58 protein-coding genes and 1 other annotated feature are annotated in these 54951 nt (G+C 41.8%); of the genes, 45 read left to right on the forward strand and 13 right to left on the reverse strand.

Annotation, left to right across the window (positions count from 1 at the left end; all coding sequences use genetic code 11):
• Positions 1-204: 204 nt before the first annotated feature.
• The 3 genes from ACFQ0V_RS11830 to ACFQ0V_RS11840 all read left to right on the forward strand — a co-directional run bounded on the left by ACFQ0V_RS11830 (position 205) and on the right by ACFQ0V_RS11840 (position 1926).
• Positions 205-957, forward strand: a complete 753-nt coding sequence (locus tag ACFQ0V_RS11830; RefSeq protein WP_381013824.1) for an EAL domain-containing protein — start codon at positions 205-207, stop codon at positions 955-957.
• Between the two features lie 58 nt (positions 958-1015).
• Positions 1016-1468, forward strand: coding sequence for an OsmC family protein (locus tag ACFQ0V_RS11835; RefSeq protein WP_381013826.1), 453 nt, complete (start codon positions 1016-1018; stop codon positions 1466-1468).
• A gap of 281 nt (positions 1469-1749) precedes the next feature.
• Complete coding sequence (locus ACFQ0V_RS11840) at positions 1750-1926, forward strand: hypothetical protein (protein ID WP_381013828.1); 177 nt, start codon at positions 1750-1752, stop codon at positions 1924-1926.
• Positions 1927-1954: 28 nt separating this feature from the next.
• Here ACFQ0V_RS11840 and ACFQ0V_RS11845 read toward each other — a convergent pair whose 3' ends face one another.
• On the reverse strand, positions 1955-3664 hold the full coding sequence (locus tag ACFQ0V_RS11845) for a putative bifunctional diguanylate cyclase/phosphodiesterase (protein ID WP_381013830.1): 1710 nt from the start codon (positions 3662-3664) through the stop codon (positions 1955-1957).
• A 208-nt stretch (positions 3665-3872) separates the two neighbouring features.
• Positions 3873-5090: a hypothetical protein gene (locus ACFQ0V_RS11850; protein WP_381013832.1), complete on the reverse strand. Its 1218-nt coding sequence runs from the start codon at positions 5088-5090 to the stop codon at positions 3873-3875.
• 134 nt (positions 5091-5224) lie between these two features.
• Between ACFQ0V_RS11850 and ACFQ0V_RS11855 the strand changes: the two genes are divergently transcribed.
• The 7 genes from ACFQ0V_RS11855 (at position 5225) to trpA (ending at position 11548) form a co-directional block, all read left to right on the forward strand.
• On the forward strand, positions 5225-5431 hold the full coding sequence (locus tag ACFQ0V_RS11855; protein ID WP_381013835.1) for a hypothetical protein: 207 nt from the start codon (positions 5225-5227) through the stop codon (positions 5429-5431).
• Positions 5432-5543: 112 nt separating this feature from the next.
• Positions 5544-5759 (forward strand) — a binding site (T-box leader).
• Between the two features lie 60 nt (positions 5760-5819).
• The gene (locus ACFQ0V_RS11860; RefSeq protein ID WP_381013838.1) at positions 5820-7193 is read left to right on the forward strand and encodes a chorismate-binding protein; all 1374 of its coding nucleotides are present in this window, start codon (positions 5820-5822) and stop codon (positions 7191-7193) included.
• 2 nt (positions 7194-7195) lie between these two features.
• A complete protein-coding gene (gene trpD / locus ACFQ0V_RS11865) occupies positions 7196-8212 on the forward strand; it encodes an anthranilate phosphoribosyltransferase (RefSeq protein ID WP_381013841.1) in 1017 nt (338 codons plus the stop codon).
• The gene (trpC, locus tag ACFQ0V_RS11870) at positions 8209-8988 is read left to right on the forward strand and encodes an indole-3-glycerol phosphate synthase TrpC (protein WP_381013843.1); all 780 of its coding nucleotides are present in this window, start codon (positions 8209-8211) and stop codon (positions 8986-8988) included. The genes trpD and trpC overlap by 4 nt, the downstream gene beginning before the upstream one ends.
• A complete protein-coding gene (locus ACFQ0V_RS11875; protein ID WP_381013846.1) occupies positions 8975-9592 on the forward strand; it encodes a phosphoribosylanthranilate isomerase in 618 nt (205 codons plus the stop codon). The genes trpC and ACFQ0V_RS11875 overlap by 14 nt, the downstream gene beginning before the upstream one ends.
• Positions 9592-10782: a tryptophan synthase subunit beta gene (gene trpB / locus ACFQ0V_RS11880; protein WP_381013848.1), complete on the forward strand. Its 1191-nt coding sequence runs from the start codon at positions 9592-9594 to the stop codon at positions 10780-10782. Before ACFQ0V_RS11875 ends, trpB begins: the two co-directional genes overlap by 1 nt.
• A 1-nt stretch (position 10783) precedes the next feature.
• Complete coding sequence (gene trpA / locus ACFQ0V_RS11885; protein ID WP_381013851.1) at positions 10784-11548, forward strand: tryptophan synthase subunit alpha; 765 nt, start codon at positions 10784-10786, stop codon at positions 11546-11548.
• Positions 11549-11600: 52 nt separating this feature from the next.
• Here trpA and ACFQ0V_RS11890 read toward each other — a convergent pair whose 3' ends face one another.
• From ACFQ0V_RS11890 to ACFQ0V_RS11900, 3 genes are all read right to left on the reverse strand, one after another.
• Positions 11601-12551, reverse strand: a complete 951-nt coding sequence (locus ACFQ0V_RS11890) for a RecB family exonuclease (RefSeq protein WP_381013854.1) — start codon at positions 12549-12551, stop codon at positions 11601-11603.
• Between the two features lie 61 nt (positions 12552-12612).
• Positions 12613-13017 carry a methylglyoxal synthase gene (mgsA, locus tag ACFQ0V_RS11895; protein WP_381013856.1) on the reverse strand — a complete coding sequence of 135 codons (405 nt, stop codon included), beginning with the start codon at positions 13015-13017 and terminating at the stop codon, positions 12613-12615.
• A 26-nt stretch (positions 13018-13043) separates the two neighbouring features.
• A complete protein-coding gene (locus ACFQ0V_RS11900; RefSeq protein WP_194562745.1) occupies positions 13044-13229 on the reverse strand; it encodes a YhzD family protein in 186 nt (61 codons plus the stop codon).
• Between the two features lie 157 nt (positions 13230-13386).
• Between ACFQ0V_RS11900 and ACFQ0V_RS11905 the strand changes: the two genes are divergently transcribed.
• From ACFQ0V_RS11905 to yhaM, 5 genes are all read left to right on the forward strand, one after another.
• The gene (locus ACFQ0V_RS11905; protein ID WP_381013858.1) at positions 13387-13755 is read left to right on the forward strand and encodes a hypothetical protein; all 369 of its coding nucleotides are present in this window, start codon (positions 13387-13389) and stop codon (positions 13753-13755) included.
• A 6-nt stretch (positions 13756-13761) separates the two neighbouring features.
• Positions 13762-13968, forward strand: coding sequence for a helix-turn-helix transcriptional regulator (locus tag ACFQ0V_RS11910; RefSeq protein WP_194562743.1), 207 nt, complete (start codon positions 13762-13764; stop codon positions 13966-13968).
• Positions 13969-14016: 48 nt separating this feature from the next.
• Positions 14017-14916: an ABC transporter ATP-binding protein gene (locus tag ACFQ0V_RS11915; RefSeq protein ID WP_381013861.1), complete on the forward strand. Its 900-nt coding sequence runs from the start codon at positions 14017-14019 to the stop codon at positions 14914-14916.
• On the forward strand, positions 14909-16165 hold the full coding sequence (locus ACFQ0V_RS11920; protein WP_381013862.1) for an ABC transporter permease: 1257 nt from the start codon (positions 14909-14911) through the stop codon (positions 16163-16165). Before ACFQ0V_RS11915 ends, ACFQ0V_RS11920 begins: the two co-directional genes overlap by 8 nt.
• A gap of 62 nt (positions 16166-16227) precedes the next feature.
• The gene (gene yhaM / locus ACFQ0V_RS11925; RefSeq protein ID WP_381013865.1) at positions 16228-17163 is read left to right on the forward strand and encodes a 3'-5' exoribonuclease YhaM; all 936 of its coding nucleotides are present in this window, start codon (positions 16228-16230) and stop codon (positions 17161-17163) included.
• Between the two features lie 43 nt (positions 17164-17206).
• Here yhaM and ACFQ0V_RS11930 read toward each other — a convergent pair whose 3' ends face one another.
• From ACFQ0V_RS11930 to ACFQ0V_RS11950, 5 genes are all read right to left on the reverse strand, one after another.
• Positions 17207-18058, reverse strand: a complete 852-nt coding sequence (locus ACFQ0V_RS11930; protein ID WP_381013868.1) for a peptidylprolyl isomerase — start codon at positions 18056-18058, stop codon at positions 17207-17209.
• 115 nt (positions 18059-18173) lie between these two features.
• Positions 18174-18365: a hypothetical protein gene (locus tag ACFQ0V_RS11935; RefSeq protein WP_381013871.1), complete on the reverse strand. Its 192-nt coding sequence runs from the start codon at positions 18363-18365 to the stop codon at positions 18174-18176.
• A gap of 60 nt (positions 18366-18425) precedes the next feature.
• Positions 18426-19016, reverse strand: a complete 591-nt coding sequence (locus ACFQ0V_RS11940; RefSeq protein ID WP_381013874.1) for an HTH-type transcriptional regulator Hpr — start codon at positions 19014-19016, stop codon at positions 18426-18428.
• A 156-nt stretch (positions 19017-19172) separates the two neighbouring features.
• Positions 19173-19550, reverse strand: coding sequence for a YtxH domain-containing protein (locus ACFQ0V_RS11945; protein ID WP_381013877.1), 378 nt, complete (start codon positions 19548-19550; stop codon positions 19173-19175).
• A gap of 188 nt (positions 19551-19738) precedes the next feature.
• Positions 19739-20158 carry an HIT family protein gene (locus ACFQ0V_RS11950; protein WP_381013880.1) on the reverse strand — a complete coding sequence of 140 codons (420 nt, stop codon included), beginning with the start codon at positions 20156-20158 and terminating at the stop codon, positions 19739-19741.
• 126 nt (positions 20159-20284) lie between these two features.
• On the opposite strand from ACFQ0V_RS11950, the gene ACFQ0V_RS11955 reads away from it, so the two are divergent.
• The 17 genes from ACFQ0V_RS11955 to ACFQ0V_RS12035 all read left to right on the forward strand — a co-directional run bounded on the left by ACFQ0V_RS11955 (position 20285) and on the right by ACFQ0V_RS12035 (position 39713).
• On the forward strand, positions 20285-21025 hold the full coding sequence (locus ACFQ0V_RS11955; RefSeq protein ID WP_381013883.1) for an ABC transporter ATP-binding protein: 741 nt from the start codon (positions 20285-20287) through the stop codon (positions 21023-21025).
• A complete protein-coding gene (locus ACFQ0V_RS11960; RefSeq protein WP_381013885.1) occupies positions 21018-22226 on the forward strand; it encodes an ABC transporter permease in 1209 nt (402 codons plus the stop codon). The genes ACFQ0V_RS11955 and ACFQ0V_RS11960 overlap by 8 nt, the downstream gene beginning before the upstream one ends.
• A 121-nt stretch (positions 22227-22347) precedes the next feature.
• A complete protein-coding gene (locus tag ACFQ0V_RS11965) occupies positions 22348-22578 on the forward strand; it encodes an IDEAL domain-containing protein (protein WP_381013888.1) in 231 nt (76 codons plus the stop codon).
• A gap of 175 nt (positions 22579-22753) precedes the next feature.
• Positions 22754-24736 carry an excinuclease ABC subunit UvrB gene (uvrB, locus tag ACFQ0V_RS11970; RefSeq protein WP_381013891.1) on the forward strand — a complete coding sequence of 661 codons (1983 nt, stop codon included), beginning with the start codon at positions 22754-22756 and terminating at the stop codon, positions 24734-24736.
• Positions 24737-25226: 490 nt separating this feature from the next.
• Complete coding sequence (uvrA, locus tag ACFQ0V_RS11975) at positions 25227-28109, forward strand: excinuclease ABC subunit UvrA (RefSeq protein ID WP_381013894.1); 2883 nt, start codon at positions 25227-25229, stop codon at positions 28107-28109.
• 56 nt (positions 28110-28165) lie between these two features.
• Complete coding sequence (locus ACFQ0V_RS11980; protein WP_381013897.1) at positions 28166-29299, forward strand: DUF4097 family beta strand repeat-containing protein; 1134 nt, start codon at positions 28166-28168, stop codon at positions 29297-29299.
• A gap of 140 nt (positions 29300-29439) precedes the next feature.
• Positions 29440-30387: an HPr(Ser) kinase/phosphatase gene (gene hprK / locus ACFQ0V_RS11985; protein ID WP_381013900.1), complete on the forward strand. Its 948-nt coding sequence runs from the start codon at positions 29440-29442 to the stop codon at positions 30385-30387.
• Positions 30380-31204, forward strand: a complete 825-nt coding sequence (gene lgt / locus ACFQ0V_RS11990; protein WP_381013903.1) for a prolipoprotein diacylglyceryl transferase — start codon at positions 30380-30382, stop codon at positions 31202-31204. The genes hprK and lgt overlap by 8 nt, the downstream gene beginning before the upstream one ends.
• Positions 31205-31217: 13 nt before the next feature.
• Positions 31218-32156 (forward strand): nucleoside recognition domain-containing protein, encoded by a 939-nt coding sequence (locus ACFQ0V_RS11995; protein ID WP_381013906.1) that lies wholly within the window; start codon positions 31218-31220, stop codon positions 32154-32156.
• Positions 32149-32805: a pyrophosphatase PpaX gene (ppaX, locus tag ACFQ0V_RS12000; RefSeq protein WP_381013909.1), complete on the forward strand. Its 657-nt coding sequence runs from the start codon at positions 32149-32151 to the stop codon at positions 32803-32805. Before ACFQ0V_RS11995 ends, ppaX begins: the two co-directional genes overlap by 8 nt.
• The gene (locus ACFQ0V_RS12005) at positions 32802-33320 is read left to right on the forward strand and encodes an acyltransferase (protein WP_194562724.1); all 519 of its coding nucleotides are present in this window, start codon (positions 32802-32804) and stop codon (positions 33318-33320) included. Before ppaX ends, ACFQ0V_RS12005 begins: the two co-directional genes overlap by 4 nt.
• Before the next feature lie 91 nt (positions 33321-33411).
• Entirely contained in the window at positions 33412-34911 is a 1500-nt protein-coding gene (locus tag ACFQ0V_RS12010) for a tetratricopeptide repeat protein (RefSeq protein WP_381013912.1), read from the forward strand.
• Positions 34912-35031: 120 nt separating this feature from the next.
• Positions 35032-35982, forward strand: coding sequence for a thioredoxin-disulfide reductase (gene trxB, locus ACFQ0V_RS12015; protein ID WP_381013915.1), 951 nt, complete (start codon positions 35032-35034; stop codon positions 35980-35982).
• Positions 35983-36591: 609 nt separating this feature from the next.
• Entirely contained in the window at positions 36592-37476 is an 885-nt protein-coding gene (gene rapZ, locus ACFQ0V_RS12020) for an RNase adapter RapZ (protein ID WP_381013918.1), read from the forward strand.
• A gap of 6 nt (positions 37477-37482) precedes the next feature.
• Positions 37483-38448: a gluconeogenesis factor YvcK family protein gene (locus ACFQ0V_RS12025; protein ID WP_381013920.1), complete on the forward strand. Its 966-nt coding sequence runs from the start codon at positions 37483-37485 to the stop codon at positions 38446-38448.
• Positions 38449-38496: 48 nt separating this feature from the next.
• The gene (gene whiA, locus ACFQ0V_RS12030) at positions 38497-39441 is read left to right on the forward strand and encodes a DNA-binding protein WhiA (RefSeq protein ID WP_381013923.1); all 945 of its coding nucleotides are present in this window, start codon (positions 38497-38499) and stop codon (positions 39439-39441) included.
• 14 nt (positions 39442-39455) lie between these two features.
• Positions 39456-39713, forward strand: a complete 258-nt coding sequence (locus ACFQ0V_RS12035; protein WP_381013925.1) for an HPr family phosphocarrier protein — start codon at positions 39456-39458, stop codon at positions 39711-39713.
• An 83-nt stretch (positions 39714-39796) separates the two neighbouring features.
• Here the strand turns inward: ACFQ0V_RS12035 and clpP are convergent, their stop codons facing one another.
• Positions 39797-40393: an ATP-dependent Clp endopeptidase proteolytic subunit ClpP gene (gene clpP, locus ACFQ0V_RS12040; protein WP_381013927.1), complete on the reverse strand. Its 597-nt coding sequence runs from the start codon at positions 40391-40393 to the stop codon at positions 39797-39799.
• Positions 40394-40653: 260 nt separating this feature from the next.
• Between clpP and hpaD the strand changes: the two genes are divergently transcribed.
• Positions 40654-41640, forward strand: a complete 987-nt coding sequence (hpaD, locus tag ACFQ0V_RS12045) for a 3,4-dihydroxyphenylacetate 2,3-dioxygenase (RefSeq protein ID WP_381013929.1) — start codon at positions 40654-40656, stop codon at positions 41638-41640.
• 79 nt (positions 41641-41719) lie between these two features.
• Entirely contained in the window at positions 41720-42559 is an 840-nt protein-coding gene (locus ACFQ0V_RS12050; RefSeq protein WP_381013931.1) for a MerR family transcriptional regulator, read from the forward strand.
• Here ACFQ0V_RS12050 and ACFQ0V_RS12055 read toward each other — a convergent pair.
• The gene (locus tag ACFQ0V_RS12055; protein WP_381013934.1) at positions 42522-43427 is read right to left on the reverse strand and encodes a LysR family transcriptional regulator; all 906 of its coding nucleotides are present in this window, start codon (positions 43425-43427) and stop codon (positions 42522-42524) included. The two genes, ACFQ0V_RS12050 and ACFQ0V_RS12055, sit on opposite strands and share 38 nt — an antisense overlap.
• Before the next feature lie 193 nt (positions 43428-43620).
• Here ACFQ0V_RS12055 and hpaB point away from each other — a divergent pair, with 193 nt between their 5' ends.
• The 7 genes from hpaB (at position 43621) to ACFQ0V_RS12090 (ending at position 50002) form a co-directional block, all read left to right on the forward strand.
• Positions 43621-45069 (forward strand): 4-hydroxyphenylacetate 3-monooxygenase, oxygenase component, encoded by a 1449-nt coding sequence (gene hpaB / locus ACFQ0V_RS12060; RefSeq protein WP_381013937.1) that lies wholly within the window; start codon positions 43621-43623, stop codon positions 45067-45069.
• Between the two features lie 18 nt (positions 45070-45087).
• Positions 45088-45918, forward strand: a complete 831-nt coding sequence (locus ACFQ0V_RS12065) for a hypothetical protein (protein ID WP_381013940.1) — start codon at positions 45088-45090, stop codon at positions 45916-45918.
• Positions 45919-45934: 16 nt separating this feature from the next.
• On the forward strand, positions 45935-46405 hold the full coding sequence (locus tag ACFQ0V_RS12070; protein WP_381013943.1) for a flavin reductase family protein: 471 nt from the start codon (positions 45935-45937) through the stop codon (positions 46403-46405).
• Positions 46406-46554: 149 nt separating this feature from the next.
• Positions 46555-47343, forward strand: coding sequence for a fumarylacetoacetate hydrolase family protein (locus tag ACFQ0V_RS12075; RefSeq protein WP_381013946.1), 789 nt, complete (start codon positions 46555-46557; stop codon positions 47341-47343).
• Entirely contained in the window at positions 47340-48098 is a 759-nt protein-coding gene (locus ACFQ0V_RS12080) for a fumarylacetoacetate hydrolase family protein (protein ID WP_381013948.1), read from the forward strand. The genes ACFQ0V_RS12075 and ACFQ0V_RS12080 overlap by 4 nt, the downstream gene beginning before the upstream one ends.
• Before the next feature lie 11 nt (positions 48099-48109).
• Positions 48110-48493 (forward strand): 5-carboxymethyl-2-hydroxymuconate Delta-isomerase, encoded by a 384-nt coding sequence (locus ACFQ0V_RS12085; protein ID WP_381013951.1) that lies wholly within the window; start codon positions 48110-48112, stop codon positions 48491-48493.
• A 78-nt stretch (positions 48494-48571) separates the two neighbouring features.
• Positions 48572-50002 carry an NAD-dependent succinate-semialdehyde dehydrogenase gene (locus tag ACFQ0V_RS12090; RefSeq protein ID WP_381013954.1) on the forward strand — a complete coding sequence of 477 codons (1431 nt, stop codon included), beginning with the start codon at positions 48572-48574 and terminating at the stop codon, positions 50000-50002.
• Positions 50003-50076: 74 nt separating this feature from the next.
• Here the strand turns inward: ACFQ0V_RS12090 and ACFQ0V_RS12095 are convergent, their stop codons facing one another.
• On the reverse strand, positions 50077-50730 hold the full coding sequence (locus tag ACFQ0V_RS12095; RefSeq protein WP_381013957.1) for a GntR family transcriptional regulator: 654 nt from the start codon (positions 50728-50730) through the stop codon (positions 50077-50079).
• Positions 50731-50955: 225 nt separating this feature from the next.
• Between ACFQ0V_RS12095 and ACFQ0V_RS12100 the strand changes: the two genes are divergently transcribed.
• The 4 genes from ACFQ0V_RS12100 (at position 50956) to hpaI (ending at position 54813) form a co-directional block, all read left to right on the forward strand.
• Positions 50956-51999: a TRAP transporter substrate-binding protein gene (locus ACFQ0V_RS12100; RefSeq protein ID WP_381013961.1), complete on the forward strand. Its 1044-nt coding sequence runs from the start codon at positions 50956-50958 to the stop codon at positions 51997-51999.
• Between the two features lie 12 nt (positions 52000-52011).
• On the forward strand, positions 52012-52521 hold the full coding sequence (locus ACFQ0V_RS12105) for a TRAP transporter small permease (RefSeq protein WP_381013964.1): 510 nt from the start codon (positions 52012-52014) through the stop codon (positions 52519-52521).
• Complete coding sequence (locus ACFQ0V_RS12110; RefSeq protein ID WP_381013967.1) at positions 52511-53812, forward strand: TRAP transporter large permease; 1302 nt, start codon at positions 52511-52513, stop codon at positions 53810-53812. Before ACFQ0V_RS12105 ends, ACFQ0V_RS12110 begins: the two co-directional genes overlap by 11 nt.
• Positions 53813-53907: 95 nt before the next feature.
• Positions 53908-54813, forward strand: a complete 906-nt coding sequence (gene hpaI, locus ACFQ0V_RS12115) for a 2,4-dihydroxyhept-2-ene-1,7-dioic acid aldolase (protein WP_381013970.1) — start codon at positions 53908-53910, stop codon at positions 54811-54813.
• The last annotated feature ends 138 nt before the right edge of the window (positions 54814-54951 follow it).

Raw genomic sequence — 54951 nt, forward strand, 5'->3', positions numbered from 1 at the left:
CGTTTTTTCATTAAAATCTAGAAAAATAATAACTGAAAATTCAGACGTTATTTATGCGACGGTAGTGATAAAAGTTTAATAAAACTTATGAAAAAAGGTTAAAAAATAGGTTGTTTTCATATAGAATATGGTTATGTATAGGAATTTAGTTTCAATTGCATGTAAAGAATGTACCTCTTAACAAAAAGAGAAAGGGGGCCACTTATGAATAGCAAAAATTTATTGCACCTCGTTCAACCGGAAATACAACGTCTCATATCGGAAGGCTTGCGGCAAGATGAATTTAAAATATACTATAATCCAGTAATTGACACGAAAGCGGATGCCGTCTCGTTATTTGATTTATCGATTTGTTGGCATCATGAACGATACGGTGTATTAGAAGCAATTAAATTTATCCCTTTAATTAAACAGTTACCAGAATATGAACAATTAGCCCATCGCTTTTTTGAGTGTGTCTCTCGTCGCTTACATTTTTTTGAAAGTATCGGCAAATTGACAGCATTAACGATACCTGTGTCAGCAACACAATTAAAACGAGATGACGGAATTGATCTATTATTACAATTTTTGAACACTCACGATATACCTGCTCACGGTGTCGTTTTAAAAATATTTAATTATGCGGAAAATTTACCTGAGAAATTGAGTACATTGCAAGAAATGGGATTCAAAATTATGGTGCACTACGAGTTACGTGTACGATTTAAAAAGTTATCCGTCGACTATGTGCTCATTAGTCGTCATGAAATAGAGAAGAAACGTTTATTAGGAGAACCTTTATTAAAAGAAATATTAGAAGCGACATTAGCGAAAGCTCATTGTCAATTTATCGTTCAAGATATAGAAGAAGAGAGTCATCAATTGTTTTTACAACAATATGGTATTCGTTACTTCCAAGGTCCGTTTTATAGCGATCCTCTTCCTTATGATGAGATGTTCAAAAAACTTTCTTAAATGGAAAAATACTGATAAAATGGAAAGGTACTTATTTTAGGAAAGAGAAGGTGACAGCATGTCGAAAAACATGTTTGAAGTAGCGGTAAAAGGTGCTTGGACTGGCGGCGTCCAGACGAAAATTAACGTTCGTGAATTCGATTCTTTTTTAATCGATGAGCCTGCGAATTTAGGAGGAGCTGACGCAGGACCGAACCCAGTAGAATTCGTTTTAGCTGGTTTAAACGGTTGTGTATCCGTCATGGTATCGATGATTGCGAAAGAGATGGATTTTACATATTCAGCGGTCGATTTAGATACGAAAGGGACATTAGATGTTCGCGGCTTAATGGGCATTAACGGCATTACGCCAAACTTCCAAACCGTTACGTTAAATGTGACGATCACGACAGATGAATCACAGGAACGTGTCGATGAATTAAAAGAGAAAGTAGAAAGTCGTTGTCCTGTTATGACGATGATCAAAGGATCAGGTGTTGCAGTAGACGGAGACTGGATTGCGAAACAATAAATGAATGTTGAGAGTGAGTTCAAAAAATAATTGAACTTGCTCTTTTTTTGTTTAAATGAGTGATTTCAAGAAACTTACAAATATTTGATTGAAGAAAGAGAAAAATGGATGAACGACAAAAACAGCATATTGAGCGATGAATTAAATAGATAAAAATCGATTGAAGCAGAATAAATTACACTTAAAGTAGCTAAAATAATACGTGATGCTAGTTTGGGTGTTGAAATCATGGTATGGTTATAGTGTTGAATATGAATACTTTGTGAAGGGAGAGAGGTAAAATGAACGCGTCAGCAGCTGGTAAAGCATTCGTGCTCGTTTTAGTTCTTGCAGTACTTTTAGCAATTGGCATTTATTTTTCAGCAAAAAACACGAAGAACGAAACTTTGTACTTGTCGCAAAGTGAACAAGTAGGATATGAGCTTGCCATTCATGAATATAATGAACCTACCATTTAAAATAAAAAGTAGCCGAATATAAAATCGGCTACTTTTTTTGTATAAAGATTTCGAGCTCTTTCGCAGGTAAAGGCTTGCTGAAATAATACCCTTGCGCAAATTCAGGGGCGAATGGTTGAAGAACGGACAGTTCATCTTTGTTTTCAATACCTTCGATGACGACATCTAATTGTAGGGCATGACCCAATTTAATCATCACTTCTAAAATGGATGCTTTTTTCGCATCATGCGGTATGTCCGTTACGAAAGAGCGGTCAATTTTAAGGGAGTCAATCGGGAAGGTATTCAGCATTCCGAATGAAGAATAACCTGTTCCGAAGTCATCGATCGCTAAAGAAATTCCGACATTGGAAATCGCTTTTAATGTCGCATTCATTTGTTCGCTCTTCTCCATGACGACATCTTCCGTAATTTCAATTTGCAAATGTCGCGGATCGACTTTCGTTTTTTCGAGCACTTGAAACAATTGATCTAAAAAATTCGGTTGCATGAAGTGAGTTGGTGAAATGTTGACAGCGACTGTTAAATTTTGATCTAATTTTGCGTTCCAAAACTTCGCTCGTTCCGCTGCTACTTGGAGCGACCATTCACCTAAGTTGTTAATGAACCCTCGTCGTTCTGCGAGTGGAATGAAGACATTCGGTGGGACATGTTTGAAATTTTTATCATACCATCTTGTGAGCGCTTCTACACCTTCTACTTGTCGGCTCTTTAAATCGATTTTCGGCTGATAATGTAATTCTAATTCATCACGTTGTAAGGCGCGACGTAAGGCACTTTCAAGAAGTAGAAAATATTTATGTTCCTCTTCCATCTGTGTATGGTATACAGCTACTTTTCGGTCGGATTGTTTTTCTGCATAAGATGAAGTGAGGGCTAAACGATCGAGCAATAAATCTAATGTTTTCGCATGTTCTGGATAATGAATGATGCCGATAATCGGTTCTGCTTTAAAATAATGACCTTGAATAAAAATCGGTTGGTTAAATAGCCGGTATATTTCATGAATGACTTGTTCATAGTCTTTCGGTCGATATGAATGTGGTAAAAAGATTAAAAATTGTTCTTCTTCTAGTTTGAATACGTCGTAGTCGAATTGTTCAGATATTTGTTGGAGTCGTTTCGCTACCTCTTGTAAAAACGTTTGAGCATTGGATAATCCGAAACGCTTTACCTTTAATTTGTAATCTTTTAGAGAGAAGAGCATGAGAGAACACATATGTGGGAAAGGTTTAGAAGCATGTTGTAATTCTGAAAAATCCATTTTAAATTTTCGGAAGTTCGGTAATTTCGTTAAGTCATCATAGTAAGCGACTTGTTTTAACACATCGATATTTTTTACATCAGTGACGTCTGTTTGAATCGTCATAATATGTTCTAATGTGCCATCTTTTAAAATAGGAACAAATGTCGTTTTCGTCCAGTACAGCGTGCCGTCTTTCGCTCGATGACAAATATCTCCTGTCCATAGTTCTCCTTGTTCTAAAGTGCGCCGAATCGTTGGATAAAAGTTCGATTGGTGAAAGCCTGACTGTAATAAGGTGTAGGGGGCCCCAATTAATTCACTCGCTATGTATTTAGAAATTGTACAGAAAAAATCATTCACTTGTGCAAACGTTCCATCGGCATTTAATTTAGCTAAAATGACCGATGTATTTAATGCTCGTTCAATCTGTTCAATTTGTTCGATACGTTCTGCTTGAATGATCGCCATCCAATCTGTTTGTCTCGTATGCATTTACTCCACCACCTTTTAAAGTTTCACTCTATCATCATTAATACATAATTTTTCTACATAATCAATGAAAAATGTTATTTTTAATCGTTTTATTTTATTTTAAAATAAAAAAATGTTTTTCAGAAATATATTTACATATTATTGTCACATAAAAAAAGCGAACGACTTCTTTCATTTAGAAGTGTTCGCTTTATTTTTAATGCTCGTTCTATTTCATCTGTTCTATGATGAATTGAATGTGAGTAGAAGGTTGTTCAGCAGTTTCCCAATTAATATTTTCACATGATGTCGCTTCTTTGAGTAAAGGAAGAAGCGTGTCATTTACTTGAATTGTAAAAGTAGTTTCATGCATATTACAAAAATGTTGGACGATGTTTTCATACTGTGTTTCCGCGTCCGTTTGCCATTGGTTTGTATTATACTGAATGACATCTTTTTCGTCTAAAGTGATAGTTAAACGTTCTTCAGCGATAAGTATTGTGAAAGGAGTCGTCATAGTTATCTGCGGTAAAGGAAGAGCGATTTTCGCTTCAATAATCGTCTCTTTTTTATCCTTTTTCACAAAATCTCCTTCCCATAGCTCACCCGCTTTACCATACAGTTGAATTGGTCTTTCGCTCGCATTGCGACTCATTTTCGCTTCGATGACAACCGTCATTGGTTTTAGTTGTTGATACGGAATGTAAAAAGTGAACGTTCCGTCTGGTTTCGTTACGGCTTGGTCGAATGAGAGGGGTTCAATCATACCTTTCTCATTCAAAACGTTCGCATGCAACATCGTTCCTTCAATAAAGTTTGATTCGCCTTCAATCATAATATAATGTTTATTCACTGTCGCTTCCGTCGTGAGCCAAATCGCTCGTTCCCCGTAATCTTCTGGGCGTTCCCATTCAGGTTGCTCAATCTCGAACTGATAAGGCTGTTCGGCATTTGCAGGCAGTCGGTAATATGCCCGAATTTCGTAATGGTCCATTTGATTCGTTTCATAACGTTGGCTGCTCGTGACATTTTCGAAATGATAGCCATATGCTTCAAGAGCTTTCGGATCGCTTACGGACAATGTTAGCATGCCGTGAACATCTTCGTTCGTCTGTTCGAATTCGAAGTGGAACGTACCGTCTTGTTTCACTTCAACGACGTCGATGAAGTTCGCGATTGCAACATTTTGATTTTGGGCAGACGAATGGATGCGTGACCCTGGAGGTGCATTCGTTTTTCCATCGATGATTACTTTATCGTTAGCTACTTGAATGAGACCTTCTATTTTTACATCGAGGTCGATTTCAAAAGTATGTTCTTCTTCAATCACATCTTCTTCTAAATTTTCTTCCTCTTCTACTGGAGGAGTGTCATTTTTTGTACACGCACTTATAATGAGTAAGGCGCTTAAAAAAAAGACGAGTGTGAATCTTTTAATCGTTCTCACCTCAGTCTATATAGTCAGTAGTCTATTATACCAAATATTACATGAATTTGAGATGAATAGCTACAATTGAAAAAGCGGAATAACAGTGCGAAATATGGTACAGTAATGGAGAAAAAAGAGTTGGAGGTAGAATGATGGAACAAGTCCGTTGGAGCGATATTGATTTAGATTTTATAGAAGGTGTGAAAAACGCACTGCGCCGCAAAATGAATGGCGTCGGGTACGAGGAAAAGTTCCAAGCATCTGACTTTTTAGTGCGATTTAAAGAAGAGCCGTTATACATTTATCATTTCGATGAAGCGTATTGGGCCGAATATATTTTTAAAGGCGATGTTGAATAAAATAGTTGACAAAGATTTTGAAATGTCTTACAATTTGGTACAACTTCAAAAGTGGTAGACGACTTCGAGAGCGAAGTCACCACACGGTAGTTGAGTATAGATGAGCATAGTGGATACATTGATGAGTAAGAAGAGTAGTGATGAATGGAATGTCGAGAGAGTTAGCGGTCGGTGTGAGCTAATCATTGCGTCATCATGAATGGACTTACGAAAGCTCCTGAAAGATGGGATTCCATCCGAACGGAGACGGGTACCTTCCGTTAGCGAGGTTTTGAGTGGGAATGTATTTTTCCAATTGAGGTGGCAACACGGTTTATTCGTCCTCTGTCTGCATATGCAGGCAGGGGACTTTTTGTATTTTAAATGAGATGAGACGAGGCGAGTAGAGATGAGCAAAGCACATATTACATTCGAAGAACGAACGATTGAATTAGGAAATACGACAGCACTTCAAATTTACCGAACATTGCGACAACCGAATAGTTGTCTTCTCCAAAGTGGTGGGGTACACGAAACGGTCAGTCGGTATTCATACATCGGGATTCATGCGATGAAGCAGTTTAAAGGGTATGGTGATCGATTAGAGGAGATTCATTGTGCGACGGGGGATGTTTTTATTCATGAAGGAGACATGTTTGAACTGTTGCGCGATGTTATGCCGAAAGTGAAAAATACGACATCGATTCCGATGTTTGGCGGATTGCTTGGGTATATCGGGTATGAAGTCGGGCATCAACCGATTCATCCGAAACACGACGACTTAGAAGCGCCGGACGTCTGGATGAATCAATATGAAACGATTATCGCAATCGATGAATTGAAACGGACGATTACACTCGTTCAGACGAAGCAGTTCGGGGTGACGCCGATTGCGACACTCGATGCGATTGAAGCGCAAATTGCGAATGTGCAACATGACGAAACAGACGTAGCAATTGGCCAATTCACTTCGGAAGCGAAAGAAGAGTATGAAGCGAATGTCGAAACGATTAAGCGGGAGATTGACAAAGGGACGGTTAGCCAAGTCGTTTTATCGAGAAGAGCGAAAACGACGATAGAAGGAGATCCGCTCACATTGTATGAACGTTTAATCGACAATAACCCTTCCCCGTATCAATTTTATTTCGATTACGGCACGCATCAGTTTTTCGGCGCATCGCCTGAAAGTTTAGTGAAAGTGCATGCGGGGCAAGCGATTATGAACCCGATTGCTGGAACGCGTCGCAGAGGAACGACAGAGAGAGAAGATGAGGCATTAGCAGAAGAGCTATTGCAAGACGAGAAAGAACTGGATGAACATGACATGTTAGTCGAGCAAGCAGTCGACAGTTTAGCGCAGCTTTGTGAGCGTGAGACGATTCATGTAACGAAAGAAAAAGAGCTTGTAAAATATGAGCACGTCATGCATATCGTTTCCGAAGTGGAAGGGACGTTGCGTCGAGGTGATGAACCGATTGATGCGTTACGTTTAAGCTTTCCAGCTGGAACGGTAACGGGTGAACCGAAAACAGTCGCGATGCAAATGATCGATGAGTTAGAGACGACGAAGCGCGGATTTTTTGGTGGAGCGATCGGCTATATGAGTTATGCGAGCGAGCTTGATTTCGCGCTAGCGATTCGTTCGATGATGATTACCGAGAATCGCGCGTACATTCAAGCAGGTGCAGGTATTGTCAGCCAGTCGAGTGCAGCGAGAGAGTTCGTTGAGACAGAAGAGAAGATGCAGTCATTAGTGCAGTTGAGCTTAGTAGAGGAGAGATGAGCATGATTACGAGAGAGTTAGAACGTGTGAAAGCAGGCATTCATTTATCGACAGAAGAGATGGAACGTGTCGCGCATTATTTTTTTGACGAGTCGAGTGATTTACAAGTGATGGAAGAGATGTTGCGTGCCTTGTACAACAAAGGAGAAGTCGCGGAAGAGATGGCGAGTATGGCGCACGTGATGAGAAGTCATGCGGTCGAATTTCCATCTGAAGCGACATATTTCGACAACTGTGGAACAGGTGGAGACGGAGCGAATACGTTCAATATTAGTACGACGTCCGCTTTCGTCTTAGCGAGTCTCGGTGTGCAAGTGATGAAGCATGGCAACCGTAAAATTTCGAGTGAATCAGGTAGTACAGACGTACTCGAAGCGCTCGGTATTCCGTTTCAAATGACGGTCGAACAACATATTGAGATGGCGGATCACGCGAACGTCTCATTTTTACACGCACCGAATGTGCACCCGCGTCTGAAACGAATCGGGGAAGTGAGAAGTCGCATTGAACACGCAACATTGTTCAACTTAATCGGACCATTTACAAATCCTTCTCCTGTCGGCGCTCAATTGATCGGTGTAGGACGTCCACAATTGTTGATGGAATATGCGAAAGCGATGCAAATATTAGGATTGCAAGGGCTCGTCATTACGAATGATGTCGGATTAGATGAAGCGGCATTAACGGGTCAAAACAAACTCGTTTTCGTGACGGAAGAGGCAATCGTCCCTTACGTCTTTCGCGCGACGCAATTCGGATTACAAGAAGCGCCACTAGAAGCGATTCGCGGTGGAGACGGAACATACAACGCTCGCATTACAGAGCGCATTTTACAAAATGAACAGAGCCCGCATCGCGATACGGTCGTTTTAAATGTCGGACTCGGATTGCTGGCGACAGGAGTCGTTCAATCGGTAGAAGACGGCATCGCTTTAGCGCATGAAGCGATTCGCTCAGGTCGTGCGTATGAAGCGTTAGAACGAGCGCGTAGTTTCCGCGTGAAGGAGGTCGCACGATGACAATTTTACAAAAAATTATGGAGACGAAACGACAAGAAGTTGCGGCACTCCATTCTTATACATTTCAACATGAACCACGTAACATCGTGTCACTCGTCGAACGTTTCGAACAGAGTGAACGGATGAATATTATTGCGGAAGTGAAACGGGCATCCCCTTCAAAAGGGATGATTCATGAAACGGTCGATCCGGTGAAACAAGCGTCTATTTATGCGCAAGGGGGTGTTACCGCAATTAGTGTGTTGACAGATGAGACGTATTTTAAAGGGTCATTCGATGATTTGCGCGCAGTGGCGAAAGCCGTAGATGTACCTGTTTTATGTAAAGATTTCATGATGGATGAAGTACAAATTCAAGTCGCTTACGATGCGGGAGCGTCCGTCATTTTATTAATTGTGGCAGCGCTCGATGATGATGTGTTGCAGCGATTGTACACATATGCAACGTCACTCGGATTGAACGTACTCGTCGAAGTGCATACGGTAGAAGAGTTAAAACGGGCATTAGCGATTGATGCGAAGTTGATCGGTGTGAACAACCGCGACTTAAAAACGTTCACAGTCGATTTAGCGACGACAGAACAAATTGCATCGCACTTTCCGTTCGGTGAAGGACGTGTCCTCATTAGTGAAAGTGGCTTAAAACATCGTGCGGAAGTCGAGCGTGTACGAAATGCAGGAGCGACTGGTGTTCTCGTCGGAGAAACATTAATGCGCGCAGAAGATGTCGCGAGTACGATCGAACAATTGCAGGTGACGTTACATGACAAAAATTAAAATATGCGGCTTACAAGAAGCGCAACATGTAGCATATGCGAGTGAACTCGGAGTCGATTACATCGGTTTCGTCTTCGCTCCGAGCTCGCGACAAGTGAACATCGAACGAGCGAAAAAGTTACGCGAGCATGTCGGAAAAGGAATAAAAGTCGTCGGAGTGTTCGTCAATCCGAGCGAAACGTTTGTACAGGAGGTTATACGAGAAGTGTCACTCGATATTGTGCAACTGCACGGAGAAGAAGAAGTCGCATTGAGTGAACGTCAAGACGTCCCTGTATGGAAAGCTGTTTCGGTTCGGACTTTGGACGACATTGAACAATCGAAACATTTCCCGTGTGAACGTTTCGTTTACGACGCGCCAGGGAGAGCGTATCGTGGCGGATCAGGCGAGACATTTGATTGGTCGCTTATGCAAGAGGTACCGAGAGAATATATTCTCGCAGGTGGTTTACACGCAGGGAATATCGGGTTAGCGATTCAACAATTGAACCCTTGGGGTGTCGACGTATCGAGCGGAGTAGAACGAGAAGGTAGAAAAGATGAGGAGCGAATGCGCGAATTTGTTCGTGCCGTTCGCCAGATGAGTGAAGGAGAGAATAGATAATGACACAAACGATAGAGAAAAAAGGTAGATTCGGAAAATATGGAGGACAATTCGTCCCAGAAACATTAATGACGGCATTAAATGAATTAGAGGAAGCATTTGAAAAAGCGATGAAGGATCCGAAGTTTCATGAAGAGTTAAATTACTATTTGAAAGATTATGTCGGACGCGAAACACCTCTTTATTTTGCAGAACGTTTAACAGAGTACGCGGGTGGTGCGGACATTTATTTAAAACGTGAAGATTTAAACCATACAGGGGCGCATAAAATTAACAACACACTCGGACAAATTTTAATTGCGAAACGTATGGGAAAAAAGAAAATTGTCGCTGAGACGGGCGCAGGTCAACACGGTGTTGCAACTGCTACAGTATGTGCATTATTCGGTATGGAATGTACGGTCTTTATGGGAGCGGTCGACGTGGAACGACAAAAATTAAACGTATTCCGCATGGAATTAATGGGAGCGAAAGTCGTCGCGGTTGAAGACGGCTCACGCACGTTGAAAGACGCGGTAAATGAAGCGTTACGTTACTGGGTGACACATATTGATGATACGCATTACGTGCTCGGTTCAGCTTTAGGACCTCATCCATTCCCGACGATCGTTCGTGAATTCCAAAGTGTCATCGGTAATGAATCACGTGCACAATTTTTAGAACGTACGGGGAAATTGCCAGACGCTGTCATCGCTTGTGTCGGAGGCGGAAGTAATGCGATTGGCATGTTTGCGCCATTCGTCGAGGACGAGACAGTTGCAATGTACGGAGTGGAAGCCGGTGGACTCGGCATTCCGACAGGGAAGCATTCTGCTGCGATGGCGACGAAAACAGAAGGAATGTTGCACGGGGCGTACATGTATGTCATGCAAGACGAGGCGGGCAATGTCGGAGAGACGTATTCTGTTTCGGCAGGACTCGATTATCCAGCGATCGGCCCGGAACATTGTCATTTGAACGATATCGGGCGTGTCGTATACGATTCGGTTACCGATGAGGAAGCGTTAGAAGCGTTTCAATTGTTGTCGAAAATTGAAGGAATTATTCCGGCACTAGAAAGCTCACATGCGATTGCGTATGTCGTGAAAAAAGCGAAAGAGATGGGCGAAGGAAAATCGATCATCGTCAGCTTATCAGGACGCGGTGATAAAGATATCGACTCAGTTTTCGCACGATTAGGAGGGAAGTAAGATGACGACATTAACGAAAGAGATGAAGCAGTTAAAAGAACGAAATGAAAAAGCATTCGTTCCGTACATTATGGCAGGAGACGGTCCGCTCGAACAGTTAGAAGAAACGATCGTTCGCTTACAAAACCTCGGGGCGACAGCGATTGAGCTCGGTATCCCGTATTCGGACCCTGTCGCAGACGGTGTCGTCATTCGAGAGGCAGGAGAGCGAGCGCTCGCAGCGGGTGTGACATTGGATAAAATACTCGAAACGGTCGCGACGTTTACACGCGTTCGCATTCCTCTTTTAACGATGGCTTATGTGAACACGATTTTCGCTTACGGAATTGAGCGTTTTGCGAAACGCGCTCAACAAGTCGGCATTCGTGGAGCGATCATTCCCGACTTGCCGTACGAAGAGCGAGACCTCGTAGCAGAACCGTTTCAACAGCACGACATCGCACTCATTCCACTCGTCGCATTGACGAGCCCGAAAGAGCGAATCGAAAAACTCGTTCAAGAAGCGAAAGGATTCATTTATGCGGTGACGATTAACGGAGTTACAGGAAACCAAAATCAATTGAACGATTCGCCACTCGACCATTTCGATACGTTAAGAGCAATGACCGATTTACCCGTTTATGCGGGATTCGGCATTACGACAGCGGAAGATGTAGAGCGTATGAATGCTCATACGGACGGTGTGATCGTCGGTAGTGCGATCGTCCGCGCTTTACACGAACAAGACCGAGAAGCGCTCGAACAATTATTTGTCGCATATGCTTAAATGCATAAAAATGTCTGAAATCAAAAGAGATTTCAGACATTTTTTATTTTCATCATGTCGGCAAACAAATTTCACGATAATTACATTGTCGACATTTCCATTCATCCGTCGTCCGTTCGTACGAGTCGAGCGGGAGCGGTGCGTTTATCGAAGGATCAGCGACGTAATGCAACATCTCTTCCACACTCATTTGAAATACATCAGTCATATGTTGTAATTCGAGTTGAGTAGGCGCATGTACGGCACGTTTCCCATCTTTTAAATATTCATTGCATAAGTCGATATCATCTAAAGAAGCGCCGTAATTGAGCAGTACGTAAATGCTGTACAGTACGAGCTGTTGATGATCACTAGAGGAAGGTTTCCCTGTTTTCCAGTCGATAATGATGTAGCGATTCGTCTGTCGGTCGAACAGTAATAAGTCGAGGACGACGAACACTTTCGTATCGAAAATCGAAACGGTTGCGAAATCTTCCAGTTGTATAAAATCGAAGCGTTCCGGCTCACGCTCGATCATGAGCCACGTCTCACTGCGTAAAAAGTTTTGAAATGTCGGTTTTAAACGTTCGCGATACGTAGCGACTTGCTCTGGGTCAAAGCCATCTCCGTAATAAAAGTCTGTCAACATCGTATGGCGACTCGGGCGTGCAAACCATGCATCCCGTCTCATCGTAGAATCTAAATACGCTTCATTTAATAAATGTCTCGCATCTTCTATCAATTGCTGTAATGAAGGTTGTAATCGCAATTGGAAAAACTGTTGAAGTGATTTCGCAATTAAATCGTGGACGATCGTTCCGAACAATAGTGGTAAAGATGTAATCTTTTTTAAACGATAAATATGTTTCGTTTCTTCGTCTACATTGTATTGGAGCCAGCCGTTATGCGAGTAGTAATAATGATACGCATACTGACGTCGACACGTTTGAAACGTTTGTTGACGGGCAAGTGACCATGAAAACTCTGGGTATTGTTTAATCTCGAAAATAAACGCCTCCTTCACATAATGTTGGAAAAAATAAAAGAAAGAGTGTTAGAACAAATTCGTCTAACACTCTTTCGCATCATTTGTATTTATGGACGAGATCACGCCACGACATGAGTCCAGATTCTAAAGATTGGAGTAAAATTTCCGCTGTCGCAATATTCGTTGCGAGCGGAATTCCATAAACGTCACATAGGCGTAAAAGCGCCGTCACATCAGGTTCATGGGGTTGGGCAGTGAGCGGGTCGCGGAAAAATAAAATGAGATCGAGTTCATTTTCAGCGATCATTGCGCCGATTTGTTGGTCGCCCCCAAGCGGACCAGATTGTAGACGTGTAATCGAAAGTTCTGTCTCACCCATAATACGTTGACCGGTCGTGCCAGTCGCAAATAATTCGTGCTTTTGAAAAATGTGCTCGTAAGCAATCGTGAAATTGACCATTTCATCTTTCTTCTGATCATGTGCGATAAGTGCAATTTTCAATGAAAGTCCCTCCGAAAAAAGATGTATTACGAATGGAATAAAATGAGTTTACCCGTAGGTGAAGCGAGACGATGTGTACGTTCTTCTAAATTATTTTCAGCGATAAATTGTTCCCCTTTTTGTTTCGCTTCTGAATCATTGGCTGCTTCGATCGATTCGTCGAATAATACGGTTCCATCCGCCTCATATGCTGTAAGTTTGTAAGTTTTCATTTCCATCACCATTCCTTTCATTCCCCATTATACTATCTTTTCAGAAAAATTTGTATCTCAACCGACTTATTTCTCTTTTTTATGTAAAGGAACCTTGACATAAGAAAATGTGTAAAGTAAGCTTTACGTATAAAAATGAGAGAAGGAGAGAGTGTATATGAAAAATCCGTGGAAATTTCTCGCAATTTTTTTCGGTTTTGCGAGCATTTTGATCATCGCTTCATCTGTCACAGGTGGAACATTCCCGAGAGGAGATGAATTTGTATTTCTTGCGCTTTTCCTATCAGCGCTCTGTTATTTGTACACGTGGCCGCATGTGAAACGAGAGGATGAACGCGCACAGTATATCCGTTTACTCGCTGGGAAATATTTTATAACGAGTATCGGGCTCGGACTGTTCATTTTATTGACTGTTGTTTTACTATCGGATATTGACTTATCATTACAGTTGTTAGTGAAAAGCATGATTGCGTATTACATTGTGATGATTGCGATCACTCAAGTAATTGCCGTTCGAAAGGTGTGAAAGAAAATGGAGAACAGTGTGCGAGAACGTCGCATCGAAAAAGGGTGGACGCAAGATGAATTAGGTGAACGGTTAGACGTGTCGCGCCAGACGATTAACTCTATCGAACGAGGGCGCTACAATCCTTCTCTCATCCTCGCTTACAAACTTTCGCAATTGTTCGGGTGTACGATTGAACAATTGTTCGATTTTGAAAAAGAACTTGAAAAATGAAACGTATGGACGCATGATTCCGTATAACAGAAGAAGGAGGCGAAATGGATGACATTACAAATTGATCAAGTGACGAAAAAGTTCGGCACATTTACAGCTGTCGATCAGTTAAATATCGAAATTGAACAAGGAACGATGTACGGTTTGCTCGGGGCGAACGGTGCAGGGAAAACGACGACTTTCCGCATGATTCTCGGATTACTAACACCGAATGAAGGACACATTACGTGGCGTGGGGAGATGATTTCTTATGCGACGAGTCCCCATATCGGTTATTTGCCAGAAGAGCGTGGTCTTTATCCGAAAATGAAAGTAGAAGAACAGCTCATTTTTTTAGCACAATTGCGCGGGATGAATAAGCATGATGCAAAACAAGCATTAACGCATTGGCTCGACCGTTTTGAAATTCCGCAATATCGCACGAAACGTGTGGAAGAGCTATCGAAAGGGAATCAACAAAAAATTCAAGTGATCGCCTCGTTAATGCACAATCCGAAGTTGCTCATATTGGATGAGCCGTTTTCAGGATTGGATCCTGTCAACGTCGAAATGTTAAAAGCAGCGATTCTCGACTTCCGTAATGATGGGGCGACGATTTTATTTTCTAGTCACCGAATGGACCATGTCGAAGAATTGTGTGAGCAATTATCGATTATGGCGCACGGTAAGCAACTCGTACAAGGTTCGTTAAAAGAAGTGAAACGTGGCTACGGGAAGCAAGATGTGCGCATTCATGCAGACTTTGATTTAAGTGAATTAGCAGTTATGCCAGGAGTGGAAAAGATGACGCCATCGATCGAAGGGGCAGTATTCCAAATTTCAGAAGACATCGTCGCTCAACAGTTATTAGAAGAAGCGATGAAACGTGGCCCGATTCGTCAATTCGTCATTGAAGAACCATCTCTTCACGACATTTTCATCGAGAAAGTAGGGAATGCCCATGCGTGAATTTTGGCTCGTCTTTAAACAAGCTTTTATGACAAAAGCAAAAACGAAATCATTTATTATTACGACGATTATTATGGTGCTCGGCCTCTTTTTAATGGCGAATTTAAACCGTGTCATCGACGGATTTACGTCGTTGACAGGCGGAGATGAAACAGATGTCGTCTTTCTCGTAACGGAAGATGACGCACTGTACGAACAAATTATCCAAACGCATCAATCAGGGGAACATACCTTTATGTTTGCTCGTGACGAAAGTCAGTCGAAAGAACAATTAGAAGAAGAGTTAAAAGAAGAGAAATTTACAGGATTGTTAGAAGTGAGTCAAGATGAACAAAAAGTCATTCAAGCGACGTATTCGTCGATGAGTATTATTGACGTGCAATTACCGACTGAAATTGAAACAATTTTACAAGCAGTACAAACAGAAGCACAAGCGAAACAATTAAACTTATCCACAGAACAAGTTTCACAGTTACTCACACCGGTACAAATGGAGTCGAAAAACATATCCCCAACGGCGAAGTCGGATGAAGAATATGTACAAGCGACGATTCTCGTCTACGTCTTAATGTTCGTCATCTATTTCGCAGTTATTATGTATTCCAGCATGATTGCGACAGAAGTAGCGACTGAAAAATCTTCACGTGTTATGGAAATTTTAATTTCAAGCATCTCTCCTGTGAAGCATATGTTTGCGAAAGTGCTCGGGATCGGTATGCTCGGACTGTTGCAAATGGTAACGCTCGGTATTGCGGGAGCGATTGCGATTCGTTCTAATCAAACGGCGAGCACATTTACAGATCTCATTAGTTTCTCAGAAGTGAGCAAAACGACATTAATTTATGCGCTCGTCTTTTTCGTACTCGGGTACTTTTTATATGCGACACTTGCGGCACTGCTCGGTTCGCTCGTTAGCCGTACGGAAGATGTGCAGCAGTTAATTATGCCGATGACATTACTCATTGTCATTGCGTTTATTATCGCGGTGACGGGTTTGAACAATCCGGAAATGGCGCTCGTCACATGGGCTTCGTATTTCCCATTTTTCACGCCACTCGTCATGTTTTTACGTGTCGGCTTGCTCGACCTCCCATTTTGGGTGCCGTTACTGTCTGTCGGCATTATGCTTGTGACAATTTTCATTCTCGGAACGTTCGGCGCACGCGTATATCGTGGCGGTGTCCTCATGTACGGACCGTCTCGTTCATTGAAAGATATTAAAAAAGCGATTGACCTCGGAAAAGAGTAGTTCGTATGTTAAAATAGGAGTAAGAATATCGAACATTCGTTTCGAAGTTGAAGGTGATTTTATTGAAAAATTTAATCGATTATCGTGTAGGCGATACGATTGAGATGTTTTTACTCATTAAACAATCGATGCAAGCAGTAACGCAACAAGGAAAGCCGTATATGACGGTCATTTTACAAGATAAAACAGCGGACGTGGAAGCGAAGTTGTGGGATACGTCGGAAGAACATGCGGTGACGTATGCGGGGGGAAATATCGTCAAAGTAGGCGGAGAACTTCACGATTATCGTGGTCGTACACAGTTGCGCGTAAAAAGCATTCGCCCCGCAAAAGAATCTGACGGTGTAACATTGGAAGATTTATTGCCGTCTGCGGAACGTCCGAAAGAAGAATTGTATGAGATCGTCACACGTTTTATCGATGCGATGGATAACGACGCGATTCGCCATTTGACGAAAGCGCTCGTTAAAAAATACGAAGCCGAGTTTCTCGTCTATCCAGCAGCGACGCGCAATCACCACGATTACGTGTCAGGTTTAATCGACCATACAGTATCGATGCTCACATTAGGAGAGCAAATTGCACGACTATATCCAATTTTAAACAAAGATTTATTGTATGCCGGTATCATTTTACATGACGTTGGAAAAGTGACAGAACTATCTGGTCCGATTGCGACACAATACACAGTCGAAGGAAATTTAATCGGTCATATTTCGATCATGGTGAGCGAAATTTTACTCATGGCGAAAGAGTTAGACATTGAAGGAGAAGAAGTAATGCTTCTCCAACATATGGTATTGTCACACCACGGAAAAGAAGAGTGGGGCAGTCCGAAGCGTCCGATGTTAATGGAAGCGGAAATTTTACATTACATCGACAATATCGATGCGAAAATGCAAATGTTTGGCACAATGATGGCTGCGACGGAAGAAGGAACATTTTCAGAGCGCGTCTTCGCACTCGACAATCGTTCATTTTATAAGCCGACACTATAAGAAAAAGCGTTATTCGAGTTTATTCTCGAATAACGCTTTTATTTTATTCGTTCATTCCTTTGAACGCATCTTTGAACGCATCGTCTTTTGTATCGACTTTCGCTTCTTTAATGAGTTCAGCGAGACGAGCTTCTGTTTCAACATTCGCTAATTGTTCTTCTGCTTTCGCGCGAATTTCTTCTTCTTCTTTTGGCTCTTCTGTATCGCGAATATCAAGTACTTCGATAATGTGGTAGCCGAAGTTTGATTTCACAGGTTCTTTCGATACGTCGCCTTTTTTCATGCTGTATAGCGCATTTTCAAATGGTGGTACCATCATTCCTTGTTGGACCCATCCGAGGTCGCCACCTGTTTCAGCAGCTTGTGGTTCTGTTGAGTGCTCTTTGCTTAATTTTTCGAAGTCTGCACCGTCTGCGATTTGTTTAATGAGATCTTTCGCTGTTTTTTCATCTTCAACTAAGATGTGACGTGCGTGAATTTCTTTTTTAGAGCGTTCGACTGCTTCGTCGATTGATTTTTCGTCGACTTCAATTGAAGCGAGGAATTTTTGTTTCATTAACTGTGGTTTCATTTGCTTTTTAAATGTTTCTTCCGTTAAGCCTTCGCTCGCTAAAGACATTTCGAACATATCGCCCATCATTTCTTTTTGAGCTTTCACAGCCTCTTCTACTTCTTCATCTGAGACAGGGAATTTTTCGCTTAACGCTTTGTTTAAAACGATTTCTTGGAACGCTTGTAAACCGACTGCGTTTTTCATTTCTTCGTAAAGGTCGTGTTCTGTAATATCGCCGTATGCTGTCGTTGCGATTACTTTGCTTTCTGCGTCGCCTCCGCCACATGCTGCGAGTACTGCTAAACTAGCTGATAAAACGCCAGCTAATACAAATTTCTTCATAATTATTCTCTCCTCACTTTTCATAAGACAGTAGTACTATACCATATAAACGAATGGGAAACAAAAATGTTCCAACGATAAAAAAACACTGAACGACAAGCGCTCAGTGTTCATTTTAAATGTTGTAATACACTTGTAAATAAAACAAAATCATCAAAGCTAAAATTAACAAATTGACTGTTTTATATACACGCGGTTGTTTTTCTTCTGAGATTTCGCGTGTTACGATTAGCGCATATGTCATTCGATTTATTTGAAATAAAAAAAACAGTGCAGCAAAGACCGTTAATGTTAAAATCAATCGCATGACCTCCTTTACATCAGAAAAGCTACTCTCCTTATCATAGCAGAAAAGAAGAAAGAGTAGTTATGAATTTATCTCGGAAGCGCATTCATTTTTAGGTAAAGGAGTAGCTAGCAATTGGCCATTCTCTTCTTCGAAACATTGATCGATATTTTTAAAGCCTTTTTCGAAAATTTCCATATAGTCGTCACCATAGATATTACGAATGACGGACATTACTTCGATAAAGTCTGGGAATTTTCCGTATAAGTCTTTAATCGGGAGTGAACCTTCTAGTACGAGGTGTCTCGTATCGTGATAATGAACGTTCATCGTCAAAATTAAATCTTCACCTGCATCTGTTACAGCGACATATGTGTTACGACGGTCGTCGTCTTTTTTGAAGAAATATAAGTATCCACGTTGTTCGAGCTTTTTCGAAAAGTTGAAAGCTGTCGAAACGTGCATGACACCAAATTTCGCGATGTCAGAAATTGTCGCTCCTTGCAAGTGGTAAGCAATCCACAAAATATGATGTTCATTGATATTAAGGTCATACGGCTTAATCCATTGTTGCCAATCTTTTTCAACCGCTTTCCATAACGCTTTAGCCATTTGAGCGATGCGTTGGCTGTAAATCATAGCTTCCTTTTGAGAAAAGGATTGTTCTGTCATTGAAAACACCCACTTCCTAAATTGAGATATTCTTTACATTATACCAAAAAAACAAAGAGATAAGAAGTTAGAATTCAAAAATAATTCAAAAATATCTTTATTTTCTTAATAGTTTAGAAAAAAGAAGCTATTTTTAGGAAATAGCTTCGAAAAAACTTAATGATTTTGCTGTTTGGCAATTTGTTGTTCGAGTTGCTCGATAGACTTTTGAATCGAATCAATTTCCAGTGTTAAGTTATTTTTATGTGGTTCTGTCGATTGTTGCCAAGCCATGACCGATTGTTTAATGTCTTCAATCGTTTCAGGCAAATTGCTTTTCGCTTCTGCTGCCAAATGTTGAATCGATTGAACGAGTTCATTCGCTTTCACTTTAATGTCTTCAATCATCGACTGAAGATTGCATGATTTCGCTTTCATGTTTTCGCGCAATTGTTCGCCTGATTGTGAAGTTGTTAAAAGTACTGTGACAGATGCCGCAACTGATCCTGCGAGTACACCAAGCAAAAAGTTGGATTGTTTCATAATATAAGTCAACGCCTTTCTCCAAGTAATGAATTATTATCTATTAAAGCACGTTATAAGGAGACAATCAAATAATTTTAGTGAAAATGAGCGGATGTTTCGAGATTCTTTATTATTTTTATATAATTTAAAAAGAAGGCAAAGAGGAAAATACCTGAATGGTTGGCATATTTCCTGTCATCGCCTTCTCCTGTTTAAAATTATAGACGCTCGCGTAATTGTGAAGCGAGTCCACCGATCACTTCAGGTGTTAACGTATCGACTTGTGGATTCCACGTCCAATCGAAGCCGTCTTTTTCATCGTAACGTGGGATGAAATGTAAGTGGAAGTGATACACCGTCTGTCCTGCATGTGAACCGTTATTTTGCAATAAGTTCATGCCCGCCGGTTGGAACTCTGCTTTTAAAGCATTCGCAATTTTAGGCACAGCACGGAATAAGTTTGCCGCTTCGTCTTCCATCATGTCGTAAACGTTTTCACGGTGGACTTTCGGAATGAGTAGTAAATGACCTTTCGCAACAGGTGTAATGTCCATGAATGCATAAACGTGCTCATCTTCATACACTTTTTCGCTCGGAATCGTACCGTTAATAATATTACAGAAAATACAAGAAACCATCTCAACCACTCCTTTTATTCGTTTTTATCTATCTTCAGTGTAGCATAAAACTTGGTAAACGTCTTTGTATCAATGTAACTTTCCGATGACATTTGTTAAAATGAAGAAAGGAAGAGAGGGGATCCCATGGCGGTTTTAAAATTAACAGATGTGACAGGTGGTTATACACGAAAACCTGTCTTGCATCATTTAGGATTTGAAGTAGAAGCAGGAGAGTTAGTCGGCTTGATCGGTTTGAACGGAGCAGGGAAAAGTACGACGATTAAACATATTATCGGCTTATTGCGTCAACATGCTGGAACGATTGAAATTGCAGGGCACACATTAGAAGGCAATATGGAAGGATATCGTCAGTCGTTTTCATACATACCAGAAACTCCTGTCTTATATGAAGAGTTAACACTAGAAGAGCATTTGAAATTGACAGCGATGGCGTACGGTTTATCGGAAGATGATTACATCGTTCGTTCGAAAGCGTTGTTGGAAGAATTTCATATGGAGAAAAGACTCCGTTGGTTCCCGGCGCATTTTTCAAAAGGGATGCGTCAAAAAGTGATGATCATGAGTGCGTTTTTAGTTAATCCCGCTTTGTATATTATCGACGAACCGTTTGTCGGACTCGATCCGCTCGGCATTCATTCGTTGTTAGAGCAAATCGAAGAGCGCAAACGTGGTGGAGCAGCTGTGTTAATGTCGACCCATATGTTATCGACAGCGGAAAAGTATTGTGACAAAATCGTCTTTTTACATGAAGGACGTGTGAAAGCGTTCGGAACGATGGATGATTTGCGCGCAAGCTTCGGCATGGAAGGTGCGTCATTGGATGATTTGTACATTGCGATGACGAAGGAGCAGGCCAATGGATAGTTTACAAAGCATTTGGAAACGCCGCTTCGCTGAATACCAAATGGAGACGCAAAAATATTTAAAATACGTCTTTACGGGACATTTAATGATCGTCATCGTCTTCGCTTTAGGAGCGGGAGGTCTAGCGTACAGCGAATGGTTGAAAGTGATACCTGAAGAGTTTCCTGTCGCGCTCGTCGTGACGACTTTATTAGCGCTCACATTTATTTTTCGAAATCCTGCGACATTGTTTCGGGAAGCGGACGCTGTCTACTTTTTACCTTTAGAACATCAATTGACGACGTATACGCAAGCATCGCTTAGATGGACGGTAAGTACGAAATTTATTTTACCGGTCGTAACGGCGATTGTATTACTTCCGCTCATCAATACGAAATATGCGTTTGCGCCACTGGAAATGTTGTTGTTTTTAGCTTCATTATTCGTTTGGCATTTTTTATTGACGCATGGTGAATGGTATTATCGCCATAGTCATCGTGGACGTCATATGTATGTGCTGTATATCGCGCATTACGTATTAAGTTGGGCGCTCATTTACGCTTTGTTGACGAGTTGGTATGTCGTGGTGGCGATCGTCGTCATCGTATACGGATACGTATCGCAAGGCGTTTGGAAAAAACGTGCAGCGACAGAGCCATTTCCATTCGATCATTTTATCGCGCTCGAAAACAATCGAATGATGCGCTTTTATCAGTTTGCGAACTTGTTTACAGACGTTCCGCACATTCAAGGGAAAGTGCGCCGTCGTTCATACGCATCGTTTTTAATGACGGCATCGAAGCCTTTTGAAAAGGAGAAAAGCTTCCAATACTTATTGAGTCGTACATTTGTAAGGACAGATGAACTGTTTCGTCTTTATTTAAGACTGTTCGTCTTAATGGCATTCGGAGTCGCTTTCATTGAATCTCATCTATTAATGATCGTCTTCGTATCGAGTTTGCAGTTTGCGCTCGTCAGCCAATTGTTAGCGTATTTAAGTCAGACGAAACATTTCAAAATGGACAGACTGTTTCCAATCGAACAGAAAGGTCGTCGAGATGCAGTCGAGAAAATTGTTTTTCAACTCGGAACGATTCAAATATTTATTATCGTCATCATCGCGTTTTTCGTACGGGATAAAATGGCAGAAGGTTTATTGTTATTCGTCATTTTACAAGCGATTAGCGGCATAACGATGTTTTCGACAAGACCGAAGTCATGACACGAACAATCTACCTATTATTGGTAGGTTGTTTGTACTAAAAACGAAATATTCAGAAAAATTGATTGCAATTCGTAAAAAGTTTTTTTATAATAGAAAAAAGCTGACAGAGGTGATGGGAATGGAGAACAAATATTTTTACAAACAATTACCGACTACTGCGCAGAGACAATTTCAGGAAGAAACGAATCAATTGCTTTCAGACATTTACACGGATTTATTTTTACAATCTGTTCATCATGAACAAACAATCGCTCGTATTGAAGGGTTGATTGATCGAGCATTGGATGAACGAGATGTTGAAGCGTTTCAACATTACACTCAATTGTTGGGGACGATCGAGGAAAAGTGAAAAAACGCTGTTTTGTGCAAGCAAAGCAGCGCTCATACATAGAGAACGGTTGAATCTTAGGGGAGATTCAGCCGTTTTTTTATGTTTTTTCATACGGAAAGAGGGAAGAGTTAAAAAACGTACGTTCGTAAAAAGTGTGTTAAAATAGAACTATGTGAATGAAGGAGTGATTCGATTGTCTGAACGATTTGAGTTAGTGTCACCTTACGAGCCAGCGGGAGATCAACCGCAAGCGATTCGCGAGTTAGTCGCTGGAATCGAACGGGGCGAAAAGCATCAAACGTTACTTGGAGCGACGGGAACAGGAAAGACGTTCACCGTATCCAATGTTGTAAAGGAAATTAACAAACCTACTTTAGTCATCGCTCATAACAAAACGTTAGCGGGGCAACTGTACAGTGAGTTTAAAGAGTTTTTTCCGAATAATGCGGTCGAATATTTCGTCAGTTATTACGATTATTATCAGCCGGAAGCGTATGTGCCGCAGACGGATACTTTTATAGAAAAAGACGCAAGCATTAACGATGAAATTGATAAATTGCGTCACTCGGCGACGAGTGCTTTATTTGAGAGGCAAGACGTGTTAATCGTCGCTTCTGTCTCTTGTATATACGGACTCGGGAATCCAGAAGAATATAAGGAGCTCGTGTTTTCAGTGCGCGTCGGAATGGAAATTGGACGCGATGAGATGCTTCGTAAATTAGTCGACATTCAATATACGCGCAACGATATAAACTTTACGCGCGGAACGTTCCGTGTGCGTGGGGATGTCGTCGAACTATTCCCTGCATCTCGCGATGAACATTGTATTCGCATCGAATTTTTCGGAGACGAAATCGACCGTATACGAGAAGTGGATGCGCTGACGGGAGAGGTTATCGGCGATCGTGAACATATCGCCGTTTATCCGGCTTCTCACTTCGTCACCCGTTCTGAAAAGATGGAAAAGGCAATTATTAATATTGAGAAAGAATTAGAGGAACGTCTCGCCGTATTAAACGAAGAAGGAAAATTGCTGGAAGCTCAACGTTTAGAACAACGTACACGTTACGATTTAGAAATGATGAAAGAGATGGGATTTTGTTCGGGAATCGAGAACTATTCACGCCATTTAACGTTGCGTGAAGCGGGCGCGACACCGTACACATTGCTTGACTATTTCCCGGATGATTTCGTCATCGTCGTCGATGAAAGTCACGTTACATTACCTCAAATTCGAGGCATGTATAACGGAGACCAAGCGCGTAAACAAGTGCTCGTCGATCACGGTTTCCGTCTACCGAGCGCACTCGACAACCGTCCGTTGAAGTTTGAAGAGTTTGAGCAACACGTACACCAAGCGATGTACATATCAGCGACGCCAGGCCCGTATGAATTAGAACATACACCGAAAATGGTCGAACAAATTATTCGACCGACCGGCTTGTTAGACCCCGTTGTAGAAGTGCGTCCGATTCATGGACAAATCGATGACCTCGTCGGAGAAATTAATGCGCGCATTGAAAAAAATGAGCGTGTATTAATTACGACATTGACGAAAAAAATGAGTGAAGATTTAACCGATTATTTAAAAGAGCTCGGCATTAAAGTGCAATATTTACATTCTGAAATTAAAACGTTAGAACGTATTGAAATTATACGAGATTTACGTCTCGGAACGTATGACGTACTCGTCGGGATTAACTTATTGCGTGAAGGAATTGACATACCGGAAGTATCGCTCGTGGCGATTTTAGATGCAGATAAAGAAGGATTTTTACGTTCGGAACGTTCGCTTATTCAAACGATCGGTCGAGCAGCGCGTAACTCGAACGGTTATGTCGTGATGTATGCGGACAAAATGACCGATTCGATGGAAAAAGCGATCAGCGAGACAGCGCGTCGTCGTGAAATCCAAATCGCTTACAACGAAAAACATGGCATTACACCGACGACGATTCAAAAAGAAATTCGCGACGTCATCCGCGCGACAGAAGTGGCGGAAGACGGTGAAGATTACATTACACGTCTTACAGAAGGCGGAAAATTATCGAAAGATGAGAAAAACGCTTTAATGGCGACGTTAGAACAAGATATGAAAGAAGCGGCGAAAGCGCTCGACTTCGAAAGGGCTGCTCAATTGCGCGACGCGTTATTAGAATTGCAGTCAGGAAGGTAGTTGTACGTCAACAACCCGCCACTTAACGACCTTGCGGTCTGTTTGAAGTGGGGGCTTGCGTCTACCAAATTACAGCAGTGCCTCTACCCTCATAGAGTGCAATTACGCTTGTTCCTACCCAGTAGTGCGAATGGTTGTTAAAACCTCCTACCTTCGTGTGGTGGAACACAAGGACGGTTGACTTCGCCCCTACCGCAAGGGATATACCCAAGCAGTAACCGTTAAAACGGATTTCGATACGCTAAAGATTTTACGGTTACAACGATTTCCTGTAACCAACCTCATATCTTTAGTTGTCAAAGAACGATAAGAGTGCCTTCAGCAACAATTTGCCCAACGGTTTTCTCTTATTGTTTATTCTAATAAAATTGAAAGGAGGAGGCAAGGTACAGGTTTCAGATACTACCGTATCTGACGGCAATTCCTCCCCCACTTATCGTTGCTATCGCCCTTCACACGATTGAAGTGGGGGTATCCTTGCCGATTTCAGATGAAAAATAAAGAGATTGTCATTCAAGGTGCACGAGCACACAACTTAAAAAATATTAATGTCAATATTCCGAGAGATGAGCTCGTCGTCATGACGGGTTTGTCTGGTTCGGGGAAATCGTCACTCGCCTTCGATACGATATATGCAGAAGGACAACGCCGTTACGTTGAAAGTTTATCGGCGTATGCACGACAGTTTTTAGGTCAGATGGATAAGCCGGATGTCGATGTCATTGAAGGGTTATCACCAGCTATTTCAATCGATCAAAAAACGACGAGCCGAAATCCGCGTTCTACTGTCGGGACAGTGACGGAAATTTACGATTATTTACGATTATTATATGCGCGTATCGGAAAGCCGGTCTGTCCGAATGACGGCATTGAAATTTCATCTCAAACGATCGAGCAAATGGTCGACCGCATTATGCAATTAGAAGAAAGAAGCCGCATTCAAGTGCTCGCACCGATCGTGAAAGGGCGAAAAGGAGCGCACGTCCGTTTGTTAGACGACTTGCGTAAAAAAGGATACGTCCGTGTACGCATTGACGGAGAGACGTACGATTTAGGTGAAGAAATTGAATTAAATAAAAACCAAAAACATTCGATTGAAGTCGTCATCGACCGGATCGTCGTGAAAGAAGGCGTCGAGTCTCGTTTAAGTGACTCTTTAGAATCCGCTTTAGCGCTCGGAGAAGGGACGGTACTCGTCGATGTCATCGGCGTAGAAGAGCTCTTATTTAGCGAACATCACGCTTGTCCGATTTGTGGATTTTCCATCGGAGAATTAGAACCGCGCATGTTTTCATTCAACAGTCCGTTCGGGGCATGTCCCGACTGTGACGGTCTCGGAACGAAACTGGAAGTCGACGTATCACTCGTCATTCCTGATTGGTCAAAAACGTTAGAAGAACATGCCATTGCGCCGTGGGAGCCGACGAGTTCGAATTATTACCCTTCTTTATTAAAGACGGTTTGTGAGCATTTCGACATTCCGTTCGACGTTCCAGTGTCAGAGTTATCCGATGAAGCGATGGACATTATTTTGAACGGTTCAGGAGAAGAAAAAATTCGTTTCGTCTATACGAATGAATTTGGCAATACGCGTGACAATTCCATCTATTTTGAAGGAGTGTTACGCAATGTCGCACGTCGTTATCACGATACGTCAAGCGATTTTGTGCGCGACCAAATGGAAAAATATATGGCTGTTCACAACTGTCCAGCATGTGATGGATACCGTTTAAAACCAGAATCATTAGCGGTGAAAATAGCGGGAGAACATATCGGACATGTTACAGAGCGTTCGATTACGGAAGCGAGTGTATTTTTCGAAAGCCTCGAACTATCGGAAAAAGATGCGCAAATTGCGAAGCTGATTTTGAAAGAAATTGAAGAACGTTTGTCATTTTTACGCAATGTCGGGCTCGATTATTTAACGTTAAGTCGAGCGGCAGGAACATTGTCCGGAGGGGAAGCGCAGCGCATTCGACTCGCGACACAAATCGGTTCGCGCTTAACCGGTGTACTATACATTTTAGACGAACCGTCAATCGGTCTTCACCAACGCGATAATGACCGTCTCATCGATACGTTGAAAAATATGCGTGATATCGGCAACACGTTAATCGTCGTCGAACATGATGAAGATACGATGCTTGCGGCGGATCATTTAATCGATATCGGACCAGGGGCTGGCGTTGCAGGGGGAGAAATCGTTTCTCAAGGAACGCCTGAAGAAGTGATGAACGACCCGAACTCTTTAACCGGTCAATATTTAAAGGGCGAAAAATTTATTCCGGTGCCCGCTGAGCGCCGTAAAGGAAACGGTCAAACATTGACGATTCGTGGCGCACGTGCGAACAATTTAAAAGATGTGACGGTCGACATTCCGCTCGGAACATTTGTCGCAGTGACAGGTGTGTCTGGTTCTGGTAAGAGTACACTCGTCAACGAAGTGTTGTACAAGTCGCTTGCGATGAATATGAACGGCGCAAAAGCGCGTCCTGGAGAACATGATGCAGTCGAAGGAATTGACCAACTCGATAAAATTATCGAAATTGATCAATCGCCAATCGGTCGTACACCACGCTCCAACCCGGCGACGTATACGAGTGTGTTCGATGACATTCGCGACGTTTTCGCAATGACGAACGAAGCGAAAGTGCGCGGGTATAAAAAAGGACGTTTCAGCTTTAACGTCAAAGGTGGACGTTGTGAAGCGTGTCGTGGTGACGGCATCATTAAAATTGAAATGCACTTTTTACCCGATGTTTACGTACCGTGTGAAGTATGTCACGGGAAACGATACAATCGTGAAACGTTAGAAGTGTTATATAAAGGAAAAAATATTGCGGACGTTTTAGAAATGACGGTGGAAGATGCGGTTGAATTTTTCGAAGCGATTCCGAAAATCCATCGCAAACTACAGACACTCGTCGATGTCGGCATCGGCTATGTAAAATTAGGTCAACCGGCGACGACTTTATCAGGAGGAGAAGCCCAACGTGTCAAACTCGCTTCTGAACTGCATAAACGTTCGACAGGAAAATCGTTTTACATTTTAGATGAACCGACGACAGGTTTACACGTGCACGATATCGGTAAGTTATTAAAAGTATTACAACGACTCGTCGATGGTGGAAATACGGTCCTCGTCATCGAACACAATTTAGATGTCATTAAAACAGCGGACTACATGATCGACCTCGGTCCAGAAGGTGGAGACGGTGGAGGGACGATCGTCGGCACGGGAACGCCGGAACAGATGGTGAACGTGGCGAATTCTTACACAGGACAATATTTAAAACCAGTGTTAGAACGAGATCGCTCCCGCATGACAGAAAAAATAAAAGAAACCGAAAATGAAACTTCTCCGACAGAATGAACGTACAATAAGTAGCACGAGTATTACATGCACGAAAATTAGAGGGGGAACTCAACATGGAAGCGAAGAAAAAACAAATTTTACAGTTAGTTGAAGATGGAACGATTACAGCGGAAGAAGCGATTGTTTTACTCAGTAAATTAAACGACACTCCTGAGCAACCGAAAGTTGAAGAACCGACATTACCGAAACAAGTTGAGCAAGAAGAACAAGAAGAACAGTCTTCTCAAGAAGATCCGTTCGCAGAAGCGACAGACCGCGGTGAACAATTTTTCCGCGACGTCAAATCAGACGTACAAGAAATCGGCACACAGTTTATGAAGTTTTTCCAAACGGCTGTCGATCAAGTGAAGTCATTTGACGTGAATCAAATTTTCGATGCGAAAGTGAGCTTCACACGTGAATTTACAGTGAAAGAACCACTTGAGCGTTTAGACATCGAAGTATTTCACGGCAGTGTCAACATCGTTAAAGGAACGAGCGAAGAGACGACATTATTAGTGGACGCCGCATTTTTCGATACGGCAGATGAAGCGAAAGCGGATGAACGCTTCGCGAAAGAGTTTTTATACGATCAACAAGGCGATACTTTGTATATTCAAAGCCAGTTGAAAACAGCACGCATGAACTGTACGTTGACAGTACCTGCACATCTTTATGACAAAGTGACCGTGAAGACGTGGAACGGTGCAGTTTCGATTGAAGACTTATGCGCTAAACAAGTGAAAGTATCGACGAAGAACGGGAAAGTTCATTTCGTCAATAATGAATTCGAACAAGCGAAAGTCGAAACGGCGAACGGCAAAGTGTACGCGCGCGGGATTACAGGTGAAGATTTAGATATTGAAACATTTAACGGTGCGATTTACGTGGACGGTTCAGTAGAAGAAATTGAAGCGGAATCGGTTAACGGTCCAATCGCCATTACGACGACGCATCCGCAAGCTCGATCAATCGAAGCAGAATCATTCGCAGGAGCGGTTGAAATTTACTTACCGAAAGAAGCTTCTACTTCAGGCAAGCTTCAAACGAATGTAGGAAAATTAACGGTCGACGTCTTAAATGCGACAGTGGAAGAAGTACAAGATTCGTTATTCGAAACGGAAGTTCAATTCGAAGTAGAAGGTTCGTCATCACGTCGCCTTCAAGTGAAAGCGAAAACGAATGCTGGAACAATTACAGTAAAATAATGAAATAATGAATGATCCGACATGAGCTCAAGCGACAACGAGCTCATGTTTTTCTGTTTTTAGGGGAAAATGAGTCAGACGACGAAAAAAGATGATGAACATGTTAGAATGAAAAAAGAAATGCAAGGAGGGAGAACGGAATGTCAGAATTAACGATTCAAGATATTATTGAAACATTTCATTTAGAAATCGTCGCCGGTGACGAGTGGACGCACCGAAAAATTACGACGAGTGATATATCGCGACCAGGTCTGGAGATGGCCGGGTTTTTTGATTATTACCCGAAAGAACGTGTCCAACTGTTAGGAAAGAAGGAATTAACATATTTAAGCTTATTAGACTCGAAAACACGTCGAGAACGTTTTGATCAGCTTTGTCACCCCATCACACCTGCTTTTATTTTAGCGCACGGTGTAGGAGGGCCTCCTGAACTGTTAGAGTTAGCGACAGCCCGTCAAATCCCCGTTTTAAAAACACCTCATCAAACGACGCGCTTTGCGGGAATGTTGACGAATTACTTAGAAGGACAACTCGCTCCGATGACGACCGTACACGGTGTACTCGTTGACGTTTACGGAGTCGGTGTACTCATTACAGGAAAAAGCGGTGTTGGGAAAAGTGAAACAGCACTAGAACTTGTGAAACGCGGTCATCGTCTCGTAGCGGATGACGTCGTCGAAATTCGTCAAGTAGCGAAAAATATTTTAATCGGAAGTTCACCGAAAATTTTAGAGCATATGCTTGAAATTCGCGGTGTTGGCATTATCGATTTGATGGTGTTATTCGGCGCGAGTTCTGTAAAAGATAATAAACGGATTTTACTCGTCGTCGACTTAGAAGTTTGGGATCCAGATAAATTGTACGACCGTCTCGGTGTCGATGATGAAAAAATGAAAATTATCGATTCTGAATTGACGCGTCTAACCGTACCAGTAAAACCAGGTCGAAACTTATCCGTCATCATCGAAGTAGCGGCGATGGATTACCGAATGAAGAAACTCGGAATCAATGCGGCAGAGCAGTTTGCGGAACGTTTAGAACAAGCGGTCATGCAAAATACAGTTATTGAGGAGGAGTCGAATGACTAGTTTACTCGATTTTACGTATTTAGCATTTGATCCGTTTTTAATTAATGCAGGTCCGATTAAAATTCGTTGGTACGCAGCGCTCATCATTACAGGAATTATTTTAGCGTACATCGTCGTACAAAAAGAAATGGTGAAACGTGGATTTCACGATGAATTTTTAACAGATTTACTCATTTGGGCAATTCCGATTTCAATCATTAGTGCGCGTATTTACTATGTCGTGTTCGAATGGCCTCGTTATGCAGACAATCCGATTAGTGCGCTCTACATATGGGAAGGCGGTATCGCCATTCACGGGGCGTTGATCGGGGCATTTATTACGACGTACGTCTTTACGAAACGTCGAGGAGAATCGTTTTGGAAAGTGGCGGACATTGCCGCACCTGGACTGCTCATCGGTCAAATTATCGGACGTTGGGGAAACTTTATGAACCAAGAAGCTCACGGTGGACCAGTTTCTGAAACGTTTTTACAAAATACGATCATTCCGAATTGGATTATGGAACAGATGACGATTAACGGTGTGACGTATCATCCGACATTTTTATATGAGTCGATGTGGAATTTAGTCGGACTCATTTTAATTCTCGCATGGTTGCGACGTGCGAACTTAATGCGTAGCTCGATCTTTTTATTTTATTTAACATGGTATTCTGTCGGTCGTTTCTTCATTGAAGGGATGCGTACGGACAGCTTGTTAATCGGTGGATTGCGCACAGCACAAATTGTATCGCTCATCACGATTGTCGTAGCGGTGGCGATTTACGTATATCGTAAATACGGGATGAAAGTGACGACGAAATACGAACAAAAATAAAGGGGAATGGAACATGTCTTGGTTGAAAGAGGGGTTATGGAACGGACTGAAGACGACGTGGGGTCTCGGAAAAATCATTTTCCCGATTACAATCATCGTCGTCTTATTACAACATACACCGGTTTTACCGTGGATTACGGAACTGATTGAACCGATTATGGGGATTTTCGGTTTACGTGGGGAAGCGGCAATTCCGCTCGTGCTCGGTAATTTTTTAAATTTATATGCCGGTATCGCTGGAATATTGTCGATGGAATTGACGGTGAAAGAAGTATTTATTTTAGCGGTCATGATGAGCTTTGCGCATAATTTGTTAATCGAAACGGGTGTCGCATCGAAAGTCGGTGTGAAAATAAGTGTCATTTTAACAGTGCGCATCGCTCTAGCGGCAATTTCGGCGATCATCATTAATCTCGTCTGGCAAGGTGGTAGCGAAATTGCGCAATACGGGATGGCACCTGTTGAGGAAGTGGTACCAGAAGGATGGATGGCGATTACGTTGCTCGGTTTTGAGAAAGCCTTTTACGGCGTCGTGCAACTCGCAATGATCGTCATTCCGTTAATGATCGCGATTCAATTTTTGCGTCACATTCATTTTTTAGAAAAATTATCTCGCTGGATGCGCCCGTTTACACGTTTGCTCGGTGTCGAGTCGAATGCCGCATTAACACTTGCAGCAGGGCTCATTTTCGGGCTTGCGTACGGAGCGGGTGTTATGATTCAAGCGGTGCATGAAGACGGAGTGAGTCACCGTGATGTGACGATCAGCTTCATTTTCCTCGTCGCCTGTCACGCTGTTGTAGAAGATACATTATTATTTATCCCACTCGGTATTAACGTATTACCGTTATTGCTGATCCGTTTATTCGTCGCTTTAATTTTAGCGATAATCGTATCCCGCATGTGGAAAAAACGAACACCAGTAGAAGGAGTTGTAGGAGTACATGACTAATAAAATTACACATGTTTTATTCGATTTTGATGGGACATTACTCAATACGAATGAGTTAATCATTGCGACGTTCCAACACGTATTGGACCGTCATTTTCCAGGACAATATAATGAAGAAAATATTTTACCATTTTTAGGCCCGCCTTTAATTGACACATTTACGAAAGTGTCACCGGAAAAAGCGGAACAATTAACAGCGGAATACCGTGAGTGGAATGTAGCGAATCACGATGCTTATGCTCGCCCGTTCCCTGGAGTACATGAAATGCTATACGCTCTGAAAGAACGTGGCATTCATATGGCACTCGTCTCGACGAAGCGTCGCGACGTCATTGAGCAAGGGATTCGTTTGTTAAATTTACCGGACGACTTATTTGAAACGCTCGTTGCGATTGACGATGTGAAAAATGCGAAGCCCGATCCAGAGCCGCTCCAATTAGCGATGGAACGAATCGGTGCGAACCCGAAGACGACAATTATGGTCGGTGACAATCATCACGATATTGAAGGTGGTCACAATGCTGGAGTTCGTACGATTGCGGTCAGTTGGTCGGCGAAAGGAATCGACTTTTTAAAACAATTTAATCCGACATACATTGCGGATACGATGGAGGATATCGTGCGCATCGTCGATGAGGCGAACCGATGAGACGCCTCGAACATTATCCGTCCAAAGGAAAAGCGAATTCGCTTTGGTACATGTATAAGACGGTATCGTTTTGGAAGTTAGTGAAAGTGTTCATCGTCGTACAACTCGCGCGCATCACACCGTTTTTCACGTGGAAAAATTGGATGTATCGCACATTTTTGAAGATGAAAGTAGGCGAACAGACGTCATTCGCGCTCATGGTCATGCCGGATTCGATGTTTCCAGAGCGCATTACGGTCGGTTCTAATACGATCATCGGCTTTAATACGACGATATTAGCTCATGAATATTTAATCGATGAATATCGTCTCGGCGATGTTGTCATCGGAGACAATGTGATGATCGGTGCGAATAGCACGATTTTACCGGGAGTCGTCATTGGAGATGGAGCGGTCGTTTCAGCGATGACACTCGTTCATAAAGATGTTCCGCCAGGCGCATTTGTTGGTGGTAATCCGATGCAAATCATTCAGACGAAAGAACAGAGAGAACGAAAGCAAAACGGTGAAGAGTGACAGGGTAAATATGGTATAATAAGAAAAAGATTTAAGAAGGAACGCAAAGTCGTTCCTTCTTTCACTTTGCTGAAGTGGTGGAGGTAGACGATTGCGAAATCAAACAAAGAAAATTATAACGTTCGTGCCTTATGGAGAATATTATTATCAAAAAGCGTTGCGAGCATTTCGACAAGATCGCTTAGAAGAGGCGAGAAAGTTTTTTGAGCGTGCTTTAGAACGCATGCCAGAAAATGCCGACGTTTTATTAAATTATAGTGCTTTATTAATTGAAGAAGGAAAGTATGAGCTAGCGTATGAGCATTTAGCGAAAGCACATGCATTAGATCCAGAAGGCGAAGATATCGTTTTTTATTTAGCGGAAGTTCATGCACATTTAGGATTGTTGCCGGATGCGAAGCGTTATGCGGAACATTATATCGCCTTAGCACCAGACGGACCGCTCGCAGAAGAGTCGATGGAAATTATCGACTTTGCCGAACAGGAAAATATTCATTTAGAAGAAGACGATTGGTTTTCGGGAGAAATTTACTTTTTACAAGAACAAGCGCGTCGCAAAATGGAAGAGGGACAATTTGATGAAGCGTCTCAACTGTTTGAGCGCATCGTGGCGGATTACCCACAATTTTTAGCGGCGTCGAATAATTTAGCGTTAACGTATTTTTATGCGGGACGTGTTGCAGATGCGAAAGCGATTTTGCGCGACGTTTTAAAACAAGATCAAGGCAATATTCACGCGCTCTGTAATTTTGCGGTCATTTATTATTACGAAAAAGAAGTGTTTGAACTCGAAAAAAGTATTCGTCTCTTATTGAAAATTAAGCCGATTGAATTTGAACATCGTTACAAACTCGGGGCAACACTCGCTTTAATTGGCGAACATGAAGCGGGGTACAATTGGCTCCGCCTTTTACAACGTGGTGGTTTCGAGGGAGATGTTTCTTTCTACTTTTGGTTATCTCACAGCGCTTACTTTTCAGGAAGAACGAAACAAGCGCAACTTGCTTATGACAAACTTGTGCAGCTCGACCCTTCAAAAGAAGGGATGGAGCCGTGGAAAGAGCGCATGACGAAAAATGTGAATGCGTACGAAGACAATATTGAAATGCTCATTCATAAAGTTCAAAATCCATATCGTAGTGAGCGTTTATTCGGTTACTTTTTAGTATTGAAATCGATGTATCGTGAGGAACGTTCAATTTTAGAATTAATGACATTTGATAAATTGTCAGAAGTCGAAAAATTGTATTACGGTTTAATTGATGAGCAGTTTGAGCTGTATGAAAGAAAAGAGTTAGATTATTTTTCACGCAGTGTTGAAGTAGCAGACACGTTGTATACGAAATATGCGCCGCTCAAAAAAGAAGGAATCCACTTACTGCAAATGTGGTTCGCACTTTGTGACGTCGCATACGATCAACATTATTTATTTAAAAACCCGAATGCGATTGCGGCAGCGGCGGATTACATGTACCAATCATCTCGCTACAATCACGTTACGAAGAAGGCTATCGCAGAAGAATACGACATTGCGCCAGCGACATTAACGAAATATGTGAATGAATTAATCGAGTTTTTACCGATTTTTTAAGATGTAAGATGGAATAGTTTACCCTAAGGGGTATAGGCATATAAGTTGAATGCAGCGTAAAAATAGATTACGATTTGAGTAGATAAAAAGTTGTAACTGACAAGTAGAGGAGAATGAAAAATGTCAACAGAACAAATTCATGATTTAATTATTATCGGTGCAGGACCAGCAGGAATGACAGCGGCGGTATACGCATCACGTGCGAACCTTTCAACAGTGATGATCGAGCGAGGAATGCCAGGTGGACAAATGGCGACGACGGACGCAATCGAAAACTATCCAGCATTCGAATCCATTTTAGGTCCAGAACTTTCGACGAAAATGTTCGAACACGCACAAAAATTCGGAGCGAAATACGAATACGGTGACGTTGATAAAGTAGTAGATCACGGAGAACTGAAAGAAGTAATCGTCGGCGAAAAATCGTATAAAGCATATGCGGTGATCGTAGCGACAGGTGCAGAATACCGTAAACTCGGTGCACCAGGTGAAGAAGAATTAACAGGCCGCGGCGTAAGCTACTGTGCGGTATGTGACGGAGCGTTTTATCAAGGACGCGAAATCGTCGTTATCGGTGGAGGAGACTCTGCAGTAGAAGAAGGAATGTACTTAACACGTTTCGCAGACAAAGTAACGATCATTCACCGTCGTGACGAATTACGGGCACAAAAAATTATTCAAGATCGTGCGTTCGAAAATGAAAAAATTGATTTCTTATGGAACAAACAAGTGCAATCAGTGAACGAAAAAGACGGAAAAATCGGTTCTGTTACGTTAATTGATACACAAGACGGTTCTGAATCACAATTCGATACAGAAGGAATGTTCGTTTACGTCGGAATGGATCCATTAACGGATGCTGTGAAAGATTTAGGCATTACGAACGAAAATGGCTACATTTTAACGAATGAAGATATGGAAACGACAGTACCAGGTATTTTCGCAGCGGGTGACGTACGTGAAAAAATGTTACGTCAAATCGTCACAGCAACAGGCGACGGAAGTATCGCAGCACAAGCAGTTCAAAAATATATCGAAGACTTAAAAGAAAAACAAACAGCAAAAGCATAAGCACATAGGACAGAAGACGACTAGTATGCCACTAGTCGTCTTTTCATGTTGAAATAGAGGACAATCCAACCAGTTTTGTGCAATCAATCCATCTATAAAACGACTTCAAATTAACACCCCCGAATACGAGCTAGATTGAAGTGGAACACGGCGACTCCAGCAGGAATAGCGTGAGCGGAAGACCCCGGAGAAGCGCCAAGCTTCGAGGAGGCTGCAGCCACGCCTGCGGAACGCGTCCGTGTGAAACGAAAATCTCCCTACTATGAAATACACAAAACGCTCGCATCTTCTCTCCTTAATGAAACGAAAATGGAACGTTTAGTAATCCACTCTCTATTCTCTTCATTTTTAATTTTCAAATGTAATTGAAAAACCTTCTTTTTTTGTTCTTATAGATAATACGTTGTATACTAAGAGAGAACAAATGAAAAGTATGGTATAATAGTGAGCGCTTTGCGAAATAGTCTATACTGTGTTTGTAAGAATAGAAAATAAACTAATACAGTTGCATAATTAAAGGTATCATCGTTTATTTAAGGAGAACAGTATCTTTTCAAAAGGTATACAGCATACAAAACTACGTACATAATTAGCGGAAGGTGAAGCGATATGGATCATGATCGAATACATGATATTGAATTGGTAATTATTACAGGGATGAGTGGCGCAGGGAAAACAGTCGCGATGCAAAGCTTCGAAGACTTAGGATTTTATTGTATTGACAACCTACCACCTGAACTATTGCCGACATTTCTTGACTTAATGACGAAATCAGAAAATAAAATGCGTCGCATCGCAGCAGTGATGGATACACGTGGTGGTTACTTATTTAGTTCATTAATTGATGCTTTAAATGAAGCGAGCCACATGAGTGAAGTAACGACAAGCATTTTATTTTTAGAAGCGAACGATGAATCGCTCGTCAAACGATACAAAGAGTCACGTCGATCGCATCCATTAGCAACAGGTGGGCTAATTTTAGACGGAATAAAAAAAGAACGCGAAACATTATCAGAATTAAAAGGACATGCGCGTCTCGTCATCGATACATCTTCATTAAAACCACGAGAATTGCGAGAACGCATCGCGCGTGAGTTTTCAACGAAAGGGAAAGCACCATTCAATGTTCATTTCATGTCGTTCGGCTTTAAGCACGGAATGCCGATTGATGCGGATGTCGTATTTGACGTTCGATTTTTGCCGAATCCGTTCTACATTGAAGAACTACGTGCCAAAACAGGAATGGACGCAGAAGTGCGAGAATACGTTTTAAAATGGAATGATACGAAACAATTAATTGAAAAATTAACGGATTTATTCCGATTCATTATTCCTCAATATAAAAATGAAGGAAAAACACAAGCTGTCATCGCTTTCGGTTGTACGGGAGGGCAGCATCGTTCTGTCACATTGGCAAATTATTTCAATGATTTGTTTCAAAATGAATTCGAGACGTATGTCACCCATCGTGATATCGAAAAAAGAAAGAAGTGATGGGAATTGGTTTTACAAGAAGGGCGATTGAATGTCGTCGTCTTCGGTGGAGGCACGGGATTATCGACTCTTTTAAGAGGCTTGAAAGAACTTCCCGTTCATTTAACAGCAATTGTGACAGTAGCAGACGATGGCGGTAGCTCGGGTCGTTTGCTACAAGATTACAATATTCCACCGCCCGGCGATATAAGACAAGTAATGGGAGCGCTTACAGATACAGGGCAGATGATCGATGAGATGTTTCAATATCGCTTTGAAAATGGGGAAGAGCTTAAAGGGCATTCACTCGGTAACTTAATGCTCGCTGCATTAACGGATTTAACGGGTGATTTTGCAGGAGCGATTCATCATTTGAGTGAATTATTTCATCTAAAGGGGCGCGTCTTACCCGTAGCGAACGAACGCATGACATTACACGCAGAATTAGAAGACGGTTCGATTATAACCGGGGAGTCGAAAATTCCGGTCTATGGGAGTCGGATCCAAAAAGTCTATTTGTCACCACAAGAGGTCGAACCTTTAGAAGACACATTGCGAGCGATTCAAGAAGCGGATTACATTTTAATTGGACCGGGTAGTTTATATACGAGCATCATTCCGACACTACTCGTTCGAAAAGTGAAGGAAGCTGTTATTGAAGCGCAAGCCAAAAAGGTGTATATTAGCAACTTGACGACACAAATAGGTGAGACAGTACAATATACCGCATCCGAACATGTTGAAGCATTGTATGATCATGTCGGCGAACGTTTTTTGCATACGGTCGTCCTTCACGAATCAGACTACTTTGACAAAATAAGCGATGCACAACTACAAGAGAAAAAAATACGTTTCGTTGAACATGATATGGAAGCTTTACAACATTTAGGGTTACATATTGCCCGGGCGAATATCGCATCGTATCGAGACGGGCGCATTGTACATGATCCGATAAAGTTGGGGAATTGGTTTAAACAATTTTCACATGTGTAGTATAATGAAGAGACGATACTGTATCGTGAACGGAAGGGAGAAATTCAATTGTCATTCGCTTCAAAAACGAAGAAAGAATTAACGCAAATCGAAGCAGACGAATGTTGCTTAAAAGCAGAAACAGCTGCTTTCATTCGAATGAATGGTGTTCTATCTTTGTCCAATAAACAGTTGAGTTTAGACATTCAAACTGAAAACGCAGCAATTGCGAGGCGGATGTACTCTAATTTAAAAGCATTGTATCAAGTGGAGGTCGAACTGCTCGTCCGCCGCAAAATGCGTTTGAAAAAAAATAATGTGTACATTTGTCGCATACGTAAAGATGCGAAAAAAATATTAGAACAGCTAAGTATTTTAAAAGAAGGATTTCAATTTCAAAATGAAATTGATCCAAAGTTAATTCAAGATGATTGTTGTAAACGTTCTTATTTACGAGGGGCATTTTTAGCGGGAGGTTCGGTTAACAATCCTGAAACATCATCGTATCATTTAGAAATTTTTTCAGTATATGAAGAACAGAGCAAAGCGCTCGTCGATTTGATGAACGTGTACGATTTAAATGCGAAGTCAATCGAACGTAAAAAAGGCTACATCGCCTATTTGAAAGAAGCTGAGAAAATTTCCGACTTTCTCGGAATTGTCGGAGCCTACGTAGCGCTTATGAAATTTGAGGACGTCCGCATCATTCGTGACGTGCGAAATAGCGTGAACCGCCTTGTCAATTGTGAAACAGCGAATTTAAATAAGACGATTAGCGCAGCGCAGCGACAAGTTGAAAATATTAAATTAATTGAGCGAACGATCGGCATCGATGAACTGCCGGAACGACTACAAGAAGTAGCACGTCTACGAGTAGAACATCAAGATGTCACGTTAAAAGAGCTCGGCGAAATGATTTCAGGCGGACCCGTCAGCAAATCTGGAATTAACCATCGCTTACGAAAAATCGAAGAAATTGCGAACAATTTAAAAGAACATGGAAGTGTAAGATGAGGAGGAAAGACGACATGCGAGAGATAGAGACAACAGTTCAAATGAAGACAGGTTTACAAGCAAGACAAGCGGCATTATTCGTTCAAGTAGCAAATCGATTTGCTTCTGACATTTTTTTAGAAAAGGACGGACGACGCGTCAACGCGAAAAGTATTATGGGCGTCATGAGCTTGGCGATTGCACGTGGAACGACAATTAAACTTTTAGCAGAAGGTGCCGACGAAGAGAAAGCATTGGAAGAATTGCGCGAACTTGTCGAGTCAGAAGAATAAGTGAGAGTACGCAAAATGCGTATCCTTTCTTAATGAAAAAAATCCTGAACAGAGCGAATGCTCGATTCAGGATTTTATTTGTTTTATGCCATTTTTTCGTCGTGACGTTCTACGATGTGGTCGATTAAACCGTATTCGAGAGCACGTTCAGCTGTCATGAAGTTATCGCGATCTGTATCTTTCTCGATCACTTCTAACGGTTGACCCGTACGTTCTGCCATAATTCGGTTTAATTTGTCGCGTAAGAACAAGATGCGTTTTGCAGCGATGTCGATTTCAGTCGCTTGACCTTGTGCGCCACCGAGTGGTTGGTGAATCATCACTTCAGCGTTTGGAAGAGCAAAACGTTTGCCTTTCGTACCCGCTGTTAATAAAAATGCACCCATAGAAGCAGCCATACCGATACAAATGGTTTGAATATCTGGTTTAATAAACTGCATCGTATCGTAAATCGCCATACCTGCTGTAATGCTTCCGCCAGGTGAGTTAATATAGATTGAAATATCTTTGTCTGGATCTTCTGCTTCTAAGAAGAGAAGTTGTGCCACGATTGAGTTTGCTACGTTATCGTCGATTCCGCTACCAAGCATAATGATGCGGTCTTTCAAAAGACGTGAGTAAATGTCGTAAGCACGCTCACCACGGCTCGTCTGTTCAATAACTGTTGGAATTAAGTTCATGTAGTAGTTCCTCCTTTTGAATAACTCGAACACTATCTTTTTTATTATATAGAAAGAAGTGCTCAAGTACTAGCTTTATACGTATCATACACCTATGGTCAATGAAGGTCAAAAGAAATGCATCGCACGAAAAAATAGAGGAGATTCATAAAATAATCCGACTTTTTAGAAATGTGAATAAAATATGGACAAAAGTATTGACCTTACACCTACTGGAAGGTTTATAGTAAATATACAATCATTCAAGGGGGTAATGAATTATGAAAAAACCATTTGATATTGTCCGACTTCACCACGCAGAAGTGACAGTAACAGATTTAGATCGTGCACGTCATTTTTATTGTGAAGGACTCGGATTCATCGAGACTGAATCGGATGACAATCACATTTATTTACGTGCGTTAGAAGATGCAAACCACCATTGTTTAGTATTGACGAAAGGCGAACGTGCTAGCTTAAAACATATCGCATATCGTGTAAGCGCTGACAGTGATTTAGATGAACTCGATAAATTATTCACAGAGCTCGGCGTGAAAAAACGTTGGTTAGAGCCAGGCGAAGAAAAAGGACAAGGCCGTGCACTCCGCATTCAAGATCCAGGAGGTATTCCGGTAGAGTTCTTCTTCGAAATGGACAAAGCAGAGCGCATGTTGCAGAAGTATCATTTACAAGGGAATGTGAAAATTAAACGTATCGACCACGCAAACTGCTTAATTACGAACATTGATGATTTATACGATTGGTACGCAGAAAACTTAGGTTTCCGTACATCAGAATATACAGTGAAAACAATTTCAGAAGATAAAGAAGCGATGTGGGCAGCTTGGATGCACCGTAAGCCAAGCGTTCACGACCTCGCACTCATTAGCGACCGTGGACCACGCTTCCACCATACAGGCTTCTGGATGGACGATGCGAAATCAATTCTCGACGCATGTGACCATTTAGCAGCACTCGGCTACTATGCAAATATTGAGCGTTCACCAGGACGTCACGGAACATCGAACGCATTCTTCGTATACGTTCGCGATCCAGACGGCAACCGTATGGAACTTTACACAGGTGACTACTTCACGAACGACCCAGACTGGGAGCCAGTGAAATGGAATTTAGATCACCCACAACGTGCAACATTCTGGGGTGCGATGCCACCGAAAAGCTGGACAGAAGAAGCCGTTCCAGTTGAAGATATTTTAACAGGAGAATACCTCCCAATCGAAGAACTCGCTCACAATAAAAAGAAATAAAAACGAGCCTCCAAATGAGAAATTTGGAGGCTTTTCTTTATGGTAAGGGCTATAATAGATACAAATGGAGGGAAGCGTGATGAATGCACATTTTACAATCGGTCAAATGGCGAAGCTGCACAATATGAATCCGAAAACACTTCGCTATTACGATGAGATTGATCTGTTTAAGCCGATCGAAGTGAATGAGGACAACGGATATCGTTACTACTCCGCTGAGCAATTTAAACAACTCGACTTCATTAACTATTTAAAAACGGTCGGCTTAACATTAGAAGAGATTAAAGAACAACTACATGAACGAAATTTAGAAGGTTTTATCGAAACGATGGAAATGTATAGCGATATTAACCGAGCGAAAATTGAAGAACTTCATTACGTCCAAAAGACGATTGATTTACGCATGCATGAATTAAAGCGCCTTCAACAATTCGATCAATTAAACGAACCGCTTCTCGAATACATCCCGAAACGTCATACGCTCAACTTCAAAAGCGAGATTACATCCATTTATGATTTAGAAATTGCGCTTCGCACGTTAAAAGAAAAAACCGATCATTTCATATCCGTATTCGTCGGAAAGATCGGTTTAGTCATTTCGGAAGAGCAGATGGAAGATACCACATTAACGTATGACTCAATTTTTTACGTTTTAGAAGTGGAAGATCGCCTTCCTGTTCTTTATTTAGATGCGGTATCCGAATTAGTGGAAGGAACGTATGCGACGATTTATTTTCGTGGCGGGCACGCTGAAGCGCGAACATATTACGAAACATTAAAACATTACATTGCGAAAGAGCAAGTTCAACCGATCGGGCCTTATATGATACGCGTCCTCATCGATCAATTTATTTCAGATGACCCGAAAGAACATTTATCTGTTATTTCAGTGCCGATTGCGGAACTTCCTGTTGAGTGAGCTGTTCAATAAAGTATTTCGTACTCGCCGATAAAATATTCGTCTTCTTCCATATAACAGCAGGCTCAGAATAAATCGACATGTTTGAAATTGGCAAGACGATGAAATTATCTTTATGGAACTTCAATAAAGAAGAGGCGGGGATAATCGTAATACCCATCCCTTCACTGACGAGACCGAGCAACATATCGATATTCGGAGACTCGCATAAAATATTCGGATGTAAGCCGAGTTGATCAAATTGATTGACGATAATTTCATATTGTCCGATCCCTCGCATTCTATGGAGGAGAAGGAGTGGATATTCTGCGATTGTTTCTAACGTAATATCATCAGCTTCTTCAAATTCTCCCCATTCTTTCGGAATGACGGCAACATACTTTTCCGGATTGAGCGGAATCGAGTGGAAATCTTGTAAATCGATCGGCAAGCGAACGATAGCCATTTGAATTTCATTCATACTGAGCAATTCAACGAGAAACGAAGAATCTCCTTCACGTAAATCAAATTTAATATTCGGATAGTACTCACGAAATGAATTCATTTCATTCGGCAAGTAAGAGAAGCATGATTTTACACAACCGATCGGCAATGTACCGCGAATTCCTTCGGTCACTTCAAGCAATTCTTGCTTCGTATGATCGATCATTGAAAAGATTTGTTCTGCTCTTTTATATAAAATTTCGCCTGCAGCTGTCAATTGTAAGCGCCTTCCTTGGCGAATAAACAATTCTGTATTAAGAGATTGTTCGAATTTTTGCAAAGATTGGCTGAGTGGCGGTTGCGCCATATGAAGCTTTTTCGCAGCTTTCGTAATCTGTCCTTCTTCTGCAATTGTGTAAAAATAGTACAGTTGTTTCATATTCATATAAAACTCCTCCTCTGTTATATAAAAAAGATATGAATAAACAATGTTTTTGATATTTTACATATATCATAACATATATGATAATGAAATTAACTTAATCGTGCGACTTTTCTGCAAAGCATGATAAGTTGCTTTCACAAATTAGAAAGCGTTTACTTTCAAATCATTTATTTAACTAGGGAGGAATTTAGTAATGGGAGCTAAAACAGGTAAGCAGTATATTGAGCGCTTGAAAAAAGCAAAAAACACAGTGTATGTGGATGGTGAAAAAGTAGAGGACGTAACAGAGCATAAGGCGTTTAAAAACGTTGTAAACTCAATGGCACGTTTATACGACATCCAACATGAAAAGAAAGACAAAATGTTATACACTTCACCAACAACAGGTGATCAAGTTGGTATGACGTTCAAACACCCAACGACAATCGATGATTTAATTGCACGCCGTGAAGCAACACAAGAATGGGCACGTTCACACGCAGGTATGATGGGACGTTCACCAGACTACTTAAACGCAGAAGTAATGGCAATGGGTATGAACAACTCATTATTCGCAGAAGCAGATGAGCGCTTCGCAGACAACGCTCGTAAATATTATGAGTATGCACGTGAAAACGACATCAGCTTAACGCATACATTAATTCACCCACAAGTGAACCGTGCGAAAGCAGAACACGAACAGAAAGATGCAAACGTTTCATTACACTTAGTAGAAGAAAACCAAGACGGAATTATCGTAGATGGTATTCGTTTACTCGCAACACAAGCTGCGATCACAGACGAAACACTCGTATTCCCATCAACAGTTAAAAAAGCTGGAGAGTTAGACGATCCATATTCACTCGCATTCGTTGTAGAAAACAATGCTGAAGGATTGAAAATGATCAGCCGTGAATCATGGGATTACCGCGACAACAAATGGGACTACCCACTTTCTTCACAATTCGAAGAAGGAGACGCAATTGTGTCATTTGAAAACGTATTCATTCCATGGGAGCGCGTATTCGTATGTGGTAACTCTGACATTTGTAACCGTACATTCGGTGATACAAACGCAGTTGTTCACATGGCTCACCAAGTTGTTTCAAAAGCAATTATTAAAACTGAGTTTATCTTAGGTGTTGCTTTATCAATTATGGAAGCAATCGGAATCGACCAGTTCCAACACGTAAAAGACAAAGGTCGCGACATCATGATCACGCTCGAAACGATGCGTTCACACATCTACCGTGCAGAGCACAACGCGAAACTCGACGAATCAGGTATGATGACTCCAGACTTCGCAGCATTAAATGCAGCGCGTAACTGGTACCCACGTATTTATCCAAAATTAGCTGAAATCATTCGCGTGCTTGCAGCTTCAGGATTAACAGGTATTCCAACACAAGCAGACTTCGAAAACGAAGAAATCGGCGACATTTTACGTCGTGGATTACAAGGTGCTCACGTTGATGGATATGAGCGTGTACAATTATTCCGTTTAGCTTGGGACTTAACAGCAAGCGCATTCGGAACACGTCAATCACACTACGAATACTACTTCTTCGGAGATCCAGTTCGTATGGGTATGACATACTTCGATACATTCGAAAAAGAGCCGTACAAAAACTTCGTTAAAGATTTCTTAAACGACTTAAAATAATAATTGGGGGAGATTAGGATGGAAATCGTCTACATGAATGGTGCAACTGAATATGAGCCGACGGATGAACAAGCGATGGCGATCGGATTTTTCGATGGCGTCCACCGCGGACACCAGGCGCTACTTCGAGCAGCCCAACAGCAGGCGAAGGCGAACGGTCACACTTTTGCGGTGATGACGTTCAGCCCCCATCCAGACGAAGTCATTCGTGGCATGAAGGACAAAAAATACATTACGCCACTCGCTGAAAAAGTTCGAGTGATGAAAAAATTCGGCGTCGAGCGTATGTACATCGTCCAGTTTGATTGGGATTTTGCATCCTTATCTCCTGAACAATTCGTTGAGCGATACGTCGTTCAATTAAAAACAAAGCATGCGGTGATTGGCTTTGACTACCATTACGGGAAAAAAGCGAGCGGCAATGCGGATACTTTGCAAGCGAGTGGTCAACAGTACGGATTTGGCGTTTCTGTCATCCGTAAAAAGACTGACGGCGCAGCAGAAAAAATTAGCTCTACTTTAGTGCGTCAATTGATTGCAGATGGACGTATCGAGCGAGTGACGAACTTGCTCGGTCGCCCATTTGAAATGGTTGCAACAATTGCCCCCCAGCAATTACACACTTACAGTATGAACGTGGACCCTTCATACGCCGTACCTGCAACGGGCACGTACGAAGTTGTGATGCAACAAGGCCGTCGCATGACAATTGGTCGTGTGATGAGCGATGGTGTTCAAATGACATTACGCACGGAAGAATTATCAGATTGGTCAGGCGCAACACGCATTACATTCATCCGTACAGCGACGGAATATTCGAATGTAACAGCGCAAGCGGTGGCCCAGTGAAAGGGAGGAAATTAGAATGGATGGACGCGAATTTAGAAATGCAATGGGTCGCTTTGCGACAGGTGTGACGATCATTACAGCACCTGAGCAAGAAGGTGGCGTACACGGTATGACAGCGAACGCTTTCGTATCGATTTCACTCGACCCGAAACTCGTCATGATTTCGATTGATAACCGAGCGAATATGCTTGAAACAATTCGTAAAGCGGACAAATTCGGTGTAAGCTTCCTCCGCGAAGAACAACAGCCAATTTCGATGCACTTTGCGAACCAAAAACCGATGGAAGAAGAGATTGAATTTGCTTATATGGACAACATTCCTTACATTCCAAATTCATTAGCTTCTGTCGTTTGTGACGTTCACGAAATGATCGTTGCGGGAGACCATACACTATTTATCGGTAAAGTTCTCGATACGAAAGTAGAAGACGGAGATCCGTTACTCTTCTATCAAGGACAATACCGTGCAATTGAAGAGCAACAATAAGATACATGAGCGGTTCGCTTGTCACGAAGCAAATCCGCTTGCATAATGGAAGCGTTGTCTATAATCATCTATTTATCCTATCGGATTAGTAGATTTTTGAGTCAACGCTTTTCCCATAGTGAGAACATATGAAAAAGGAGTGTTTTATCGTGAAAGATATTCAATTAAAGTTTAAAGGGGTCGAACACGTACTCGACGCGAAAGTAGACTTCGCATCAGAACAAGTAGAAGTGAACGGTCTCGATTATTCAATCGAACAAGTGCCTTTCGACGTTCCAGTTTCAGGAACGATGTACGGCTTATTATTAAACTATAAAGACGAGTACGCAGCTTTAGAAGGTGAAATGAACGACAAACCATATGTCGCACCACCGAAAGCACCTGTACTTTACATTAAACCAGAAAATACATTTATCGCAGATGGCGAAATGATTCCACTTCCAGATGAGGAAGAAGAACTTCGCGTTGGCGCAGCACTTGGTATCGTCATCGGTCGCGATGCAACACGCGTATCGAAAGAAGACGCATATGACTACATCGCTGGATACACAGTCGTGAATGATATTTCACTTCCACATACGAACGTTCACCGCCCAGCTGTTAAAGAAAAAGCGCGTGACGGTTTCTGTCCAGTAGGACCATGGATCATGAGCAAAGAAGCAGTAGCGAATCCGAACGACTTAACGATCACAGTAAAAGTGAACGATGAAGTGAAACAAACGGTTCAAACGAAAAACTTAATTCGCAATGTTGAAACGATCATCGAAGACTTAACAGACTTCATGACGCTTTATGCAGGAGATGTTGTCTTAGTCGGTGTCGATCACGGCGCGCCAATCGTTAAAGAAAATGACGGCGTAACGATCGAAATTGAAGGCGTTGGTACGTTATACAACCGCGTTATGAAAGAGTCAGCATTGAAGGAGGTAAAACGATGAGAACAGCACGTGTCGTTTATAAAGGAGCAATTCAAGCAGCATATCCACATACAGAAGATGAAATTCGCTTAGCGAGCGGACAAATCGTCAACGAAAAAGACGTTGAATGGTTACCGCCAGTAGAGCCACGCACAGTGTTCACATTAGGTTTGAACTACGCGGACCACGCGGCAGAGTTATCATTCGCAGCGCCGACAGAACCACTCGTATTCTTAAAAGGAAAGAACACATTTATCGGACATAACGGTGAAACGCGCCGTCCGAGTGATGTGACGTTCATGCACTATGAGTGTGAGCTCGCAGTCGTCATCGGAAAATCAGGAAAGAAAATTAAAAAAGAAGACGCATACGATTACGTTGCTGGATACACAGTAGCGAACGACTATGCGCTTCGTGACTATTTAGAAAACTATTACCGTCCAAACTTACGCGTCAAAAACCGTGATACATGTACACCGATCGGTCCATGGTTCGTTTCAAAAGACGAAGTGAAAGATCCGATGAATTTATCTTTAAAAACGTACATTAACGGTGAAGTGAAACAAGAAGGTACGACAGCGGATATGGTATTCGGTATTCCAGAATTAATTGAAAACATCAGTTCATATATGACATTGAATGAAGGAGACCTCATTTTAACAGGAACTCCGAAAGGTTCAGTCGATACGAAAGTCGGCGACGTTGTCGTTACAGAAGTTGAAGGTGTAGGTCGCTTAGTGAACACGATCGTAGGCGACGATCAATTTAACCGATAGGAGCGAAATCCATGCCACATATTATTATTGAATATACGAAAAACCTCGTAGACGAGGGCGATATTCCGGCATTACTCCAAAAAATTAATGACGCATTGCTTGAGCACCCGACGATCATTCCAATCGGCGGGTTGCGCACGCGTGCCATTCGTTTAGACGAGTATGTCGTAGCGGACGGTGCGCAAGATGATGCATTCGTCCATGCGACGATGAAGCTCGGTGGAGGACGTACGGAAGAACAACTCCAACTCGTAGGCGATGCTGCGTTCAATGCGATTGTAGAGCATTTTCAAGCTATTTTTGACAAGCGTTCACTCGCACTGTCATTAGAAATGCAAATCTTAGATCGTCCAACGTATAAGAAAAATAATATACATTTACGATACAAAAAGTAAGAAACATCGAGCGATAGATGATACACTCGATTTTAGCAGTGCAAGACAAAACCTGAAGGAAGAAAGAAGGGAAATGGAATGGCAGTTAAACAATATCTTAACTACATCAATGGCGAGTGGATCGGTCAAGATTTGGAGCAAAAAGAAGTCATTAACCCAGCGACATTAGAAGTCGTCGCGCAAGTTCCTTATGGAGGCACAGATTTAGCGAAGCTCGCAACAGATGCGGCAGCGGAAGCATTCGAATCATGGAAAACGCTCACAGCAGAAGAGCGCAGTGCATACCTTTATCGCTGGTATGAACTCGTAAAAGAAAACGAACTCGACATCGCAAAAACGATGACGACAGAACAAGGAAAGCCACTTCAAGAAGCACTTGGAGAAGTTCGTTATGCGAACGGTTATATTTTATGGTACGCAGAAGAAGCGAAGCGTATTTACGGTGAGACGATTCCAGCTTCTCATCGCGATAAGCGTCTTCTCGTTCATCATCAACCAATCGGTGTCGTCGCAGCGATTACACCTTGGAACTTCCCAGCGGCGATGATCACGCGTAAATTAGCACCTGCATTAGCAGCGGGCTGTACGGCAGTGATGAAGCCAGCACAATACACACCGCTTACTGCGATTAAATTGATTGAACTCGCAGAACAAGCAGGTATTCCGAAAGGCGTCTTAAACCTCGTAACAGGAAGCAGTAGCCAAATCGGAAAAGCGTGGAATGAAGATTCACGCGTGCGTAAATTAACATTTACTGGTTCGACAGAAGTCGGTAAATTATTGATGAAAGACGCAGCAGATACGATGAAAAAAGTATCGCTCGAACTCGGTGGTCACGCACCATTCATCATTTTAAAAGATGCGGATCTCGACCGTGCAGTCGAAGGTGTGCTCGCATCGAAATTCCGTAACGCAGGTCAAACGTGTATTTGTACGAACCGTGTCTTCGTTCATGAATCAATCGAAGAACAATTCGTGGCGCGTTTAACAGAAGCGGTAGAAAAATTCAAAATCGGTAACGGCTTAGATGAAGGAACGGATATCGGTCCTTTAATCGATGAAGCAGCAATCGATAAAGTAGATGAACAAGTGAAGGACGCTGTATCGAAAGGTGCGAAAGTAACAGTCGGCGGTGCGCGTCCAGACCTCGAAGGATTCTACTATGAGCCAACTGTTATTTCAAATGTCCAAGATGACATGTTATGTATGTACGAAGAGACATTCGGTCCACTCGTACCGGTGACGACATTCAAAACGATCGATGAAGCAGTTGAACGTGCGAACAACTCTCCATTCGGTTTGGCAGCGTATGTCTTCACAACGAATTTAACAGAAGCGATCCAAGTGAGCGAAGCGTTAGAATACGGAATCGTCGGCTTAAACGACGGTGCGCCATCAACGCCACAAGCGCCATTTGGTGGATTCAAAGAAAGTGGTCTCGGTCGCGAAGGCGGTCGTCAAGGAATCGAAGACTACTTAGAAACAAAATTTATCTCAATTCGCCTTTAATACAACATACGCCCCTCTTATCGCAACATATAAAAAAACGAAGTTACTCCATTAGAGTAGCTTCGTTTTTTAATTTAAGGACGATGCGTTTCACGAAAGGCGTGTAACGTATTCATTTTATGTTCACGAGCAGCTCGTTCGATCACAGCTAACGAAGCTTGTTCGCGGAAATATTGTAGTAATTGTTCGTGTTCACCGATAGAATGCGGCGTGCGTTGCGGGAAGAACGTAAAACCATTTTGTCTCACAATATCGAGACGTTCCCACAATTCTTTAATGCTGCGAATGAGTGGTTCATTCGGGCATTGTTGATAAATCGTATAGTGAAACAATCGATTTTTTTCATTCACTTCATCGATTTCATAATTTTCGAGATGATGCTTCATTTCCAAATTGATAGCTGTCAATTGTTCGATCGCTTTTTCTGTCATGTACGGAGCCGACAAAGCAGTAGCATACCCTTCGAGTACCGCTAATACTTCCAACGTTTGTTCGTAATCTTGCTTATTGATGCCTTTGACAATGGCACCGATATTTGGCTCATATTCAATTAATTGTTCAGATTCCAATTGGTGAATCGCTTCACGCACAGGAATATGACTTGAATTGACCTCCTTTGCGATTTGATCGATGACAATTCGCTGACCTGCTACATAAGTCCCATCCACAATTCTCGAACGTATCACATGATACGCATATTGTCTTTTATTCATTTTAGTTTTTGTCATATTCATAATATATCCTATCGTATATGTTGTTGCAACTATGTAAATTGGAATAAATAAACATATTTCGATCGAAACTGTAGTGCTTTGTCAAAATTATCGAATAATATGTAAAAATGTGTTGAAAACATATATAAAATGATATACGATATGATTAATCACTTTTGTGATAGGGCTTACATTTCTGAAAATTGCGTAAGCAGACATAATGATGAGGGGGTAAAACGTATGAAAAAATTATTTGATGTGAAGTTGCTAGTCGTTTTATTAGGGGTTCTTTTCATCGCTGCTTGTGGAAGCGGTAACAACGACGGTGGATCAACAGATGGCGGTAAATCAGTGAAACTTGATTTATCTCACTTCTTCCCACCAGCACACTTCCAAGAAGAAGAGATTCAAGGGCTAATTAAGGAGATTGATGAAGCAACAGATGGTCGTATTAAAGTGACATCATATCCAGGGGGATCGCTCGCAGCACCAGACGAGCAGTTTGACGCAGCGGCGACAGGATCAGTCGACATTTCATTAAGTGTTCACGGGTACACACCGAACCAATTCCCATTGACGTCAGTAATGGAATTACCATTCATGACACAAGATGCGGAAAGCGGTTCAAAGAACTTATGGGAGCTTTACAAAGAGTTTGACGAGTTTGACCAAGAGTATGCAGGAACTGTTCCACTTTGGTTATACACGACAGACCCAGGTCAGTTATTTACAACGAAGAAACAAGTGAAGTCAATTGAAGACTTGAAGGGTATGCGTATTCGTTCACCTTCAGCTGAAACGAGCGAATGGTTACAAGCGTTAGGTGCAACACCAGTATCAATGCCGATGAACGAAAACTTCGAAGCATTAGAGCGTGGCGTTGTAGACGGAACGATCGCACCTTGGGAAGCAATTTACACTTGGGGTCTTGACGAAGTTGTAAAATACGCAACAATCGGTAACTTCTACTCAACAACAATGTTCGTCGTGATGAACGAAGGCGAATTTAACGCACTTGATGAAGAAGACCAAAAAGTATTAAAAGAATTAACGAATGAGCGTATGGCAGAACAAACAGGTAAAGCATTTGATGCAATTAGTGAAAAAGCAATCGAACAAGCGAAAGATAAAGGCATTGAAATTTACGAATTATCAGATAGTGATTTAGAAGAATGGTCTAAGTTCATTAATCCAACAATCCAAAACTGGATTGACAAAGTTGAAAAACGTAACTTACCAGGTCAAGCAGTTTATGACCGTGCGGTAGAATTACGCGATAAATAGGAGTGAGACGGGATGAAAAAATTCATATCGATTGTAGATACTGTTACAGATAAAATCGTATTCATCCAACAACAATTAGCGAACCTTTTACTTCTATTTATCATGGTGCTTATTTCAATGGACGTTTTAGGACGTAACTTGTTTAATAAGCCACTGCAAGGAAGCTATGAAGTGACCGAGCTCAGCTCGGCACTTCTCGTTTTCTTCGCACTTGCGATTACGCATAAAGTGAATGATCACATTACGATTGATTTCGTCATGACGAAATTGCCAGAACGTGTACAACAAATCGTTTACGGTTTCGTTGAATTAGTCATTACAATCGTTTTATTCTTTATGGCGAAGCAAGTGTATGGGAATGGAGTACGCATGATGAACAGTGGGGTAACGACGACGGATTTAGGAATCCCGATCTATCCAGCGCTCTTCATCATCACGTTTGCGATTATTGTGTTTGCTTTTGTATCCATTATGAAAATGTTAAAACATTGGGGATTGGCGGTGGAACGACATGAGTCCTGAAACAATTGGAATGATAGGAATTGTATTACTTCTCGTACTATTCGTATTGCGAGTACCGATCAGTGTTTCGTTAATTATTGTAGGGATTTTCGGAATCTCGATGATTCGCGGATGGGATGCAGCTTTAATTCAATTAGGAACGACTCCGTTCTCGACTGCTAGTTCTTATTCATTAAGCGTTATCCCACTATTCGTTTTAATGGGAATGTTCCTTTCGTATAGTGGATTCGGAAACGATTTGTATCGTGCAGTAGACTCGTGGATCGGTCACGTTCGAGGCGGTCTTGCGATTACGACAATCGGAACGAGTGCGCTCTTCTCAGCAATCTCAGGTTCTGTAAACGCAACGACAGCAACGATGGCACGTATCGCATTACCAGAAATGCGCAAGTACAAATATGATCCAGGTTTATCTACATCGTGTGTTGCAGCAGGTGGAACATTAGGAATTTTAATTCCACCGAGTGTTATTTTAGTACTTTACGGTATTTTAACGATGGAACCGATTGGGAAATTGTTAATTGCCGGAATTGTACCAGGTTTATTACAAATGGCGCTCTTCATGATCGTCATCTATGTCATGGTTTTACGCAAACCAGAAATTGCACCAGTTACAGAAAAGAAACCGATGTCAGTAAAACTTAAATCATTAAATAGTGTATGGCCGTTCTTATTGCTTTTCGTCATTAGTATTGGAGGAATTTACTTAGGATTCTTCACACCGACAGAAGCAGGGGGCGTAGGAGCGTTTGGAGCATTCTTACTTGCGGTATTAACACGTCGCTTAAGCTGGAATGATTTCAAGCTTTCATTAAGTGAAACAACTCGTTTAACAGCGATGATTTTCTTCATCTTAATCGGTGCGGATATTTTCGGTAAGTTTTTAGCGCTTAGCCGAATTCCAGTGATGATCACACAATTCGTTGCGGAATCATCATTAAGTCCGATGATTATTTTATCTGTTATTCTCGTCGTTTACTTTGTTTTAGGTTTATTCTTAGACGGTATTGCGATTTTCACGTTAACATTACCAGTAGTTTACCCATTGATTACAATGTTAGGTTTCGACGGCATTTGGTTCGGTGTCGTAATGGTTCTCGTTATGAACATAGGATTATTAACACCGCCGCTCGGTTTAAGTGTTTACATTATTAGTGGAGTTGCGAAAGAAGTACCGATTCATAAGATCTTCAAAGGTGTATTACCGATGTTATTCGCGATGATTTTATGTATGGTGCTCGTCATCATCTTCCCATCAATTGTGACATTTTTACCTGACTTAATGAAATAAATAAAAAAATCAGCGAAATCCGTTGATTTTTTATACTAAATCATATATGATTTTATATATGAAGAACAATCCAATTAGAAAAGGAGCAGATATCAATGCCAAAGTATGCAGAAGCTAGAAAAAAATTAAGAGGTTCAATTTGTCCTGTAATTACTCCATTTAAAGAAGACGGTTCAATCGATGAGGAGACGTTCAAAGACCTCGTGAACTGGCAGATCGAAAGCGGCAGCCACGGAATTTCAGTAACAGGAACGAGCGGTGAGCCAAGCTCGATGACAGTAGAAGAGCGTAAACGTGTAATGGACCTCGCAAAAGAGGCAATTGACGGACGTGTCTTCTTCACGCCAGGAACAGGCTCAACAAACTTTGACGAAGCGATGGAATTGACGAAGTACGCGGAAGAAATCGGTGCAGACGCAGCGATGGTTATCGTACCTTACTACAATAAACCAAACCAAGCGGCACTTTTCGATCACTTCAAAACAATTGCAGACGCAGTTGAAATTCCAATCATCCTTTACAACATTCCAGGACGTACAGGTGTGAACTTAGAAGTAGAAACGATGAAAGCTTTAGTTGACGCTTGCCCGAACATCATCGGTGCAAAAGAATCAAACAAAGACTTCGAACACGTTAACCGCGTCATGTTATACTGCGGCCGCGATTTCTTGCTTTACTCAGGAATCGAATTACTTTGCTACCCAATGCTCGCAATCGGTGGCGCTGGATTCATCAGTGCGACAGCGAACGTTGACCCAGTACGCGTTGCTGAACTTTACAACTTATGGGATGCAGGCGATGTGAAAGGTGCACAAGATATGCACTACACGATGATGCCATTAAACGACGTATTATTTAAAGATACAAACCCAGCACCAGTAAAAGCAGCACTCGGTATGATGGGCAAAATTACACCAAAATTACGCCGTCCATTAGGATTACCAACTGAAGAATTACAATCAGAAGTACGCGAAGTATTAGAAAGCTTAGATTTAATCTAATTGAGATCAAATCATCGAAAAGCCTCTCATTTCGAATGCGAGGTGAGAGGCTTTTTTGACTTATAAAATATCACTACCGTCGCATAAATAACGTCTGAATTTTCAGTTATTATTTTTCTAGATTTTAATGAAAAAACG

This window comes from Savagea faecisuis (assembly GCF_042675605.1).
Taxonomy (GTDB): Bacteria; Bacillota; Bacilli; order Bacillales_A; family Planococcaceae; genus Savagea; species Savagea faecisuis.

Coding starts and splice junctions, on each gene's coding strand:
- ACFQ0V_RS11960 (WP_381013885.1), top strand. CDS start 21,018: ATGGATAGTTTACAAAGCATTTGGAAACGCCGCTTCGCTGAATACCAA.
- ACFQ0V_RS12090 (WP_381013954.1), top strand. CDS start 48,572: ATGGCAGTTAAACAATATCTTAACTACATCAATGGCGAGTGGATCGGT.
- hpaB (WP_381013937.1), top strand. CDS start 43,621: ATGGGAGCTAAAACAGGTAAGCAGTATATTGAGCGCTTGAAAAAAGCA.
- ACFQ0V_RS11995 (WP_381013906.1), top strand. CDS start 31,218: ATGTCTTGGTTGAAAGAGGGGTTATGGAACGGACTGAAGACGACGTGG.
- trxB (WP_381013915.1), top strand. CDS start 35,032: ATGTCAACAGAACAAATTCATGATTTAATTATTATCGGTGCAGGACCA.
- uvrA (WP_381013894.1), top strand. CDS start 25,227: ATGAAAAATAAAGAGATTGTCATTCAAGGTGCACGAGCACACAACTTA.
- ACFQ0V_RS12065 (WP_381013940.1), top strand. CDS start 45,088: ATGGAAATCGTCTACATGAATGGTGCAACTGAATATGAGCCGACGGAT.
- trpC (WP_381013843.1), top strand. CDS start 8,209: ATGACAATTTTACAAAAAATTATGGAGACGAAACGACAAGAAGTTGCG.
- ACFQ0V_RS12105 (WP_381013964.1), top strand. CDS start 52,012: ATGAAAAAATTCATATCGATTGTAGATACTGTTACAGATAAAATCGTA.
- ACFQ0V_RS11860 (WP_381013838.1), top strand. CDS start 5,820: ATGAGCAAAGCACATATTACATTCGAAGAACGAACGATTGAATTAGGA.
- ACFQ0V_RS11900 (WP_194562745.1), bottom strand. CDS start 13,229: ATGAAAACTTACAAACTTACAGCATATGAGGCGGATGGAACCGTATTA.
- ACFQ0V_RS11905 (WP_381013858.1), top strand. CDS start 13,387: ATGAAAAATCCGTGGAAATTTCTCGCAATTTTTTTCGGTTTTGCGAGC.
- hpaD (WP_381013929.1), top strand. CDS start 40,654: ATGAAAAAACCATTTGATATTGTCCGACTTCACCACGCAGAAGTGACA.
- trpD (WP_381013841.1), top strand. CDS start 7,196: ATGATTACGAGAGAGTTAGAACGTGTGAAAGCAGGCATTCATTTATCG.
- ACFQ0V_RS12035 (WP_381013925.1), top strand. CDS start 39,456: ATGCGAGAGATAGAGACAACAGTTCAAATGAAGACAGGTTTACAAGCA.
- ACFQ0V_RS11955 (WP_381013883.1), top strand. CDS start 20,285: ATGGCGGTTTTAAAATTAACAGATGTGACAGGTGGTTATACACGAAAA.
- ACFQ0V_RS11930 (WP_381013868.1), bottom strand. CDS start 18,058: ATGAAGAAATTTGTATTAGCTGGCGTTTTATCAGCTAGTTTAGCAGTA.
- ACFQ0V_RS12110 (WP_381013967.1), top strand. CDS start 52,511: ATGAGTCCTGAAACAATTGGAATGATAGGAATTGTATTACTTCTCGTA.
- ACFQ0V_RS12005 (WP_194562724.1), top strand. CDS start 32,802: ATGAGACGCCTCGAACATTATCCGTCCAAAGGAAAAGCGAATTCGCTT.
- ACFQ0V_RS11830 (WP_381013824.1), top strand. CDS start 205: ATGAATAGCAAAAATTTATTGCACCTCGTTCAACCGGAAATACAACGT.
- ACFQ0V_RS11910 (WP_194562743.1), top strand. CDS start 13,762: ATGGAGAACAGTGTGCGAGAACGTCGCATCGAAAAAGGGTGGACGCAA.
- ACFQ0V_RS12055 (WP_381013934.1), bottom strand. CDS start 43,427: ATGAATATGAAACAACTGTACTATTTTTACACAATTGCAGAAGAAGGA.
- ppaX (WP_381013909.1), top strand. CDS start 32,149: ATGACTAATAAAATTACACATGTTTTATTCGATTTTGATGGGACATTA.
- hprK (WP_381013900.1), top strand. CDS start 29,440: ATGTCAGAATTAACGATTCAAGATATTATTGAAACATTTCATTTAGAA.
- ACFQ0V_RS11980 (WP_381013897.1), top strand. CDS start 28,166: ATGGAAGCGAAGAAAAAACAAATTTTACAGTTAGTTGAAGATGGAACG.
- ACFQ0V_RS12095 (WP_381013957.1), bottom strand. CDS start 50,730: ATGACAAAAACTAAAATGAATAAAAGACAATATGCGTATCATGTGATA.
- ACFQ0V_RS12080 (WP_381013948.1), top strand. CDS start 47,340: ATGAGAACAGCACGTGTCGTTTATAAAGGAGCAATTCAAGCAGCATAT.
- ACFQ0V_RS11950 (WP_381013880.1), bottom strand. CDS start 20,158: ATGGTTTCTTGTATTTTCTGTAATATTATTAACGGTACGATTCCGAGC.
- lgt (WP_381013903.1), top strand. CDS start 30,380: ATGACTAGTTTACTCGATTTTACGTATTTAGCATTTGATCCGTTTTTA.
- ACFQ0V_RS11835 (WP_381013826.1), top strand. CDS start 1,016: ATGTCGAAAAACATGTTTGAAGTAGCGGTAAAAGGTGCTTGGACTGGC.
- ACFQ0V_RS12085 (WP_381013951.1), top strand. CDS start 48,110: ATGCCACATATTATTATTGAATATACGAAAAACCTCGTAGACGAGGGC.
- clpP (WP_381013927.1), bottom strand. CDS start 40,393: ATGAACTTAATTCCAACAGTTATTGAACAGACGAGCCGTGGTGAGCGT.
- ACFQ0V_RS11915 (WP_381013861.1), top strand. CDS start 14,017: ATGACATTACAAATTGATCAAGTGACGAAAAAGTTCGGCACATTTACA.
- trpA (WP_381013851.1), top strand. CDS start 10,784: ATGACGACATTAACGAAAGAGATGAAGCAGTTAAAAGAACGAAATGAA.
- ACFQ0V_RS12070 (WP_381013943.1), top strand. CDS start 45,935: ATGGATGGACGCGAATTTAGAAATGCAATGGGTCGCTTTGCGACAGGT.
- ACFQ0V_RS11855 (WP_381013835.1), top strand. CDS start 5,225: ATGGAACAAGTCCGTTGGAGCGATATTGATTTAGATTTTATAGAAGGT.
- rapZ (WP_381013918.1), top strand. CDS start 36,592: ATGGATCATGATCGAATACATGATATTGAATTGGTAATTATTACAGGG.
- ACFQ0V_RS11840 (WP_381013828.1), top strand. CDS start 1,750: ATGAACGCGTCAGCAGCTGGTAAAGCATTCGTGCTCGTTTTAGTTCTT.
- ACFQ0V_RS11845 (WP_381013830.1), bottom strand. CDS start 3,664: ATGCATACGAGACAAACAGATTGGATGGCGATCATTCAAGCAGAACGT.
- trpB (WP_381013848.1), top strand. CDS start 9,592: ATGACACAAACGATAGAGAAAAAAGGTAGATTCGGAAAATATGGAGGA.
- ACFQ0V_RS11875 (WP_381013846.1), top strand. CDS start 8,975: ATGACAAAAATTAAAATATGCGGCTTACAAGAAGCGCAACATGTAGCA.
- ACFQ0V_RS12050 (WP_381013931.1), top strand. CDS start 41,720: ATGAATGCACATTTTACAATCGGTCAAATGGCGAAGCTGCACAATATG.
- hpaI (WP_381013970.1), top strand. CDS start 53,908: ATGCCAAAGTATGCAGAAGCTAGAAAAAAATTAAGAGGTTCAATTTGT.
- ACFQ0V_RS11920 (WP_381013862.1), top strand. CDS start 14,909: ATGCGTGAATTTTGGCTCGTCTTTAAACAAGCTTTTATGACAAAAGCA.
- ACFQ0V_RS11935 (WP_381013871.1), bottom strand. CDS start 18,365: ATGCGATTGATTTTAACATTAACGGTCTTTGCTGCACTGTTTTTTTTA.
- ACFQ0V_RS11940 (WP_381013874.1), bottom strand. CDS start 19,016: ATGACAGAACAATCCTTTTCTCAAAAGGAAGCTATGATTTACAGCCAA.
- ACFQ0V_RS12100 (WP_381013961.1), top strand. CDS start 50,956: ATGAAAAAATTATTTGATGTGAAGTTGCTAGTCGTTTTATTAGGGGTT.
- ACFQ0V_RS11965 (WP_381013888.1), top strand. CDS start 22,348: ATGGAGAACAAATATTTTTACAAACAATTACCGACTACTGCGCAGAGA.